Below are 57,671 nucleotides of genomic sequence, written 5' to 3'. Positions count from 1 at the left end.
ACTAACCCAATATTGAGATGGAAACGTATGAGAATGAACTATATCATATTTATCGTTTCTAATAACTTTTTTTATTTCCGTTATTTGTAAAGGATTGTAGATATTATTAACTTTACTATAAATGATGTTTATCCCTTTTGATTTTAACAATTGTTCTAGATTACCTTCAGTACTTTTTTTTAAAACCAACACATCGGATTTTACACCTTTTTTTTCAAATTCAGGTAGAGCATCGTTTAATAATGTCTGAGCTCCACCAATATCTAATGAGTTTATTACATGTAATACTTTCATTTTTTCAGCTACCTTTAATTAAAAATTCTTTCATACTCAATCACCTTATTTTGAACATCGTATTCTAAAGCTTTAACACGACAATTTCTTTTAATACTACAATATAATTCCTTGTTCCTGATTAATTCTAGTATTGCAAATTTCATTTGTTTTTCAGGTTCAGAAAGTTCACCATTAGTTAAATTCACACCTTCATCAAATTGCGGTGTAATTATTCCGTAATCATGAACTTCATATTGATCAATTTTTTTATCAATTTTTTTTTCTTTATCTATTATTTCTCTGGGTCCAGACTTACAATCAGTTGAAATAATAGGAGTTTCACATGCTAAGGACTCTATTAGAACATTAGGGAAACCTTCAAATAAAGAACTCATAACAAAAGCATCAGATTGTTTGATAAATTTATAAGGGTTGCTTTGGAAACCCAAGAAATTAACTGAATCTTGAATATTAAGTTTTTCAGATAGTTTTTTTAAATCAGCTTCCATTTCGCCTTGACCTAAAAAAAGTAATTGTATGTTAGGAATTTCTTTTTTCAGTTCCGCTAGTACTCTTATTAAGTGCCAATGTCCTTTTGCATATGTTAGTCTCCCTACATTTATTAATGTAATCTTATTTTTAAATATCTGTTCTCCAGAATTTAATGGTTCATTAGAGCGGTCAATAATTTCATTAATCTTATGAGGATTGTAAATTACATCAATATTTTTTTTAATTTTATAATTTTCTACAAAGTCTTTTTTCATTACATTTGATATAGCAACCAGACGATCAGATTTAGAATAAAACACTTTAATTAAGATATCGTAAACTTTACCAAACAATCCCCAAGTTTTATTTTCAATTGATTTGATATTATGCTCTGTAATCACAGTTTTCTCATTATAATTTGACAAGATATTGACAATATTTGCTGCGACTCCGAAGCTTACTACCACATCATATTTATACTTTTTCTTTATTTCTTTAACGATTTTAATTCTCTTTAAAAAGACCTTAGCTTTTTGAAATTTGCTTCCTCCCTTTGGACATACTTTAAGAATTTCTGAGTTGTGCTCAAATCGAATTTCACTTTGACTGTCTAATAAAATTAAGTATTGACTAAAATCATCATTTAATCCTGACATTATATTAGAAGCTACTTTCGGCATGCCACCTTCTTGAAAATCCGGCAACAAAAATGCAATTTTTTTCATAAGTAATTTCTCCCAAATCCCAATTTAAAAACTTGAATATAATTTATCGTAACTTTGAATCATTTTTTCAATAGTAAAGTTATCTAAAAAATATTGATCAGCATTTTTAGACATTTTTAGAAGCTTGTTCCTATCATTAATTAATAAATTTAACTTGGATTTACCCTCTTTAATGTTATTTAAATTGTATAAGAACCCATTATAATCATCGATAGTTAATTCATTGTTTCCTGTAACATTAGACGCTAATAATGGAACTTTAAAAGCCATTGCTTCAATGAGTGCGTATGGTAGCCCTTCATATAATGAAGTTAATAAAAACAAATCAGCGTACTTTAGTACTTCATAGGGTCTATCCATAAAACCCGGAAGTATTATATTATTATCTAACCCTTTACTTTTTACATACTCTACAATTTCCTTATAAAACTTACCATCACCAACATATGTGTACTTAATTTTAGGATTTTCTTTTAACAATCCTTCTATTATCTTTATTGCTTCCCACGGATTTTTTTGATCATCCATTCTAGCGATAGTTACGATGTTAAAACCTTCTTGATTACCTACATCTACTTCATCAGGTATACTCATACCATTGTAAATAACAACTGACTTTTTTTTAGTTAATATTCTATTTTTTATTGCTTCAAATTCCTCACCTTTAGATACATGGACAACTTTAGTTGTGAATTTATTTGCCAAGATTTTCTCAATCCAACAAAACAATAGCTTTTTTCTATTTGATATTTTTGGATCCTGAATGATATATCCATGAGGTGTGTAATAAATTTGCTTTATACGCAAGTACTTTGCCGCAATTCTACCTATTACCCCAGCTTTTGAACTATGACAATGTACCACATCTGGTTTTATATCATTTAAAATTTTGATGGTTTTTTTAAGAGCAACAAAATCAAGTTTAATATTTATTGACCTATCCATCTCTTTAATAGGATAAAAGTTAACATTTTTAATTCTATTTATGGCATTTAGAAAAACAGAATCCATTCTATTTACACCATGTATAACATGAATATCAAATTTTTCTTTATCAATATGATCAAGTAAGTCTACCAAATGCTTCCTTACTCCACCACCTAGTGCTTCACAGACGTAAACAATAACTTTTTTTTCCATGTCCTCACCTTGTCTTCCAACTACCCACTCGATTTCGAGAAAGTACTGCAATCTATTTAATCTTGCAAAAGTTGAATTTATTTATTATTCCCCTTCCAATTATTTAAATGTTTTTCAATAATTGGGATTATAGAAACGAAAAAGAAAAACAATATAAGATATATACTTGTAAACCATACAAATGAAAACAATAAGCCAATGCACAAAAATACAAAATAATATTTTGCTGAATCATATAATGTTTTTATAAAGATGGCTTCAGAAATATTTAGAACGATTGCTTCCTCTGATATTCTCCTTAATATTTTTACTCTTTTAATTACATAAATAATTACAAATATCATTATAATGGTTCCGTATTCAGCAAACATACCCATTATATTAGAAAGAATCGGAAAACTCTCTTGCTTTTCCCATAAGAAATATTCGTAATTAAAATTTGCCCATTCTGGCCAATATTTATATATATAGTAAGAATGATATTCGAACCCTACTCCGAAAATAAAGTTTGCAAATAATGTAATACCTAAAGCTATAGTGCTCGCTGACCTATTGTTAACTGAATCTTCACTTTTATTAACTATAAAATCATTGAAAACGTTAGAAATATAAGTAATATTATAATTACTTGAAATTAAAATAAGTACAATCAAAGTAAGAAATAGCACAATAAAGATCTTCTGCATTTTGCTGAATTCTTTAAATAAAAGTAATAAAATAATTGCAGCAAATAAAAAACCCGATGTAGTTTTAGCCATTATCAAGAGGACTATGATTAAAAATACTCCGCAGTATAGAGATCCTATACTTTTTTTATTATTAGAAAATACATTGTACTTATTTTTTATTGATGCAATTAAGAAAGGACTGAATACTACAAAAAATTGCGTAGCAAGATTCGATGCTTCTTCGGTCAATCCATTAATTCTTAAAGTTGTTTGAACATAGCTTCCCAACTTATAAAAACTTTGTGGATTTAAATTGGCTTCTTTTCCACCCCACCTTGCCTCCAATGTGCTTCCTATAAGACTAACTAAGGGTTCAAAGACAAATGGTATAAATATATAAAACAATTGAACAAGACAAACAAAAAATGATATGGCTAAAGCTATCCTACCACTTCTAAGAAACTTCTTTACATCACCTATATCTCTAATATTTAGCTTTATAACTAAGTAATGTACTAGAATTGCACCAATAAAACCCACAAATCCAATAAAGGTTATAATTGGATTTTTATTATATTTTGGAATTTCTATTCTATAGTAACTTAATATCATACTTATCAACTGCATTACTAGTAGAACGCTAATAAATCCAATAACTTTTTTGTTAAAGATAGATTTAGGAATTAATCCTTTTAATTGGACTAATGATATGAGTATAAATATTATATATATATATAATTGGATTCTAAGCCCGTAATAAACAGGAAATTTCATGCTAAAATACTCAGCTATGAACAAAGATATTGGCCAGATTAAATATTTCATTGTCAACCCTCATTAATAATATATTGAAAAATTCGAAAGAATAGGTGGGATACCTTTTTATTCTCTAGTAATTATGCATTCATAAAAAAGGACCTTCTTTCAAAAATCTTTGACATTAACTAAACGTTTAAGTCCTATATTTGTTATCACTTGATTCATAGAAACATTTTAATTAAGTCCTAACAAAGTTTTTAAATAATGGGTCCTCTTGAAAAGAGAATTACAGGTAAGATATTCGTTTTAGAAGGAATAACAGATTAAACAAGAATTTCTCCCTATTGGTTAAAGGGAAGAGTCTACTTACTCCTAAGGAGTTACCCCCATAGAGGATGTAAAATATCAGAAATTCCAAGAATTAGTCCATATCTGGCTCTTCTGATGTTCTTTCAAATCGGGTGAAAACCCTTCTCATTTACTTGTTAGGGAGCATTATGCAGCTCTTATGATACATAATTACATTGTTATTATCTAATTGGTGAGTAGCTCTTAATATAAATCGTCTATTCTAATAAAAGACCGTTTATAACCATTTAGTTAGGAGCTTATTCATTTTCAGAGTCTTCCAGGACAACAAGTCATAAATATATCGATTAACACCCTTCAATAGAACCCACTGAAGGATTTTTCTTCGTAGGTAATGAGATATCACAATATTTCTAGAGAAAGCATATTAAGTAATCTTTTAAAACTTTAAAGTTGCCGGTTGCCTGCATAAAAACAGAGATAATAGTGATGTTCCAATTAATTGTAGCATGTTATAACCTAAATAGAATTCTCAGCTACTCTTCACAATAAGAACCACGAGCGGTCAAAATAGGAAAGCAGCTTAGAATCTAAGTTTTTAAACCAATCAAAAGAAAAATAATCTTAGAAAGTTAAATAATAGCATTCATTTAATTTTAATTACTAATAAAGAATATGAGTTCTATGCCATTTCCATGCACTTTCAATAATATGAGTTAAATCATATTGTGGTTCCCACCCTAATTCTGCTTGTATCTTTTTGGAAGAGGCAACAAGTTTGGCTGGATCCCCCAAGCGTCGATTCGTATATTCAATATTTGCTCTTAATCCTGTAACTCTTTCACAAGTCTCAATCACTTCTTTAACTGAAAATCCGTTGCCATTTCCTAAGTTGTATGTTTCCGTTTTCCTTTTTTCTTCAAGTAAAGCGTTTAGAGCAAGGATATGTGCACTCGCTAAGTCAGTAGCATGGATATAATCACGAATACACGTTCCGTCATGTGTATCATAATCTGTACCAAAGACAGAGATTTTTTCTCTTTCTCCTAATAAATGCTTAAGAATAATTGGAATCAAATGGGTTTCAGGATCATGACTTTCACCTATTGTAGCTGATTCATGGGCTCCAGCCACATTAAAGTAACGTAGAACAACATAATTAAGTTCGTAAGCGAATGCAAAGTCTTCTAAAATATGTTCTACCATCAATTTTGTTTTTCCATAAGGATTAATTGGATTATTCGGCTGATTTTCATCTATTAAATCAACATTTGGTATTCCGTATGTTGCTGCAGTGGAAGAAAAAATAAATTTTTTCACATTATTATCCACCATGGTTTTTAATAAAGTTAGCGTAGCTGAAACATTGTTTTCATAATATTTATAAGGATTAGAAACAGATTCATTAACTAAGCTATTTGCTGCAAAATGCATAACAGCCTCTATGGGATAAGAAGTAAAAATCTTATTTAGGACCTGTCTATCTCCTAAATCCCCATGGACAAATATTGCTTTACTATCTACCAAATTTTCAAATCCAGTAGATAAGTTATCAAGCACCACTACTTCATTATTTTTCACAAGTTCTTTTACGAGGTGACTACCTACATAGCCAGCACCACCTATTACAAGAATCATTTAATATGCTCCTTTTCTAGTCAAAACCAGTAAAAATGTATTTGTAATAATCTTAAGATCAAGCTTAAACCCTTGATGGTCAATATAATAAAATTCTAACTCAGCTCGTTCTGGATATCCGATATCACTTCGGCCAGAAATTTGCCAATATCCTGTCACACCCGGCTTAACCGCGAGGAAATCCTCTAAACGATTACTATATTCTTTAAGTTCCTCTGAAATCACTGGTCTGGGTCCTACTAAACTCATATCGCCCTTCAGAACATTTATTAATTGAGGAAGCTCATCTAAGCTAGTTTTACGCAAAAAATTCCCAAGTTTTGTAATACGCGGATCCTCTTCAGGCTCTAACTTATAATTATTTTGCAAGTACTTTTTATATAAAACCTCATCATTTCTTAATACGCGCTCAGCGTCTACAATCATCGATCTAAATTTATACATCTTAAACATTTCCCCGTTTTGTCCCACTCGGTTTTGTCTAAAAAACACTTTGCCTTTATTGTTCCCGAACATGTATAACAAACTAATCACTATAAAAATTGGTAAAGTAATTATTAATCCCGCAAAGGCAAAAATAATATCTATCACTCTTTTTATTAATTCATATATAATTACTTGCCTTTGTTTTTTTAATGAGGATTTCTCTTCGTTATTATGTTTAATCCCTGTTTTCGCTAAATCACTCATGTTACTCCGCCTTTACACTTTCTTTTTCAAATACTTCTTTTAAAAATTCTAATAATGAGTTCTTTATCTCATTATTTTGTAATGCAAACTCAATAGTGGTCTGAATAAACCCTAACTTCTCTCCAACGTCAAATCGTTTCCCTTCAAAATCATAAGCAAAAACTCGTTGAATTTCGTTTAATTTTTGGATTGCATCTGTCAGCTGAATCTCTCCGCCTGCTCCCAGTTCTTGTTTTTCCAAGAACATAAATATTTCAGGCGTGAATATGTACCTGCCCATGATTGCCAAGTCGGATGGAGCTGTTCCTTGTGCAGGCTTTTCGACAAAGTTATTTACTTCATATCGTCGGCCGTTTTGGTTACTTGGATCTACAATCCCATAACGATGGGTTTCTTCTTTAGGGACGGTTTGTACACCAATGACTGAGGATAAGGTTTTATCATATTCATTCATTAATTGTTTTAAGCAAGGTGTTTCCGCTTGGACGATATCATCACCTAATAAAACGGCGAATGGTTCATTTCCGATGAATTTCCTTGCACACCAAACTGCATGTCCTAAACCTTTTGGTTCCTTTTGTCTAATATAATGAATGTCTACTTTTGAGGGAGCTTGTACCTTTTCCAGTAATTCGAATTTGTTTTTCTCCATTAAATTATTTTCCAGTTCAAATGCATTATCGAAATGATCCTCAATTGCACGCTTACCTTTTCCAGTAACAATAATGATATCTTCAATACCTGAAGCCACTGCTTCTTCGATGATATATTGAATGGTTGGTTTATCCACGATAGGAAGCATTTCTTTGGGCATCGCCTTAGTGGCTGGCAGGAATCTTGTACCTAACCCTGCTGCTGGTATTATTGCTTTTTTTACTTTTTTCATTTTATTTCCCCCTCTTGTTTTACCTGTTCATTTATTAAATATCTGGATGCTGATAAAATTTTATGTATTTTCCTAATTATCGAAAATAGGATTGAAAACTTAGAGTTTTAGTCCGATATATACTATGCCATAATATTTGTTCTTCATTAAAAATTAGCAACATTCACAAAAAACAAAACAAATCTAACCATTAAAATGGGGATTCGGATTAAAAAATCCCCAATATTTTTTTCTTTTTAATCTTTTCAGGAACTTCTTTATAAATCGTTTTACTCTCTACTAGCAATTCCGCATTCTCTAGAAAAAGGTCAACATAGTCGACACTGAATTTCTTTCCAATCACTTCAAAAGCTTCTTTCATTTTGAAGCTTCGACTTGTGATGTTATGAGCATCTGATGAAATGAAATGTGTTAGATTCGATTCAATTAATTGCAGCGAAAACTTTTGAATGTTCTTTCCGAAGGCACCTGAAACACTGGAAGCAGTTACCTGGGTAAGTGTTCCGTTGTTCACAAACTTGTATAAAAGATCCGGATTTTCGATTAATTCTTGGTTTCGTTCTGGGTGGACGATAATCGGAGTCAAGCGCTCGAATTGTATATCTGAAAGCAATTGTTCCGTATAACGCGGGACATGTGCAGATGGCAGTTCAATGAAAAGATACTTTTCCCCATTATTCAATGTAATTATCTCTTCTAGTTCATAGTCTTTCAAAATCTCTCCATATATCCTTGTTTCTTGCCCTGGCAATATTTCCAATGGAATCGCTTCCGCTGTCAATACCTCATTCAGCTCTGCCACTCTGTTTATGATATCTTGTTTCCGATTTTCATATTTCCCATTCATATGATGCGGTGTTGCAATGATCTTATGTATACCTTCTAAAACCGCCATTCTCGCCATCTCTAAACTATCCTCAATAGATTGTGCTCCATCATCTATCCCGGGTAATATGTGGGAATGGATGTCTATCATACCTCCACCTCTTCCCCTAATCCTTTTAACCTATTAAAATTACATTCATTCCCTATAATTAATATAATATAAAAACTAGGAAATAAGTAGCACTTTCACTTATTTCCGTAATAATAGTAATATTGGTTGTTTTTTTGCATTTTTTTATTATTTAACACAACACCCAAAAGGTTACATGAAGCTGCATTCAATAGTTCTTTCGCCTTCAACGCTTGTTCAGTTCCTGTTTTCCCACTCGAGATTACCAGAATCGTACCATCACATTTGTTCGATAGAATTTGTGCATCCGTTACCGCTAAAACTGGAGGTGTATCCATGATGATGATGTCAAATTCTTCGTAGAATCGTTCGAATAACTCAGTCATTGTTTTTGAACTTAGTAATTCAGCCGGATTAGGCGGGATTGGACCGCTAGATAACACATATAGATTTTTTTCATCCGTTTCAACGACAGCATCCTTTAAATCCATACGTTTCGTTAATACATTCGTCATTCCAAATGTATTAGGTAAATTGAAGGTATAATGAACAGTCGGTTTTCTTAAGTCAGCATCCACAAGCAAAACCGTTTTTCCTTGCTGCGCAAAAACGACAGCAAGATTGGCCGCTGTGGTGGATTTCCCTTCACCTGGTCCTGTAGAAGTGACCATGATCGAACGCATCTCTTCGTCAACTGCTGAGAATTGAATATTTGTCCGGATGGTACGGAATTGTTCCGATATCGGTGATTTTGGATTGAATTTCGCAATCAATTTTCTTTTAGAATCCAACTTTTTCTTTTTAGCCAATTTTTTCACCTCTTCCACGTGTTGCTGTTCTTTCCGAACGTAAGCTATTATCTCCTTGTCCATCAATTGTCCCAATGACACCAAGAATAGGCATACCTAGTTGCTTTTCTATATCTTGCTCTGTTTTTATCGTGTTATCCAAATATTCCAAAAGGAAAGCAAGGCCTATACCTGCCATTAATCCGACAACCAGTGCTATGGCAATGTTAAGTAGTGGTTGCGGCTTGATTGGTGATGGATTTTCTTTATACTCCGCTTTTGCCAATAAAGTCACATTATCTACATTCATAATCTCGACTATTTGCTTTTGAAACACTTCTGCGGTTTTATTCGCAATATCAACTGCTGTTTTGGGATTTTCATCCTCGGCAATGATGTTGACAACTTGTGAATCCTGTTCACTTTCAACTGATATCCTTTCATTTAGCTCTGCTGTTGTCATGTCAAGATTAAGATCTTCTTTAACTAATTCCAATATCGCCGTACTTTTAATGATGACATTATATGTATTAATTAATTGAAGATTCGTTTGAACTTCATTGTAGTTATAAAGTGCTTCCTCATTCTTGGATTGATTGACCAGTAATTGTGTGGATGCCTGATAGATTGGCGTTAATAGAAAATAGCTGATAATGCCACTTACTAAAACAGCAAGTGCCATAATGACGATAATTAGGCTTAAACGCTTTCGTAAAGTTATAAATAGGTCTTTTATACTTATTGTTTCTTCCATGATTCCCTCCAACTTTTAAATAACAGCATTGGTATTATAACACAAAACCTTGCCATTCATTGTTTTTTTTGTCATAATTTTAGGTAATTTGATATTTATATTAGATCTTATTTCCCTATATATTGGTATGGTTATTTGAAAATTGGTATAAATTACAAAAAAACAATGTCTAAATGCGGCATATTATGGAGGAATCATATGAAGGTCTTCTTACCCACTTTTATTATTTTAGCATGCGTCGTATCTCTAGTTATAGGTAATATTCATTGGAATGATAAAATTTCTGATGCTAGTGTCAGTCAGACTGAGCCAAAAAGTATGAAGGGGGAAACTAGTAAATCAAGGCCCGATAATGAAGAACTCGTGAAATACATAGGGAATTGGCCGAAAGAAAGCAAAGAATTATATAAAAAAAGATTGGCAGAAGGGAAACCTTTTAAAATTTTAATGGTTGGATCGAATTCTCTTGGCAATGAGGAGTATAACTTGCCTGATGATATAGCTGATCAGCTTAAAGATATTTATGGAGACACCGTTCAAGTGGACGGTTTACTTTACGATTTAATGTCTTCACAATTTGTTCTTCAAAACAAACAAAAAGATTTAATAGAAGCTAAAGCAGATTTAATATTATTCGAACCTTTCACCTTAAAGGACAATGGAAATGTCTCAATTGAAGATTCTCTTGATAATATAACGACGATTATTGAGGGTGTCACAGCAGCAAACAAAGAAACACAATTCATTCTGCAGCCCCCTAACCCTTTATATAATGCAACCTACTATCCTAACCAAGTGAAGGAATTGGAAAGGTATGCAAATGATAAGGATATTCCTTATCTCAATCATTGGAGTAATTGGCCTGATCAAGCATCAGATAAAATGAAAGATGTCTTGAACGAACAGCGGGAATTACCTAATGAAAAGGGCTATAAAATATGGAGTTTGTATCTGGAAGAATTCTTTATTAAGCAGTTTTAATAAAAAAAAGCCGCATCCCCCTATACTGGGGATGCGGCTTTTTGGGGATTTAAAATATACCTAGGAATTTTCTTGATTCAATTTTCTGCGGTATTTCTTTATATGCCAATTTACCTTGAACCAAAAGCTCGGCATTGTCCATGAATAAATACCTCATATCGAAACCAAACTTATTTTCTACTTCAGTAAAAGCCTCCGCCATATGGAAGGCACGGCTTTTCGTATTATGGGCATCAGATGCTATATAGTGAGTCAGGTTTTTCTCGATGAGTTGAAAGGCAAACTTTTTAGTTTTCTTTCCAAATCCACCAACGATACTTTTTGCTGTTATCTGAGTCAAAGCTCCATGTTTGACCAGCTTGTAAAGGTGATTTGGAGATTCCATAAACTCGAGATTCCTTTCTGGATGAACGATGATAGGAACTAGCCCTTTCATTTGCAATTCATATAATAAGGGCTCTGTATATGCAGGAACATGGTCTGCCGGCAATTCTATGAACACGTATCTTCCGCCATCATTCAAAGTTAAAATTCTTTCGGCGTGATAATCCGCTAAAATATCTCCATAGATTCGTGTTTCCTGACCTGCCAACACGTCCAAACCAATTGATTCAGCTTTCAATGCATCATTTAGTTCTGCCACTTTTTCTATAATATCAAATTTCTCATTTTCAAAAAAACCATTTTTATGATGAGGAGTGGCAATAATGGTCCGTATACCCTCCGATACAGCAATCTTAGCCATGGCTATACTCTCTGTAATGTGCTTAGCCCCGTCATCAACTCCTGGTAATATATGGGAGTGTATATCGATCATCTATAAACCCTCTTTCCGCTCTGTCGGACAAACTTTATAATTATTTACACATAAATCTAACATTTTAATGAATTTTATACAAATAAGTATAATTGGAAATTACTATTAAACTCCAGAAATCCTTAAACGGATATTTTTATTCATAAAAATCCTTGAACTATTGAATTATCCTGAATATTACTATAAATCTTACCTCCGTTCTCTATTATGAACAATAGGGAAGAAGGCATGACTTTTATTTAATAACCAATACTAGAAATTTATTTCAATAGATTTGTCCTATAGTCTTTTTATGTTTTCATCTGAAATATAAAAATACTTTTCATTAAATTTTAACAATATAAACTCGAGGACATGATTACCCATCTGGTTTATTACCAAGGGGCAATTACTCACATTGTATTAACTGTACCTGATTGGATGCTGCGATAAGTGGTATGAGCAGCTTATTGGCTCAATACGGATTCAGCTTTGTCTCGTCAACGCCAAAATAAAAAGAGCCCTAGGGCTCTAAAATAAACTATTAACAATTAATTTTATCCATCCAATAAAAGAAATCCATAACGGTATGCTCAAAGATGTACCAAACAAAAGTCCTTTTAAGAAATTCCCTTCATTTTTACCTATCATATTGAACACACCTCTCGGCTTGGTTTTCTTGTGATAATCATAATTGAAAGCGCTTTCTTTGTATATGAGGCATTTGTAGTAATTACTTTACAATTTGATCCTTAAGAGGCGCCGGCAAGATGAATCAGTCGGTTAACTGAAGAAATTAAAACAATAATCCTCTAGGACTCATCATGAAACTCTCCCCCCGATGCTAAACATGATTACCCATCGGCACATTTTTCAACCTGCAGTATCTTGGAAAAGTTTTTTCATTCATGCATAAGGATATACTGGAAACTCACATTAAATGCCATGTTTGTGTAGGTACAGGTGCCTACGTTATTTATATGGATGGTCTTACCTGTATGCAAAAGAATTTTTGGATGGACGATTAAGTGGCATGAGCAGGTGATGGGATTCAAATTATTGGCGGGTCCCTATTAGTTTGTGCAAGTGAGGAGAATGAACCTAATATGACGAATGATCTTCTTGGTGATTAAGTTAACAAGATGCGTAAATGCTCATTTGATGGTGATAATAGAGTGGAGACTGAGCTTTTTGAGTTTCTTGAATAAAAGCCGCAATTATTCCGCTTTGCCATTTACTTTTGTCGTTTTGTACCCTCTCCATTTTAATGTCGGTTTCACAGATACTGTTTTATCTTCTACATCATTCGACTTTGATACGCACTTAATCTCAATAAGATTATATAAGTTCAAAAAAATCCAGCATTTCTGCTGGATACTCCAAAGTACCAATCACTTAACCAAATTCAATACTTCTAGCAGTCTACCATCTGAATTTAAGTTAAAAGTGACCGTCTTATCATCAAGAATGTGATAGCTTAAACCAAAAAACTCTCCGTCTTCCGGAAATTTTTGTATAAAATCCTCGAGTTGTTCGGAATTTAGTTTAACGACCATAGGTTTCTTCCTATTATGTAGAGAATCTTCTACCCTCTCCATTACAGTCTCTGTAAATCTACCCATAATTAACTCCTTTAATCTCTCATTTCCCAAATAATATAACTTATAAATGGTAAATAAAAGGGCCTTAATTAAAATTTCATAATAATGACACGATTCCTCAACAACTCTCCCGAGTATTTTACATTTTCACCATAATTACCATTTGATTAATTAATTCCCATTCGAACTGCGCGGTTGTTTCATGCGAAGTTAATTCCACACTACAGAAACGTTCTGTATAGTCAGGAACATGGTTTAATGGAAAATCCGCTTTAAGACCCTGTGTGTTGTATTTCCTGAATATAAAGTGACCTCCATCCCGATTTTTTGTTTCTAGTCAATATTACTTAGATTTAAGATGATCACTCAATTTTTATAGATTGTTCTCTATAACTTTAGTAAAATGAGAATGATAATTACTATCAGTTGAGGAGAATAGCTATTATGGGTGTACCTTTGTTAAAAGAAGAGCTTCCTGTTGTTGATAAAATCTGGTCGCGTGATTTTATTATGATTTTCTTGGCTAACTTTTTTGTTTTTTTATCCTTTCAGATGACTTCCCCGACCCTTCCGCTTTTTGTCAAAGAGCTTGGCGGAAATGAGCGGTATATTGGGTTGGTTGCTGGCATGTTTTTATTTTCTGCCCTGATTGTCCGCCCCTTTGCTGGACAGGCCTTGGAAACAAAAGGAAGACGTTTTGTTTTCCTGTTCGGTCTAGCCATATTGGCTGTAGCGATTGGTTCGTTTGGATTTATGATGAGTATTTTCCTTCTTTGCGCTATGAGGATTGTGCAAGGGATTGGTTGGGGATATACGACCACGGCATCGGGTACAATTGCCTCCGACCTTATCCCAGCCAAGCGTCGGGGTGAGGGAATGGGATACTTCACTTTATCGGGTAATTTGGCGATGGCATTTGGTCCTTCATTCGGGCTTTTCTTAGCGGATGTTTTAACCTTTCAACATTTGTTTTTATTTTGCGGAGTAATATGCCTGGCAGCTTGGATCATGGCTTCAACGATTACGTATAAAAAAGTGGATCATGCTTCTGCCCCAGTTAAAACTAGTAGGTTTGATATTTATGAAAAAAGTGCTGTTGCTCCGTCCGTTCTTGTTTTTTTCATTACGGTGACCTTTGGCGGGACCGCTACCTTCTTACCGCTTTATACAATTGAAAAAGGTCTGACAGGTATTCAAGGATATTTTTTTCTTTACGCCTTGGCCCTTATTTTCACACGTATGTTCGCTGGAAAGATCTATGATCAAAAAGGACATCGAGCTGTCTTCATTCCATCCACTCTTTTTATCGTAGTGGCGATGCTATTGCTAGCCTGGATGCCAAGTAACATGATTCTGTATATAGCAGCTATTTTATATGGCATTGGATTCGGTGCTGTCCAACCGGCTCTTCAAGCATGGTCTCTTGAACACGCTGCCCGAAACCGAAAAGGCATGGCCAATGCCACTTTCTATTCCTTCTTTGATCTTGGAATCGGTTTCGGTGCCATCCTCTTCGGACAAATCGGCTATCTGTTCGGGTATATCAGCATTTACATAATGGCAGCAGTTTCTGTGGGGATTTCAATGGTAGCTTACCTATGGATTTTAAGAAAAATGAAGTAATTACACAATAAGGGACATCTTTATGGATGTTCTTTTTTTGAAAGGCTCTTTTAGTAAAGATTGTTGTTATTAAAACGAAACGATTTAAGGTTGATTGGAGCGGAAGTGCGAGACTCCTGCGGGAGCAGCGGGACAGGTGAGACCCCACAGGCGTTTACGTCGAGGAGGCTCACCGCCCGCCCCGCGGAAAGCGAGCATCTGGAGGGGAAATCAACCACACCACATTACTTGGTAAATGGCAACAAAGTATTCGAAAACAGCCTATTGAAAACAGTAGTGATTTTGTAGAACAGTTTATCGCATTTGCATCAGCACATTTTTTAACCCCATGTAAACTATGTTATGGTTTTATTAGTTTTAAGTAATGTTATTGTATTCCCTGTTTCCTTCTCTCTTTTTCGATGTATGATAGAAAAAAAAGGAGTTTTGGGAATGATTATTCTGCAGTATATTGGAAAAGTTTTTTCATTCATGCATAAGGATATACCGGAAACTCATGTTAAATGCCATGTTTGTGCAGGTACAGGCGCCTACGATATTTATACAGATTGCCTTACCTGTAATGCAAAGGGATTGATCAGTAAAGTTGAGTATAATAGGAGGCTTGAAGAGGGTGAAATTTAAAGAATTTCATGAAGTCGATATATGTAATCTAAGAAGCAATATTGGCTATTGCTTCTTTTTTGTCCCCAAAAACAGTACGGTTTCCCCTCCATCTTTAAAGGATATTTTTTTATATCAGCGAGATACATATGACAGCAATTACTCATTTGCGAGTGAGGAGAATCAACATAATATGATCTATGATTTCGGTGATCATATCAAAAAGATGCGTAATGCTCATTTGGTGGCGGATAATTCAGTAGGGATTGAGCTTTTTGAGTTTGAGGAGCCGAGGATGCCTAAGGGTGAGCGTCGCGGTATAAGGGATTTTTTCATATTTGCCTGCTATCGGATGATATTGATAAGCTGGCTGAGGTCATGGTGCCTCCGGCGGATAAAGGCGTAGCGATCTATGGAATACCTGGAAGAACAAGCCTTATTATTTAATATATTGTCCTTTCGGCAATATCATTGAACTTTACAGCCGAAGCACGGAATTGATGTATGGAAATAGAGATTGATTTAAGAACAGCCCCCAATTAGATTATTGGGGGCTGTTCTTGTTTTTCCATCACTTTTTAACTGTTACTTTTCTTGATTCGCTTACGTTTTTCGCTTTATCTTTGGCATGAATATATAGGTTCTTCCCGGCTTTTTGCTTGGGAATTCTAACCGAGAATGTACCTTTGGTCGTTGCTGTGGCAGAGCCGATCACTTTTTTTGATGCTTTGATGGACACAGTGGAGTTAGCTTCTGCTTTGCCGGTTACTATTGTCGTTTTTGTCGTGACTGTGTTGACCGTCGGTTTACTTGGTGCTGTTTTGTCTGCGACGGTCACGGTTTTGATCGAGCTTATATTGCCCGCTTTATCGGTTGCTGTAATGGATAGGACTTTTCCGGCCTTTTGTTTTTTTGACATCGTTACGGTGAAATTCCCTGCGCTGTTGGAATTTGCTTTGCCTAGAACCGTTCTGCCGGTTTTGACGGTGACGGAAGAGCTTGCTTCCGCTTTGCCGGTTACTTTTACGGTATTGTCACCTACCGTATTTACGGACGGTCTTACAGGAGCCGTTTTATCTGCCACTTTAAATGAAACGGGAATACTTTTATTTCCCGATTTATCGATGAGCCTAGTAGAGATAGTCGTTCCGGCTGTTTGTTTTGCGATGGTCGCTGTAAACGTTTTTTCGCCGCTGATCTTCACTGTGGCGAGTTGTTTTTTATCGGTATAAATGGAGACGGTCCCCGCTTTGAAATCAGCCGGGATTTTCCCATTGATCTTGGTGTCCTTATCGGATATCGCAGTCACGGACGGTTTGGTCAGCGTCTTCATTTCCAGTGCTTTTTTGGCATTGACCCGCCCGTTTCCATAGTAGATGTCTTTCCCTTTTGTGCCTAGGTCCACGGCTGAATCATAGAGACGGTATTCAACCTCCGTTTTGTTTAGTTTAGGCTCATTGGACCAAATCAATGCCGCTACACCCGCCACCATCGGCGTGGCCATCGATGTTCCGCTCATCCAGCCGTATTTACCATTTGGCAGGGTTGAAAGGATGTCATCCCCAGGGGCCGCAATATCGACTGTTGAATGGTAGTTGGAATAACTGGGACGCTTGTCACTTGAGTTAGTGGCAGCTACGGAAATGACGTGGCTGAATGCAGCTGGGTACACTCGCTGTACATTTTTCCCCATATCCCCTTCATTCCCGGCAGCCGCGACGATCAGTACGCCTTTTTTATAGGCTTCCTGGACGGCCTTGTTCAAGGACTCCGAATAACTTGTGTCGCCTAAACTCATATTGATGATGTTTGCCTTTTGCTGAACGGCATAATGTATAGCTTCAATGATATCGGCCGTATCGGCATACTCTCCATCAAAGACGTTGATCGGCATTAGTTTAACGTTCGGGGCAATACCCGTTCCGCCTATGCCGTTGTTCGCAGAACCGGCAATGATGCCAGCGATATGCGTTCCATGCTCCCCTTTTGGGACGATATGCTTCCGATTGCGTATCGTATCATAGGCATTGACGATCCTTCCTTTTAAATCTTCGTGGTTGCGATCGATGCCGTCGTCAATGATGGCCACGATCAATTCCTTTGATCCCATTGTTTTTGTCCACGCTGCACCCGTACCAAGCTTTTTATGGTGCCACTGGTCTATGTAGGCTGGATCGTTCGGGCTTTCCATCTTCTTGAAAAGATAGTTTGGTTCTGCATATTCCACATCCTTCTGTTCTTCAAGTTCCTCGATCAGGTTATCGGTTGATTCCCCTTTAGGAACCTCCACCTTTTCTATCAACTCGTTGATCGGCTCATCGTTCGCCTCTTTGTACTTGACGATGACACCATCAGATTGCGGCGTCTCTTCTGCAGATGCAGCATCTGGCTGATAGATTGGCAGAATCATAAACAGTAATAATACCGGCAATATAGCCTGAATAAGCTTGTGCATACAATCACTCCAAAAAATATGATTAAGAATAGCTATCGATGAGGTTATATCATGAACCAATTCTACTATTATTCCTAACTAGATTGTATACCGTCCGATAAGGTTTTACTAACCTTTTTATCTAGTTAAATTATCTTATTTACACAACAAAAAAACCGCTATAAAGCAGTCTCGGATTGTCGACAAAATGGGGTTCTATCTACGAGACGCGAGACTCCTGCGGGAAATGCGAGTCCAGGGGAGACCCCGCAGGCGCGAAGCGTCGAGGGCGGACCGCCCGCGGAAAGCGAGTGCCTGGAGTGGAAATCAACGGTCCCTTTCTCCAAACAAAAAACTGCAGGCAAACTCGCTTTTCATCGAGTTTGCCTGCAGTTCGGAATCGCTATAACACGGTTTAATGTCCGCCTAAATAGGCGTTCTTGATTTCTTCGCTTGCGGTCAGTTCCTCTGATTTGCCTGATAGGACGATTCGTCCGGTTTCGACAACATAGGCTCTGTCGGCTATGGATAGTGCTAAGTTGGCATTTTGTTCGACCAGCAGAATCGTCGTACCTGTTTTGTTGATTTCTTCGATGATATGAAAGATTTGCTTCACCAATAATGGGGCAAGTCCCATCGATGGCTCGTCCAGTAACAGAAGACGGGGCTTGGCCATGAGGGCCCTGCCCATCGCGAGCATTTGCTGTTCCCCGCCGGAAAGGGTTCCGGATTGCTGTTTCAGACGCTCCAGTAAACGCGGGAACAATTCATAGACTTTCTCCATGTCCTGCTTGATGCCTGCCTTATCTTTGCGCAGATAAGCACCAAGCTGAAGGTTTTCTTCGACGGTCATGTTAGCAAAGACCCGCCGGCCTTCAGGGACATGGGAAATGCCCATTTTCACGATGGATTGTGCTGCCTTTCCGCCGATGGAATCCCCTTCGAATAGGATCTTCCCTTGTTTTGGTTTTAATAGGCCTGAAATGCTTTTCAGCAACGTGCTTTTCCCGGCTCCGTTCGCCCCGATCAGGGTTACGATTTCACCTTCGTTAATAGAAAGCGAGATTCCTTTCAAGGCTTGAATGTTTCCGTAATAGACGTTGATGTCCTCGATTTTTAACATTATGAAACCTCCTCGCCCAGATAGGCCTCGATGACTTTTGGATTGTTACGGATTTCCTCTGGCTTTCCTTGAGCGATCAGTTGTCCGTGATCGAGTACATATATGCGTTCGCAAACACCCATGACGAGCGGCATATCATGTTCTATCAATAATACGGTCAAATCGAATTTCTCACGGATGAGGGCAATCAGGTTCATGAGTTCGTGCGTTTCCTGGGGGTTCATCCCCGCTGCCGGTTCATCGAGCAAAAGCAGTTTCGGGTTGGCGGCAAGTGCACGGGCGATCTCCAAACGTCTTTGTTTACCATACGGCAGGTTCTTTGCCTTTTCATCCTTATATTGATCAAGGTTGAAAATCTTCAAGAACTCAATCGCTTTTTCATCCATTTCCTTTTCGCCTTTAAAATGGATCGGCATGCGGAGGATCGAACTTAAGATGCCATGCTTAGAAAGCGAATGATAGGCCACTTTTACATTGTCGATCACGGATAGCTCACTGAATAAGCGAATGTTCTGGAATGTCCGGCTGATCCCCTTTTGCGTGATTTTATATGGAGGCAGTTTTCTTAAGTTCTCACCTTCCAAGGAAATGGTGCCCTCCGTCGGGACGTAAACTCCTGTCAGCAAGTTAAAGAAAGTCGTTTTTCCAGCGCCGTTCGGCCCGATCAAGCCAATTAGTTCCCCTGGATATAACTCGACGTTAACATCAGAAACGGCTTTAAGCCCTCCGAACTGGATGCCGACCGAATCGACTTTAAGCAGCGGTGTTTTTATTTTTTTCATGGCTGCTTCCTCCTTTACGTTTGAACATGGATGTTATTTCTTTGGTACCCATTAAACCTTGCGGGCGATAGAGCATCATCACGATTAGCACAAGACTGTAGATGATCATTCGCGTTTCCGGATAATCCTGCAGGAAAGTCGTGACTACCGTCAGTAATATCGCGGCCAATACGGCACCGGAAAGACTTCCAAGGCCGCCAAGAACGACAAGGATCAAAATATCGAATGATTTCAGGAATCCAAAGTTCGATGGCTGGATGATATAGAAGTTATGAGCGTAAAGCCCTCCAGCGATACCGGCAAAAAAAGCACCGATCGCAAAAGCGACAACTTTGTAATAGGTCGTGTTGATTCCCATCGAATCGGCAGCCGTTTCGTCCTCGCGGATTGATATGCAGGCTCTTCCGTGGGTCGAGCTAGTAAAGTTTCGGATGACGATGATCGTTACGATGACGGATGCGAATACCCACGGCCAAGTGGTCAAATGGGAAACCTGCATGCCGCTGGCCCCGCCGACATAATCGATATTCAAAAGCATGATCCGGACGATTTCCCCAAAACCAAGGGTCGCAATCGCCAGATAGTCACCTTTTAAGCGTAAGCTAGGAATTCCGATGATCAATCCTGCCAGCGCTGACGCCAAACCGCCGACTATCAATGCTGCATAAAATGGCATTTCCAGCTTCATCGTCATGACGGCTGAGGCATAGGCACCGACTGCCAGGAAACCGGCATGCCCGATGGAGAACTGCCCGGTTATCCCGATGATCAAGTGCAGGCTCGCTGCCAGAATGATATTGATCCCGATGAACATGAGCGTATTTTGATAAAAAGGATTTAGCGATCCGCCGCCGATTAACACTTGAACTACGGCGAAAAAGATCAATGATAGTGAAATCGAGAGCCAAAAACCTTTTGCTCGCTTAATTGTAGTCATTGCTTTGTCTCCCCTATACTTTTTCTTTTTTGTTTTTACCGAATAAGCCTTGTGGCATGAAAATCAAGATAAGAATCAGTACGACGAAGGCTACAGCATCACGCCATAATGAGTAACCGGCGGCACTGACCAAAGCTTCGATGACACCTAGCAATAGGCCACCGACCATCGCGCCCGGTATAATCCCGATTCCTCCAAGTACGGCGGCAACGAATGCCTTCAATCCAGGAAGCACACCCATGAGCGGCTCGATCTTTATATAGTAAATACCGAAAATGACGCCCGCTGCCCCAGCCAATGCGGAACCGATTGCAAAGGTGGCGGAAATCGTGTTATCGACATTTATACCCATCAGCTTAGCTGCATCCGCATCGTAGGAAACGGCACGCATCGCTTTTCCAATTTTTGATTTATGAACGATGATTTGAAGGATGATCATCAAGACTACAGCCACTCCAAAAATCAAAACCGATTGACTATTGATGGAAACTCCAAAAATATTGAACTTGTCTGTCGGCAATACATCATTCGGATAAGCTTCCGGCTGTGCACCGCGGACGTATATGAATCCGTATTCGATCAAAAGGGAAACACCGATGGCAGTGATAAGTGCCGCGATACGCGTTGCGTTACGCAATGGCTTGTACGCGATACGCTCGATCAATACCCCAAACAGCGCACAGACCGTCATCGAGATTAATAGGGCGGGCACGAATGACAGATCCAGGACCGTTATTGAGTAAAACCCAACGAATGAGCCGACCATGAATACATCGCCATGTGCGAAGTTTATCAATTTAACAATCCCGTAAACCATCGTATATCCGAGAGCGATAAGGGCATAAATGCTGCCTAATGAAACCCCGTTTATTAACTGTTGTATCAATTCCATGTTCGACTCTCCTTGAAAATCTAATTTTATGAATAATTAGTCCAGACTCTTTTCATTCCGTTAAGGGGATGTTCAGCACCCTGGCATGCTTGAAAAATGAGAATTCGCCAGCACCTTCTTATTAAGGAAGGGCCGGCGAAAGGGTTGGAGTTGTTCTCCGAAATTAAGGATTGATTTTTGTGTTGAATACTTGTTTTCCTTCCTTAAATTCAAGGATGGTGGCAGATTTGATTGGATTATGTTTTTCATCCAATGTGAATGTACCCGTAACAAGCTCAAGGTCAGCCGTTTTTTCCAGCGCTTCTTTGATTTTTTTCGAATCCGCTGAACCGGCACGTTTAATCGCGTCTGCAAGGAAGTATCCTGTGTCATATCCTAGGGCATTAAATGCATCCGGGGACTTATCTTTGTATTTCGCTTTAAACGCTGACACAAAATTCTGAATTTTCTCATCAGGATCACCTGAAGAATAGTGGTTCGTGATGAACGTATTATTTAGAGCTTTTGCACCGGCAATTTCAACTAGCTTAGGAGAATCCCAGCCGTCGCCGCCCATGAATGGAACATCAAGTCCAGTTTCCCGTGCCTGCTTCACGATCAGACCAGCTTCCTCATAGTAACCAGGAAGGAAAATGAAATCAGGTTTTGCCGATTTCAAACGAGTCAATGTGGAACGGAAATCAGTATCCTTCGCAATGTAAGCTTCCTCAGCAACAACCTTTCCGCCATTCTTTTCGAATTGTTCTTTAAAGGCTGCGGCTAACCCTTTTGAATAATCACTTGCGCTGTCAATATAGATGGCTGCACTTTTCGCTTTGATTTCTTTAGTGGCGAAGTTTGCAGCTACCGTCCCTTGGAACGGATCGATGAAGCTTGTCCTGAAAACGTAATCGTTCAATTTATCCTTGCTGAAAGTGATTTCAGGGCTTGTACCAGAAGGTGAAATGACCGGCACTTTATTATCTTGGGCAATCTGTACTTGTGCAATCGAGTTCGTGCTTGTTGCTGCGCCTACGATCGCTGCAACCTGATCTTGTGATGTCAGCTTGATCGCTCCGCTTGTCGCTTCGGACGCTTCAGATTTATTATCGACTTTAATTAGTTTGATTTTTTTACCGTCAATGCCTTCTTTATTGATTTCCGCAGTTGCAAGCTCCAGACCTTCTGCAATCGATTGTCCATATGAAGCGACACCGCCTGATAATTCAAGGTTGACACCGATTTTGATCGTATCTCCATCCCCGCTTGATTTTTCAGATGAACCAGAGCCGGAACATCCCGCTAGCACTCCTGCAGCAAGTGATAGAGAAAGGAATGCACTTGCTAATTTTTTCTTTTTCATAAATAATCCCCCCATTTTGTAATCAAGCTCTGATGCATGAATATTTATTCATGATGCTTCAGAAAAAAATTGATTAGATGAAATGTTTCAAATTAAATTAATATTTCGAAAAATAGTTTACCGCATAATTTTCATTCCGTCTATACATTAATTGCGAGAAGATTTCGCTAGATAGGAAATCTTTCACAGGTAGTACTATATCATTTTTATCTTTATATATTTTAAATATTGCGAAAACAAGCGATATAATCAGAAAAAACTGATAATTAAATTATATTGATATTACAAACTCCTTATTTATAGATCAAAAAAATTTATTCATTCGCTTATTTTCATCATCCTATTAATTACATTTTTACCAAAATACAAGTATAATGATAGGGAATTAAACCCAGTTTTTTCGTGCTTTTTTAGTCTTAATTCCTATATCGAAATTGAATAATACTATATTGGATGTATAAAATCATGCATGAAACCCTGTGCTTTTTTATCTTCCTGCATATTTTGCATAAACTGATCAACAAACAAATAAACCGCCAAACGGCGGTTCAGTGGCCTCCTAAATAGGCCATTTTTATTTCTTCACTTGATGTTAGTTCCTCGGCATTGCCCGACAGGACGATTCGTCCCGTTTCAACGACATACGCCCGATCTGCAATGGATAAGGCGAGGTTGGCGTTTTGCTCGACCAAAAGGATCGTTGTGCCGGACTCACTGATCTCCTGGATGATGTTGAATATTTGCTTCACCAAAAGCGGTGCAAGGCCCATCGAAGGTTCATCGAGCAGTAATAGTCGCGGTTTCGCCATTAAGGCCCGACCCATTGCAAGCATCTGCTGTTCGCCGCCTGAAAGCGTGCCAGCCTGCTGTTTGATTCTTTCCAGCAGCCTCGGAAATAGCTCGTATACCTTTTCCATATCCTTATGGATGCCATCTTTGTCTTTCCGCAAATAAGCTCCTAGCTCCAGGTTTTCGGCCACCGTCATGTTGGCGAAGACACGTCGTCCTTCAGGTACATGGGATATGCCCAGTTTCACGATGGCCTGTGCCGCTTTTCCCCCAATCGATTCACCTTCGAACAGAACTTTTCCTTGCTTTGGTTTTAAAAGACCGGAAATCGTTTTGAGCAGCGTGCTTTTTCCCGCCCCGTTCGCCCCGATCAAGGTCACGATTTCCCCCTCATTTATCTCCATGGAAACCCCTTTTAGCGCTTGGATATTGCCGTAATAAACATTGATGTCCTCTATTTTCAGCATCAGGAAACCTCCTCCCCTAGATATGCCTCGATAACCTTTGGATCGTTGCGGATTTCTTCCGGTTTTCCGTGAGCGATGAGCTGTCCATGATCAAGGACATAAATCCGTTCGCATACACCCATGACCAGTGACATATCATGTTCGATTAGCAAAACGGTAAGGTTGAACTCCTTCCGGATAAAAGCAATGAGGTTCATTAATTCTTTCGTTTCATGGGGGTTCATCCCGGCTGCTGGTTCGTCCAGTAAAAGAAGTTTCGGATTGGCGGCAAGGGCACGGGCGATTTCCAGCCGCCTTTGCTGTCCGTATGGAAGATTCTTCGCTTTTTCATCCTTAAAATGGTCAAGATTGAAAATCCGCAAAAATTCGAGCGCCTTTTCATCCATTTCCTTTTCCCCTGAAAAATATCCGGGCAACCGGAATATGGAGCTTGGAATTCCATGCTTGGCAAGCGAGTGGTAAGCAACCTTCACATTATCGATCACGGATAACTCACTGAAGAGACGAATGTTTTGAAAGGTCCTCGAGATCCCTTTTCGGGTAATTTTATAAGGCGGCTGCTTATTTAGATTTTCCCCGTTCAAGGCGATCGTTCCTTCCGTAGGGACATACACACCCGTCAATAAATTGAAGAAGGTCGTTTTCCCAGCCCCATTCGGCCCGATCAGGCCTACAAGTTCCCCTGGAAATAATTCCACGTTCACATCGGACACCGCTTTCAATCCGCCAAAGCGTATACCCACCGAATCTACCTTAAGCAACGGTATTGTGACTTCCATCCTTTGGGCCCCCTTTCGTTTTTTTATGTGTGAACAATGATGTGATTTCTCTTGTTCCCATTAACCCCTGCGGGCGGAAAATCATCATCAGGATCAGGACAAGACTATAGATGATCATCCTCGTTTCCGGATAATCCTGAAGGAATGTCGTCACGATCGTCAGTAAAATGGCGGCTAAAACCGAACCTGAAAGACTTCCAAGACCGCCAAGTACGACGAAAATCAGTATATCGAAGGATTTCAGGAAACCGAAATTCGATGGCTGGATAATATAAAAATTATGGGCATAGAGCGATCCGGCAATTCCGGCAAAAAAAGCTCCGATGACAAAGGCCGCCACTTTATAATAGGTCGTATTGATTCCCATCGCATCAGCCGCCGTTTCATCTTCCCTAACAGATATGCATGCACGCCCGTGAGTCGAATTTGTGAAATTCCTGATGACTAAGACGGTGATCATGACACAGGCAAAAACCCATGGCCAAGAAGTCAGGTGGGATACCTGCATCCCGCTTGCACTGCCTACATAGTCAATATTCAAAAGGACGATCCGGACAATTTCCCCAAAACCAAGGGTGGCTATCGCCAGGTAATCCCCCTTCAGGCGCAAGCTGGGTATCCCGATCACCATACCCGCAACAGCGGCGATGACGCCCCCAGCCAATACGGCTATGATGAAAGGAAGTTCCAGCTTCATTGTCATGACTGCCGAAGCATAGGCCCCAACCGCTAAAAAACCGGCATGCCCGATCGAGAACTGCCCGGTTATTCCAATGATTAAATGAAGGCTCGTCGCCAGCATGATATTGATGCCGATGAACATGAGCGTGTTGATATAAAATGGATTGAGGATACCGTTTGAAATGGTGTACTGCATGATTCCGAAAAAAATAAGTGCGAGCACGATCGAGAGCCAAAAACCCTTTGAATTCTTTAAAGTAGTCATCGCCATGTCTCCCCTATACTTTTTCTCTTTTATTTTTACCGAACAGTCCCTGCGGCAAGAAAATCAAAATCAAGATAAGTACGACGAAAGCCACTCCATCGCGCCATAATGAGTAACCGGCGGCACTGACCAAAGCCTCGATCACTCCAAGCAGCAGACCGCCGACCATCGCTCCCGGAATGATGCCGATGCCGCCCAAGACGGCTGGCCAGGAAGGACACCCATCAACGGTTCGATCTTTATATAGTAGATGCCAAAAATGACACCAGCTGCCCCTGCCAGGGCCGAACCTATGGCGAACGTAGCCGAAATCGTATTGTTCACATTTATTCCCATCAGCTTGGCCGCCTCGGAATCGAATGAAACGGCACGCATCGCTTTGCCGATTTTTGTTTTATGGACAACGAATTGCAGGATGATCATCAAAATGATGGATACGGATAGGATCAATATCGATTGACTGCTGATGGAAACCCCGAATATATCGAGTTTATCCATCGGAAGGACATTATTTGGATAGGCTTCCGGCTGGGCGCCCCGGATGTAAATCAGCCCATTTTCTATCAGAAGGGAAACACCGATGGCCGTTATCAAGGCCGCAATCCGTGTTGCATTACGAAGGGGTTTATAAGCAATGCGTTCAATTAAAACGCCAAAGATGGCACATGTGGCCATCGAAATCAATAAAGCCGGTATGAAGGATAAGTCCATTACGGTAATGGCGTAAAACCCCACAAATGAACCAACCATGAATACGTCACCATGGGCGAAATTTATGAGCTTGACGATTCCGTAAACCATCGTATAACCAAGCGCGATCAATGCATAAATGCTTCCGAGTGAAATGCCATTTACCAATTGCTGAATCAGTTCCATATTGCACTCTCCCCGTTAAGGTGTTTTTTAAGTGAATATAGAATAGGGGGGACTTGCCCCCTATCCACGTAAGGTATTATGGATTGATTTTTGTCTTGAATGTTTGTTTGCCATCCACATATTCCAAGATGGTCGCAGATTTGATCGGATCATGATTTTCATCAAGGTTCAGTGTTCCGGAAACTAATTGAAGATCTTTTACATCTTCCAGCGCTTGTCTGATTTTTTCAGGGGAAGCATCTCCAGATCTCTTGATGGCATCTGCCAGGTAGTACCCAGTGTCATAGCCAAGTGCTGCAAAAGCATCCGGTGTTTTATCGTATTCCTTTTCGAAGGCTGCAACGAAATCCTGGATTTTTGCATCTTCATCTTCCGGGGAATAGTGATTCGTAATATACGTATTCTTTAAAGCATCCGCTCCGGCAATTTCAACGACCTTCGGGGAATCCCAGCCGTCCCCGCCCATGAATGGAAGGTCCATGCCGTCTTCACGGGCCTGTTTTAGGATCAATCCGACTTCCTCATAATATCCAGGAAGGAATACGAACTCAGGTTTTGCCGATTTGATACGTGTCAATGTAGAACGGAAATCAGTATCTTTCGTTACATAAGCTTCTTCCGCCACGATTTTACCGCCCTTGGCAGTGAATGCTTCTTTAAAAGCCGCGGCCAATCCTTTAGAATAATCACTTGCGCTATCCACATAGATCGCAGCCGTCTTGGCCCCAATTTCGTCAGATGCAAAATTGGCTGCCACCGTACCTTGGAATGGGTCGATAAAGCAAGTTCTGAACACATAATCATTTAATTTTCCAGCTTTGTTGGTAATGTCGGGATTTGTTGCAGTTGGTGTGAGGAGAGGTACTTTATTATCTTGTGCGACTTGAACCTGTGCCAATGTATTCGTGCTTGTTGCAGATCCGACTACAGCCACAACCTTGTCCTGGCTGACTAACTTGATCGAACCGCTTGTAGCTTCTGCTGCATCAGATTTATTGTCAACCTTAACGATTTCAAGTTTTTTACCGTCGATGCCCTTTTTATTAATCTCATCGATGGCCAGTTTTAAACCATCGGCAGCCGATTGGCCGAATGATGCCGTTCCTCCGGATAATTCAAGGTTGGCCCCAATTTTAATGGTGTCACCCGATTTTGATGAACCCCCGCCTGAACTGCTAGTTTTCGAGTCGCCGCTGCAACCTGCCAGCGCCCCTGCAACCAATGAAAGTGATAGAAACACTCCTGCTAGCTTTTTCTTCTTCATTTGAAACCCCCTTGTTTTATATGTTCTCAGAATATTTAAATAAAAACAATATTCTGAAAATAGTTTATCTCATTCTTTCGACCCCGTCTATATGATATGGATAAAAAAGTTATTAAAAGGGAATATATGCTATTCGGCACAAAAAAACTGACCCATTATAGAGTCAGTTGATTTATTATCAATCGTTTACACGGCGAACTTCAATGTCTTTTAATAGATCATTGATCACCCAGCTTGCTGCAATTAAACCCGCAACGGATGGTACGAAAGCATTCGAAGACGGAGGCATTTGGGCTTTACGGATTTTTGCCCCATCATTGCCGACTTCTTTCCGCACATCCTCACGAATGACAATAGGGCTCTCGTCGGAAAAGACAACGGGAATTCCCTTTGTTATGCCCTCTTTACGCAATCTAGTACGAATGACCTTGGCTAGCGGATCGGTATGCGTTTTGGAGATATCGGCAATTTGAAAACGCGTCGGGTCCATCTTATTAGCGGCCCCCATGCTAGAAATCACCTTGATATTCCGTTTAAGGCATTCCTTCATCACATGCATTTTATAAATGACCGTATCCGATGCGTCAATGACATAGTCCAGACCATAGCTGAAGAATTCCTCAAATGTCTCTTCTGTATAGAACATTTTAAGAGCGATCACTTCGCAGTCAGGATTGATGTCTTGAATCCGACTTTTCATCAATTCCGCTTTCGGTTGACCGACTGTTGATAATAGAGCATGGATCTGCCTGTTTACATTTGTGATGTCGACATCGTCTTTATCCACAAGAATAATACGGCCTACCCCGGTGCGTGCCAATGCTTCGGCTGAAAATGAACCAACGCCTCCAACACCCAGGACGGCAACGGTCGTGTTTTTCAGAATATCGATTCCTTCCTTGCCAATTGCCAATTCATTACGTGAAAACTGATGCAGCATATATATTCAACTCCAATAAATTCTGTTCTTATTTAGCTTCCCAATTAACAATATATCATAAACATCATTTATGACAAGCGAAATATGAGCAGTCTAATCGGAATTAGTGTGCTAGGTCATTTTTGATAATTTTTGAATGACGGTTGCCAATAGGAGTGTCCTTTCCGTAAGGCTGGGGATTTCCAAATACTCCTCTTCACTATGTGCATTCCCTCCAATGGGCCCGAGTCCATCCACTGTCGCGATTCCCAAATCAGAAGTGATGGAAGCATCCGAACCTCCACCCGTGGCCGTATCCGTGATTTCGATGCCGATTTCCTTCCCAGCCTGCCGGATCGACTCTAAAAGCACGTTCGTTTTCTCATTCTTTTCCATGGGAGAGCGGTCCATTTTCCCGCTTAATGTCGTTTTCGTTCCTGGAATATAGGTTTCGGCACAGATTTTTTTCAGTTGCTTGAGGATGATGGCTTCCTGCCTTTTTTCCGAAATCCGCACATCGACGAAAGCAGCCGCATGGGAAGCGATCATATTGACAGCGGAGCCCCCTTCAATTTTGCCGACATTCACGCTGATTCCTTTCTGCAGATCATTCAATCGATGTAAGGCGATTACCTTATGGGCCAATTCTTCAATTGCACTTCGTCCCTTTTCCGGCTCGATCCCTGAATGGGCGGCCACCCCCGCAATATCCACTTTAAACTGACCGCAACCCCTTCTTGCCGTGACAAGCGAACCGTCCGTCCTTGCCGGTTCAAGAATTAGCGCAAACTTCTTATTGGCCGCTTTTTCCGATATGAGTGAAACAGATGACGGAGACCCGATCTCCTCATCACTATTAAGAATGATCTGGATATGCTTATAGCCTGTCTGCCCCGTCTGTTTCAGGCAAAGGATCGCATAAAAAAGCTCAACCAAACTTGACTTCATATCCGCCACACCAGGACCGTATGCCCGATTTCCCCTCACTTTGAAAGGACGTTTTTGCGCTGTGCCCTCCGGAAAAACCGTATCCATATGGGCAACGACCAGAATATGCGGTTGATGCGCATCACGATGCTGGATGACCAGCTGATTGCCATAATTCTGTTGCTCAACGGTATTCACAATAAAATCCAGACTTTCAAATTTGGTTTTTAAAATCGAGCCAATTTCATCAATACCCTTTTTCGTATGAGAACCACTATCTATATTCACTAGCCGCTCCACTAATTGAAGCATTTCCATCCTCTTAGCATACAATAAATCTTTCAAAGCCCTCACTACTTTCTATCCTTGGCTTCAATTGCTCAACCTTACTATAATTTACGAATCTATACTGCGGAGTGTTACTTAAATGGGAATATTTGAAGTTTATTCGCTGGTTTTTTGGGTGTTTTCTTTGAGTTTGGGGCCTGAGCTTGGGAAGTTGTGCAATTTACTCGTGAATTCGCGTCATTTACTCGTGAATTCGCGTCATTTACTCGTGATTTTGGCCTGTTTACTCGTGAGTTTGGCCGTTTACTCGTGAGTTTGCGTCATTTACTCGTGAGTTTGCGTCATTTACTCGTGAGTTTGCGTCATTTACTCGTGAATTTGGCCCGTTTACTCGTGAATTAATCCATTAAGTTTATAAGCTCTATTTTTAAATTGCCCCGAATAAGGCAATTCCAGTGCAGACAGCATCCGCTGCATGATATCAATTGAATCTATTTGTAAAAAGAGCCGTGCTTGTTTATTTGTTATATTGGGTTTTATGAGGAGAGCAAAATCGCGAAGAGTTTGAATGTGGGCATCTTTAGAGGCGTATGAACATTGACTGCATGTCCATTTGCCCCAGTGATAGTGCATATGGAGAGCAGCGCATTCAGGACATTGAACGCTTTTTAGCAGATCTTGCTCATCGATTTGATATAAATTGAGTATATCAGGATTAAGTGGAGTGTTTTTTTGCAGAATCGTGTTCGAAAGTCTAGTGCTCTGCCTTTGGGTTAATTGCTCGGAAGGATACTTTTTTTCAAGGGTATTGATTTTGGTGATGAGGGTTTCTTTTCCCGTGATTTTTTTGAAAATGGGGGTAAAACCTGGGGTAGTCCTGATGATCGTATTCGAGTTTGCGTTGGCAATTAACGTTTCAATCGGCAGCGAGGGGAATTTGTGAAAAGTAAGCCAATCATTTAATCGGGATTTTTGCACGTCGACCTGGATTAGCGGATCCAGATATGCCTGTTCCTGTCCGTCTTTTGAACGAATCAATTGGGGATAGGTACGGTCAAAATAGAGCGTTCCTGCAAAGTTTTTCACTTCAATGATGATACAGTAATTCCGGGTGATTATTAGGAAATCCATTTGAAAATAACGGCTCCCATCGTGGTCCAACCTCAAATCATGAAATACTCGATATTCTTTCGGAAGATTCTTCAACTCCTTTCCGATACTCCGCTCCCCGTTAAATCCTGTACGGATTTTTTCGGAAATCGTTCTTTATTCTTTCCTGTTTTGGATGATTTGCTGATAGCCTCCTGCTTAATGCCTCCAGTTTGAGCATTTTCATAGGCTTTTCACACGGTTTTAACATCCATACATCAACTCCTTCTCCTTTAGCTTCTTTATTATTCCCTTTTTTTCCTGCTAGGAACTGAAATCGTTTTACCGTACGTTTACTTTTTTTAATTCATGAAATTGTAGCTCACTCGTGAATTTCCGCTGTTTACTCGTGAATTCACGCCATTTACTCGTGAGTTTTCACTATTTACTCGTGAGTTCACGCCATTTACTCGTGAGTTCGCCATTTACTCGTGAGTTTACGCCATTTACTCGTGAGTTCGCCATTTACTCGTGAGTTTACTCTGTTTACTCGTGAGTTTACGCCATTTACTCGTGATTTCACGCTATTTACTCGTGAGTTTGCACCATTTACTCGTAAGTTAACTATTTTAATGCACAAAAAAACCCATGTTATTTAACATGAGTTGCTTTGTAAGGTGTAAGAGTCCCAATTGTGCCGTTTACGCCTTTGTTTTGAACCCGCTCTCCGCAGGTGGGTGCTCGGTTCCTCGCGTTTGTAAGTCCTCTTCGAGGGAGGCTTTTACGCGGCCAGGAAACTAGTGCTCCCGGTAACTATAAGTGTTCGGTCAAAACTTATAGGTTAAAGAACGAACACATCAGGACTCTTACTTGTTGAAAACATCATAGCATAATGCTTAACTCTATTTCAAGGAAAAACACATAGGTATTTTTTCATATTTTTCCCAAATGAATTATTTTTTAAGTGCAGCAAGCCTTAGGTTAAGTTCGGCCAATTGCTTGTCACTTACGGTACTCGGTGCGTCAACGAGCAGGTCGCTTGCGCTTGCTGTTTTCGGGAACGCGATGGTGTCGCGAAGGTTCGTGCGGCCTGCAAGCAGCATGACCATGCGGTCCAGTCCAAGGGCGATTCCGCCGTGTGGTGGCGTTCCGTATTCGAATGCATCCATTAGGAAGCCGAATTGTGCGTTTGCTTCTTCTTCGGAGAATCCAAGAACTTTGAACATTTTTTCCTGAACGTCGCGTTCGAATATCCGCAGTGATCCACCGCCAAGTTCGTAGCCGTTCAGGACAAGGTCATATGCTTGTGCACGGACGCTTGCTGGGTCTGATTCCAGTTTGTCCATGTCTTCACGGAATGGCATTGTGAATGGATGGTGTGCCGCATAGTAGCGTCCTTCTTCTTCGTCATATTCAAGTAATGGCCAGTCCGTCACCCATAGGAAGTTGAATTTGCTTTGATCGATTAAGCCTCTTTCTTTACCAAGCTTGATGCGAAGTGCTCCAAGTGCATCTGCGACTATGCCTTTCTTGTCCGCCACGAATAGGATTAAATCGCCCACTTCAGCTTCCAATTCAGATACTAATTGCTCTTGATCTTCTGCGAAGAATTTGGCGATTGGTCCTTTTACACCGTCTTCTTCAACTTTTAGCCATGCAAGGCCTTTAGCACCGTAAATCGCTGCAAATTCAGCCAAGCCATCAATGTCTTTACGGGAATAATCCGCATTTCCGTCCTTGACGACGATTGCCTTAACTTGACCGCCGCTTGCTACAGCACCGGTGAACACTTTGAAATCACTGTCTTTGACGATTTCGGAAACATCTTTAAGTTCCATTCCGAAACGCGTATCCGGTTTGTCGGAACCGTAACGGCTCATCGCTTCATTGTAAGTCATTCGAGGGAATGGAAGTGTTACGTCCAATCCTTTTACATCTTTCATCACTTTAGCCATCATGTTTTCTGCCGTGTTAATGATATCTTCTTGGCTCATGAAGCTTGTTTCAATATCGATTTGCGTGAATTCGGGCTGTCTGTCAGCACGTAAGTCTTCATCTCGGAAACAGCGGGCAATTTGATAATAACGTTCGAAACCGGATACCATCAATAGCTGCTTGAAGATTTGCGGTGATTGCGGAAGTGCATAGAACTCCCCTTCGTGCACGCGGCTAGGCACTAAATAATCACGTGCTCCTTCAGGTGTACTTTTTGTTAAGATAGGAGTTTCGATATCAAGGAAACCTTCACCGTCCAAGTAGTCACGGATCGCTTTTGTTGTTTTGTTGCGCATTTTCAATGTTTCGAACATCGCCGGACGACGCAGGTCCAGATAACGATATTTCAAGCGGATGTCTTCTGATACATCCGTTCTTTCATCAATGATGAATGGAGGGGTCTTTGCTTCGTTTAAAATTGTAACGTTTTCGGCTTGAACTTCGACGGTACCTGTTGTTACGTTCGGATTGAAGTTGGCTTCGTCACGTTTGATGACTGTCCCTTGGATATCAAGGACGTATTCATTACGGATTTTTTCGGCTGTGGCAAGCGCGTCTGCCGAAATGTCAGGATTGAAAACGACCTGGACGACTCCGCTTCTGTCACGTAGGTCGATAAAGATGACCCCGCCCAAATCCCTGCGTTTTTGTACCCATCCTTTTAATGTTACTTTTTCACCAATAGCTGCTTCTGTCACTTCACCATTGAAGTATGTTCTGCCAAACATGGTATTTCCCCCTTAAGCCTGTAGCTTTTTGAATTGTTCAACGAATGTTGCAAGATCCATTTGGACTTGTTCACCGGTTTCCATGAACTTTACATTGATTTTATTATTTGCCAATTCATCATCCCCAAGTGTCGCCACATATCTTGCTTCGAGGCGGTCGGCTGATTTGAATTGTGCTTTCACTTTACGGTCTTGATAGTCTTTTTCGACGGTAAAACCGGCATTCCGCAATTGATGGGCAAGTTTGACGGTATAATCCTTGGCTGTTTCACCTAGTGAGACAAGATAGCAGTCAATTCCCTTTTTGATCGGAAGCTCGATGTTTTCTGCTTGGAGGGCAGCAATCAGCCGTTCAATGCTAAGTCCAAAGCCGATTCCTGGTGTTTCCGGTCCGCCAAGTTCTTCAGCCAGCCCGTTATAACGGCCCCCGCCGCAAAGTGTAGTGATGGCGCCAAAGCCTTCTGCATCACTCATGATTTCAAATGCGGTATGATTATAGTAATCCAAGCCCCTCACTAGAGTCGGATCTTCGACGAATTCGATTTCCAAATCAGTTAAGTGCTGTTTCACCTTTTCGAAATAAGTACGGGATTCATCATTTAAATATTCAATGATGGAAGGAGCCGTGTTCATCAATTCGTGATCGTGGTCCTTTTTGCAATCCAGGATACGCAAAGGGTTTTTTTCGAGGCGGTTTTGACAATCGCCGCAAAACTCGCCGATGCGTGGTTCGAAATGTTTGATTAACGCATTGCGATGCGCTGTCCGGCTTTCCTTATCACCAAGGCTGTTGATGACAAGCTTCAGCTTTTTCAAACCAAGTTCCTTGTACAGGTTCATCGCAAGTGACAGAACCTCTGCATCGATTCCAGGATCCTTACTTCCTAAAGCTTCGATGCCGAATTGAACGAACTGGCGGAATCGACCTGCTTGCGGACGTTCGTAACGGAACATCGGTCCGATATAATAAAGCTTGACCGGTTGATTGGCCCACCCGAACATTTTGTTCTCGATATATGACCGTACAACCGATGCAGTGCCTTCCGGACGAAGGGTTAAGTTCCTTTCACCGCGATCTTGAAATGAATACATCTCTTTTTGAACGATATCGGTTGTATCGCCAACACCGCGTAAAAATAATTCCGTGTGCTCAAAAATCGGTGTGCGGATTTCTTTATATTGGTAACGGTGACAAATATCACGCGCTGTGTCCTCGATATACTGCCAAATTTCCGTTTGGCCAGGCAATAAATCCTGGGTACCTCTAGGAATCTGAATAGACATATGTGTTTCCTCCTTTAAAGCAAAGCGGCCTTTCTTATGACGGCACGCTATACTGATTTTTTCCAAACAAAAAACTCCCGCCCCTTGTAACGTATATGTTACAAGGGACGAGAGTTTGGATATCCCGTGGTGCCACCCTAGTTGAAGCACAAAAAAAGTGCTTCCGCTCAAAAACAGTTAACGCCTGTTTTACGTCCATCTCCTATTAAGTAAATCCGTTCGGAGTGAAGCCTACGGAGGGTTCTTTCATTAAGTCATCATGTGGAATGCTTTCAGCCTCGGCATTTCCTCTCTTTTCATGTGTTTCTTAATTACTCTTCTCCATCATTGGTTATTGCAGTAATAAGTCTGATATTTTATAATCATACGGACGTTAACATCAAATGTCAAGGCAGTCTGAGGATTTTTGTCGCATTTTACTGGTTCAAACGTTTTTTCAAATTTTTGATCGTCCGGACATTGACCCCGAATTCGGATGCCAATTCAACAAGGTTTGCGCTTTGTTCCTTTTGGATGAAATCGTGAAAATCGACACCCAGTACTTGATTGCCTCCGCTTAAGCTCGTTTGATCTTTTTCGCTGAATTTCATGTGGTTTCCCTCCTACAGTTATATAAGCTCTATTCTTTCCTAAAAAAAATGTTTTTTGCACAGGGAAAGAGGGAAATTTTCATTGAACGAGAATACATACATATAGACATTAAAAGGGAGAGACAACTTATGAAGAAGAAATCGGGTTTATTCGGCCTGACACTGATGCTGATATTCTCAGTGATTTTCCCCGTCCATCACGCTTTTGGAAAAGATGATGGGGAAAATATCGTGACGACCCAAGTGGTCAATGTCCGTGAAGGTGCAGGTCTCAGTTTCCCTATCGTAAAAAAACTGTCAAAAGGGGAATCGTATCCCATTCTTGATGAAGATGGCGACTGGATTGAAATCCGGATCGGCACCGGCAAAACGGGCTGGGTTGCCAATTGGTTAGTGGATAGACAAACAGGGTCTGATAACAATCAGGTCAAAAAGGGATCCGGACAAGGGACGATATCAGGCAGCTCCGTCCGTGTCCGAACAGGTCCCGGCACTACATTTCAAACGGTTGGGTCCTTGAGTAAAGGAACTTTTGTTGACATCATTGAAAAAAATGAGAATTGGATAAAGGTCAAAACGGCGGATATCGAAGGCTGGGTCTCTGCTGACTACATTACGCTTCCCTCCGTATCAGAAAAAGCAGCGAAGAAAGATTCAACCAAGGAAAAAAGAACGAATCAATCCGTGAAAACCGGAGTAACTTTGGTGGACCGGCTCAATGTCCGTTCGGAACCGTCAACAAGCAGTGCCGCACTCGGAAAGCTGAATAAAAATACGTCAGTGACCGTCTACAGGGTTGAAAATGAATGGGCTGAAATTGATTTCCAAGGAACCCGCGGTTGGGTAGCTGAACCTTACATACAGGTGAGCGAAGATCATGCTGATATGAAAGAGGACACGACAGGCGCTACTGCAAGGGTGACCGCCACGGGTTTAACTGTCAGGAATGAAGCCTCGCTCTCAAGCAAGGTCATCGGTTCGGTGAACAAGGATGAGACTTACGCCGTGCTCCAAACAAAGGGAAATATGACACAGATCCAGCTCACTGGTTCAAAAAAGGGCTGGGTAGTGAGTTGGTACCTGGAAAAAGAGAATGTCGAGCAAACGGCAAAGGAAAAAAGGGTTGATGTAAAAGGAAACAAGATTACCATCATTCATGATGGTACGATCCTTAGAAGTGAGCCGGATGGCAACTCGGGGATTGTAGGGCAAGCCAATGCAGGTGAAACGTTCACGGCATCAGGTATGGAAGGCGACTGGTATTCCATTAAACTAAAGGGCGGAAAAACTGCTTATGTGGCCGGATGGATCGTGACGATCGAAGGGAATGCCGAGCAGATTCAACGACCTGGCGTTGAGAAATACCTAAAGGATAAAACGATTGTGATCGATCCCGGCCATGGCGGCAGGGATAGCGGTACAATCGGGGTCGGTGGAACACTTGAGAAAAACCTGACGATGCGAACGGCAGAATTGCTGCGGGACAAACTTCAGGCGGCAGGAGCTAAAGTGATCCTGACCAGGAGCGGAAATACCTATGTTCCACTCCCTTCCCGGGTCAGTACTTCTCATATACATAACGCGGATGCTTTCATCAGCCTCCATTATGATAGCACCAAGGACCAGATCACCAGCGGGATAACCACATACTACTATCATGATTACCAGCGTGCGTTGGCGGCTACACTGGCCAATTCACTCGGTTCCACCATGCAGGTGCCCAATCGCGGATCCCGATACGGGAATTATCATGTTACCCGTGAAAATAAACGGGTAGCAACACTCATTGAACTAGGTTATTTAAGTAATCCAGTGGAAGAATTGACATTAACATCGAATGAGTATCAAGAAAAAATCACATCGGCCATCTATAATGGCTTGGCACGGTATTTTAAATAAGGACTAGAAAAGCCAGCTTCGCATCGAAGCTGGCTTTTCTACAAAAAAACCTGCCGCAGCAGGTCATTTTTTGCTTTCAAGTATTAATGTGACGGGACCGTCATTAGTAAGCTGAACATCCATCATGGCACCGAATTGACCTGTTTCCGTATGGACGCCTTTTTTGCGGAGTTCCTCGTTAAATGCTTCATATAATTCTTTCGCCTCTTCAGGACGGGCGGCGTCCATGAAGTTCGGTCGGCGGCCTTTACGGCAATCGCCGTATAAGGTGAATTGTGAAACGGATAAAATCGAACCTCCCACATCCAATAGTGAGTGGTTCATCTTTTCATTTTCGTCTTCAAATATCCTTAGATTGACAATCTTTTCGGCCAAATAGGCGGCGTCATCGATTGTATCTCCATGGGTGACACCAACCAACAGGACAAGACCGCTGTCGATTTGTCCGATTATTTGGTCTGCGACAACTACTTTTGCCGCTTTGGAACGTTGTAAAACAACACGCATGGCAATAAAGACTCCTTAGTTCATGATCCTTCTAACGGAATAAACATCTGAAATTTGTTTAATGCGGTCGACAACCTTTTGCAAATGGGCAATGTTATGAATATAAATCGACATGTGAATGGTCGCGACCTTATTCCTGTCGGATTTACCCGAGACCGCTGAAATGTTGGTCTTGGTTTCATTGACGGCTTGAAGAACTTCATTCAATAAGCCGCGACGGTCATAGCCGCTGATTTCAATTTCCACGATGTATTCCTTGCGTTCGTTAATCGTACTTTCCCATTCAACCGGTACAAGGCGATGATCGGCATCCCCGCTATCCAGGTTCGGGCAATCTTGCCTATGAACTGAAACGCCGCGGCCTTTGGTTATATAACCAACGATTTCATCCCCTGGTACTGGGTTGCAACAGCGTGATAAGCGGATAAGCAGGTTATCAATCCCTGGTACCTGTACGCCCGAGTCACGTTTTTTAGATGTATTGGAGAAGGTTTTCAGATCGGCTACCGCTTCAGAAATATCCGCTTCTTGCTCGACCATTTTCTGCTTACGCCATTTTTCGGTAAGGCGGTTAGCTACCTGAAGGGCTGTTATTCCGTTATATCCGACTGCTGCATACATATCCTCTTCATTCAGGAAATTGAATTTATCCGCAACACGCCTGATATTCTCCGCAGCCAGGATTTCCTTCAGGTCGAACTCCATATCCTTGATTTCCTTTTCAACAAGCTCTTTGCCTTTTTCGATATTTTCTTCCCGGCGCTGCTTCTTGAAAAATTGGCGGATCTTATTTTTCGCTTGAGATGTTTGCGTCAGTTTAAGCCAATCCTGACTTGGACCATATGAATGCTTCGATGTTAAGATTTCTATGATATCGCCAGTTTTCAGTTTATAATCCAGCGGTACCATTTTCCCGTTCACTTTGGCACCAATCGTTTTGTTTCCGATTTCCGAATGAATCCGGTAAGCGAAATCAATCGGGTTGGATCCTGATGGCAATTCGATGACATCTCCTTTTGGAGTGAAAATGAATACCATATCAGAAAAAAGATCTATTTTAAGGGATTCCATGAATTCCTCGGCATTAGTCGCATCATCCTGGAATTCAAGAATTTCCCGGAACCATGTCAATTTTTCTTCCAGTGAAGGCTGTTCACCGACATCTTTTCCCTCTTTATAAGCCCAGTGCGCAGCAACCCCGAACTCGGCAATGCGATGCATATCGGAAGTACGGATCTGCACTTCCAGCGGATCGCCTTTCGGTCCGATCACCGTCGTATGGAGCGATTGATACATATTCGGCTTCGGCATCGCGATATAGTCTTTGAATCGGCCAGGCATCGGCTTCCAGCATGTATGGATGATCCCTAAAACGGCATAGCAATCTTTTATGCTATTGACAACGATCCGAACGGCAAGCAAATCATAAATTTCACTGAACTGTTTATTCTGCAAAGCCATTTTGCGATAAATGCTGTAAATATGTTTCGGCCTGCCGGACAGGTCAGCCTTAATGTTGACTTCCTCAACGTTTTTACGCACTTCATCTATGACTTCTTCCAGATAGTTTTCACGTTCTGCACGCTTTTTCTTCATCAGGTTGACGATTCGGTAATACTGCTGAGGATTCAAATACCTTAGTGCAGTATCTTCGAGTTCCCATTTAATCGTGCTGATCCCGAGACGATGGGCCAGCGGTGCGAAGATTTCCAACGTCTCGTTCGATATCCTTCTCTGCTTTTCCTGCGGCAGATGCTTCAATGTCCGCATATTATGCAGCCTGTCCGCAAGCTTGATCAAGATGACCCGTATATCCTGGGCCATCGCCACGAACATTTTCCGATGGTTTTCCGCCTGCTGCTCCTGCTGTGATTTGTATTTGATTTTCCCTAACTTGGTCACGCCATCCACAAGCATGGCGACTTCAGGACTGAAATTTTCTTCAATATCCTTCAAAGTGACCTCCGTGTCTTCAACAACATCATGTAAAAAACCTGCCGCAATGGTTGCAGGGTCCATTTCAAGATCAGCCAGAATGCCCGCCACTTGAATCGGATGAATAATATACGGCTCTCCCGATTTACGGAATTGTTCTCGGTGAGCATACTCTGCATACTTAAACGCTCTATGAATAAATTCAGCTTCTTCCGGCTGAAGATATAAGCTGGCCCGTTCTACAACCTGCTCGGCAGTCAATATTTGATCATTAGCCATTTAATCACCTTAACCCCACTTTAACTGCCACCGGATATGATCCGGATTGAGTATGATTGGTAGCACTTCCCTTTATTCTGCAAAACGTGACAATTTTTGCGAAAAAAAATAAATCCGCTTAAACGGATAAAAGTGCAAATAAACTTATTAGCAGAAAAACTCTTTATTATTACTATTATCGAAAAAAAAGGCAAGGATGTAAAGGGTTAAACGTGTATTTTATTAAGAATAGTGCTTTTTTTCACTGGAAATTCGACAAAATCCAGCTAAAATGGGAAAAACAGAAAGAGGGCACCCTGGTCAGAGTGCCCTCCTTTATTAAAAGCTCATTAATGTCAAGACATCATAGCCGTCTAATTTATCTTTTCCATCCAAGTCAGTCAATTCAATAAGGAAGGCAATTCCGGCTACAATTCCGCCAAGCTGTTCCACCAATTTGATCGTCGCTTCGATTGTTCCCCCGGTAGCAAGCAAATCGTCCGTAATCAGGACACGCTGTCCCGGTTTAATGGCATCTTTATGGATTGTCAATACATCCTTGCCGTATTCTAAACCATATTCGACTTTAATCGTTTCACGTGGAAGTTTTCCTTCTTTTCTCACTGGCGCAAAGCCCACTTCCAATGAGTATGCGACTGGACATCCGATAATGAATCCGCGTGCTTCCGGCCCGACCACCAAGTCGATATTTTTATCGCGAGCATACTCGACGATTTGGTCTGTTGCGTATTTATAAGCTGCGCCGTTATCCATTAATGTTGTAATATCTTTGAAGACGATACCCGGTTTTGGCCAGTCTTGCACAATTGTTACATATTGCTTTAAATCCATTGCTTTGTTTCCTCCTCAAGGTCTGTTGCCTCATGAACTAAATAATGATTGAACCAATCGAATAATTGCTGATAGGAAGAATAAACAAGCTCTTGTTCAAGCTCAAATTGCTCTTTCTTTCTTGTATACGATACAGATTCACTGAGATCGCGTTTTTTCGCATTGGTTGTGAGCATAATTAACCCATTTTCTATTGTAACAAAATCAAGCTCAAAAAACACCTTAGAAATGAAATCCACTGTATCTCTTGACCAGCCGCGATATTTGGCCAGGTCATCGCCATATCTTTTCACATCAAGCGGACCCTTCTTGGCAAGGAAGGCATAAAACCATTTAAAATGATCCCTTGTCGGCATCGTACTTAAGAAATGGTCCTGTTCATGGGAAAGGTGAGCGTAGATACGGGAAGGGTTCTTATTGGCAATCACCCGTTTCAAATATTCCCTGGACGGCGGCATGTCCATGAGTACCAAATGCCCTTCGAAGCAGTCGAGCTGCTCAGCATCCAGTTCATTCTCGATATGAACGAGATCTGGATGGTTCTGCAGAAATGGATATCTGCTATAAATATCTTCCGAGAAAATGACGATCTTCCGGTTTTGTGCAGGAATGTCGGCAAGCCACTTCTCTGCCTGTCCCTTGCCGCGGTAATCGAATAACTGCCAATGGTCCACCGAGACATCCTGGACAAAGATCTGGGGCTTTTTCATATTATTCCACTCATTGATGGAGAGCTCTCCAATCACCGAAACTTCAGCGTGCGGAGCTATTTCATCGACAAAATGACCGAGACCGAAGCCCACACCGTCAAGTTTATGTTTTTCACCATCTTCCAGCTGAACCTTCAAGTGATTTTGGTTGGCACCAATTTTGCGGACACTTGAGAGTTGTACGGAATCTATCAAAATCTTCGGCTTGGGATTCGTAACCCCAAATGGTGCAAGCAAGCTCATTTCCTGAATCGTTTGAACGGAAACTTCAGCTAAAGTCGTAGCACCGTCCAAGTTTGTAATCGGTGTGAAGTCCTCTTCGTTCAGTTCTTCCTTCGCAATCAAGTTCATGCGGTCCCTAAGCTCCTGAACATCTTCTATTTTCAACGTCATTCCAGCTGCCATGGGATGTCCACCGAAATGAGGCAGCATTTCACGGCATTGGGAAAGACTTTGAAAAAGATCGAAACCAACGATGCTCCGGGCAGAACCTTTAGCTAATCCCTTATCCCGATCATAGCTCAATACAATCGTGGGCCGGTAAAAGCGTTCAACAAGTTTAGAGGCGACAATCCCCACAACTCCGGCATTCCAGCCTTCCCTGCCAATGATGAGCACGCCATTGGACTCCGGCGGGAAGTTTTCCTCGACTTCAGCAATCGCTTCCTCAGCCATTGCTGCAACCATTTCCTGCCGCTCTTTATTGATATCGTTGATTTCATTAGCAAGTTCCATTGCTTCTTCCAGATTTGCGGACATCAATAAATCAACAGCGGGATCGGCATCTCCAAGGCGCCCGACAGCATTGATCCTCGGTGCCATTGCAAAGCCGATCGATTCTTCATTCAATGCTTCCTGCTGAACATTCGCCACTTTCATTAACGCAACAAGTCCCGGGCGGCGAGTCAATCGTAACTGCTCTATGCCTTTTGCAGCAATGACGCGGTTTTCTCCTTGTAAAGGCACTAAATCCGCTATCGTGCCGATTGCCGCTATTTCAAGCAAATCCTCAGGCAATTCCCCGAGCAAGGCGTGTGCAAGCTTAAATGCAACCCCTACTCCGGCAAGGTCTTTAAATGGATAGGTACTGTCCTCAAGTTTAGGATGGATGATCGCCAATGCCTCAGGCAGTTGCGGTCCCGGTTCATGGTGATCCGTCAAAATATAATCCATGCCTAGCTCGGCGGCAAGTATCGCTTCAGCGACTGCGGAAATTCCGGTATCGACGGTTATCAATACCTTAACACCTTGCTCGGCTGCAAGGCGGAATGCCATCGGATTCGGACCATATCCTTCTGTAAACCGATTCGGGATATAAAAATCAACATCGGCACCCAATCTCGTCAGCGCCGTCATCATCACGGTGGTCGATGTCACGCCGTCCGCATCATAATCACCGAATATACGTATTTTTTCTCCATTTTGAATCGCTTCTTTTATTCTATATACTGCTTTATCCATATCCTTCAATAAAAATGGGTCATGAAAAGTTTGATTTTTTACAAATAAAAACGATCGGGCACTTTCAATCGTATCCAGGCCTCGATTCACAAGCAGGGCTGCAACCAAAGGTGTGATATGAAGCTCTTCAGCTAGTACAGCAACTTTGTTTTCATCGGCAGTTCGCAAGTTCCACCGGGTTTTTGGCTTTAACATTTATTCACCCCTCAACCTACTCATTATACAAAACGAATATACCAGTTTCAATTTTATTTTAAACTCATAATTGGCTGTAATTCCCTATTCCATAAGCTAGTTCAACAAAAAGAAGGCTGGCAACACGCCAGCCCCCTTTCACCTATTAAACTTGTCCTTCAAGACTTTGTTTCTTTTCTTTTGCGGTATTCAGAGGACCTTTCTTCTTCAATTCCCTGATTTTTAAATCAAGCCAGAATTGGGAAGCGATCAATAGCGATGAATACACACCGCATATTAAACCGATAAACAGGGCAATGGAGAAGTTACGGATAGCTTCACTGCCGAAGATCATCAACGCGATGACCGTAATGAGAACGGTGAGAACCGTATTAATGGATCTCGTCAGCGTTTGCCTGATACTGATGTTCACAATGTTCTCCAGTTCTTCGACGGTTTTAATTTTACGGCTGAAGCGCAGGTTTTCACGAATACGGTCAAAGGTTACGATCGTATCATTGATCGAATAACCGACGATCGTCAGAACCGCAGCAATGAAGGTGATATCCACTTCGAGCCGGAGCAAGCTGAAAATCGTGATGATGAAGAATGCATCATGTATCAGCGCAACCACGGCTGGTACAGCCATTCGCCATTCAAATCGTATCGATACATACAATATGATTCCGATTGAGGCAATCGCTAACGCAACCATGGCATTTTTCGCAAGCTCTTTTCCTACTGTCGGTGATACGGTGCTGACATTCGGTTCTGCTCCGTGATCTTTCTTGAAATGGTCCTTCAATTCAGCAATCTCTTGCTTATCGAGGACACCGACTGTCCGAACGACAGCATTTTTATTGTCTTGTCCAGCGAGCCTGACATCCTTGATATCATCTTCGTCGATACCGACCTTTTTCATTTCGGTTTTGACTTGCTGAGTCGTCAAGACGTCTTTGGACGCAATCTCGATTCGGGTACCGCTCGTGAAATCAATCCCAAGATTCAATCTGAAGACGAGCAGGAAGATGATCCCGATAATGGTAACACCGATTGAAATGCCGTAAAAAACTTTCCGATGTTTCACGAAATCGATTTTATCAAAGCGTGTTGGCAATGACATTAAATCCATTTTCTCGGATAAATCGTGAATATTTTTCTTCTTCACGCCAAACCATCCCGTACGTTTGTCCAGGAACCCGCTATTCACCCACAGGCTCATGAACAGGCGTGTACCATAAACGGCAGTAATGAAACTCATTAAGATCGAAATGATCAAAGTGGTGGCAAACCCTTTAACCGAACTTGTTCCGTAATAGAACAATACGGCCGCAGCCAGCAGGGTCGTTAAGTTGGCATCCGTGATTGTAGCAAGTGAATTCTTGGTACCTTCTTTATATGCTGCCTTAACCGATCTGCCAAGTTTCAATTCATCCCTGATTCGCTCATAGGTTATGATATTGGCGTCGACAGCCATCCCGACCCCGAGTACCAATGCCGCAATACCTGGGAGCGTGAGCACCGCATTCATCCAATCAAACACTAATAGCGTCAAGAAAATGTAGATGCTTAAGGTGACGACTGCAATGAATCCCGGGAAGCGGTAATACACAAGCATGAAGATGAAAACAAGTGCAATTCCGATGATTCCCGCAAAAATGGTATCATTCAATGCTCCTGCACCGAATTGGGCACCTACTGAAGTGGAGTACTTTTCTTTCAAATCTACAGGCAGGGCACCTGCATTCAGAAGGGCTGCAAGCTCTTTCGCTTCTTCCACCGTGAATTGACCGGTAATATACACCTTCTTCGTATTGAAAACTTCACTGACAGCTGGAGCTGAAATCATATTGTCTTGTGAAGAGGTATCCTTAATGGAATCTTTTCCTTCCTCGAAATCCAGCCAGATTGCCAGTACATTTGTCGGACTTTCCATCGAGGAGATTTTTTGAGTGATTTCTTTAAACTTATTCACGTCTTTCAGCGTGACTTCGACAACCGGTTTATTATCTTGGAACGTTTGTTTCGCGCCGCCTTCTTTCAGGTCGGCACCGGTCATCATTTCCTTATCGTTATAATCACGGAAGGATAATTTAGCTTGTGTAGAAAGGATTTCCCGAGCGTTGTTTTGGTCTTTGACCCCAGCCAATTGTACGCGGATCCGGTCTTTCCCTTCTATTTGAATGTTAGGCTCGCTAACGCCCAACACATTGACACGCCGCTCAAGTGAGCTTACTGTAGCCCGTAAAACGTCCGGGGTGATTTTTTCCCCTGACAGCGGTTTTACTTCATATAACACTTCAAAACCGCCTTGAAGATCAAGACCCAGCTTGATATCCTTTAGGATTCCTTTTGAAGTTGTCCCCATCGCTGCGAAAATCAAAAGTGCGATTAGAAAAAACGCAACGATCCTGCTTCTTTTTACCATTATGTAGTAGGCCCCTTTCTATAATACGCCTGTTCCTGAAGTTAAAAAAATGTCATTTTTGTTTATATGATAACTGCATACCCTTTGCTTTTTGAGAAAAAAGACACAGCTTTCCATACTTTTTCCAAAAAAAAGCATAACCATATCTATTATGAGTCATATACAAACAGCTGTCAATTTAAGTATATCTTTGCGTTATTCTTTCAAAAGCTCCTTCAGTTCCTCTTCGGAAAGCGGCTCGAATAGGTTCGGTGATTTATAAGCTTCGACCATTTGGAAGGTCATGAACTGGTTGCTCGAAAATGTCACGATATCTGCGACAAGTTCATGAAGGTGAATGTTTTCCTGCGGGCGTTTCCATTTATTTTTGGTTAAGGTTCCCCATATGTCTTCCTCTGTTACGGCATTCAATCCGACCATTTGGAATTCCTCACGCTTACTCTTCAAAAATGGACGCACCTTTAAATAATACCTTTGATAGGGATGATTCTTTTTTGCCATCACTTTGCCTCCAATAAAATGATTCTCAAATGAATGCGCATTTTCTTAGAAGGGGTTTCTTATCATTTGTTAGAACGCAAACAAACACTTTTGTCATGCTTTGTCCAAGTACAAGCATATAGATAATTGTATAGCATAACCGCTTTTTTGAGAAGGCAGGGAGGGAGTTCAATGTCCAAATTTTTAAAAGGGACGCTGATTTTATTAATCGCAAGCCTGATTACAAGGGTTCTTGGTTTCATTAACCGTATTGTCATCGCCCGCTTCATCGGCGAAGAAGGCGTTGGTTTATATATGATGGCTTTACCGACACTCTTTCTCGTCGTGAACATAACCCAGTTAGGCCTGCCAATCGCCATTTCGAAATACGTGGCCGAGGCCAATGCCAGAGGTGATGAACGGAAAATCAAGAAAATCCTTGTCGTCTCTTTGGCCTGCACCTTTACTCTATCGATGGTTTTCACTCCTGCGATGCTGCTTTTCGCGCCGGTTCTATCAGAATACCTATTCACGGACGAACGGACGATATGGCCTCTCATGGCGATTGCCCCAATCGTCCCGATCATCGCCATTTCATCCGTACTGCGCGGTTATTTCCAAGGCAAGCAAAATATGAAGCCTTTCGCCTTCTCGCAAGTTATCGAACAGGTGGCCCGAATCACTTTCATAGCCGTCCTGACCAAGGCCTTTTTGCCATATGGAATCGAATATGCAGCAGCCGGGGCAATGCTTGCATCGATTATCGGTGAGCTCGTCTCTCTCATTTACTTATTGACCAGCTTTAAAGTAAAGAAACATTTTAAGTTCAGAAAGGGTTTCTTCAAGAATGTCAAATCCGGAAAAGGAACGTTCACCGAATTGATGGGGATTGCCCTTCCTACCACCGGGAGCAGGATGATTGGATCGGTATCATGGTTTTTCGAACCGATCGTGGTCGCCCAGAGTTTAGCACTTGCAGGAGTCACCGCTTCCGCAGCCACCAGTCAGTACGGGGAGTTGACTGGATACGCTCTGCCTTTACTCATGCTTCCTTCCTTCGTTACATCATCATTGGCGACGGCGCTTGTCCCGGCAGTGAGCGAAGCCCGAACGACCGGAAACTTTTTACTCGTTGAACACAGGCTTCAACAAGCCCTGAAAATCACCTTTATCACAGGCTGTTTAGCTATCGTCATTCTGTTCATCTTTGCCGAACCGATCTTGCAAGTCATGTACGGATCTTCGCATGCTGCCGTTTTCATTAAATTCCTGGCACCTTTTTTCATCCTTTATTATTTTCAATATCCGCTGCAATCCATGCTGCAAGCACTGGACCTTGCAAAGGCCGCCATGTTCAACAGCCTGGCTGGGAACATCCTTAAAATCGGTGTGATCTGGCTGCTGGCTTCAAAGGAAAGTTTCGGGATCATGGGAGCCGCAATCGGGATAGCCGTCGGTACGATGCTCGTTACTTTCCTGCATTTTTCAACCGTGCTGAAGGTCGTCCCTTTCACGCTTCATTTCCGAAGCTATATGTCTGCTCTGGTCCTTGCGTTAATTTCAGGATGGGGCGGTTATTATCTTTATCAATTCCCGCTTTCTTCACAACCTATCGGCATACGGCTTTTGCTTTCCGTAACCGTCGTTATCCTGCTGTTCACATTTTTCCTGCTCATGACCGGCAGCATAAAAAAGGCCGATCTGATCAGGATTCCTGTAGTTGGCGGCTTTTTGTCAAAATTGGCTTGGAAATAAAGTGAACCGAAGCACTCAAAGGCTTCGGTCATTTCTTTATTTCATTTTTATCGATGTAAAATTGGCCATCTATGTACCCGCAAATCGAAATCTCTTTAACCTTCGTGTCTCCATGTTCCTTTAACTGATTCAAAAGCCAAACATGATTTTTTCCAATTTTATCAAGATTTTTTTCTTGTATCTCTCCGTCGACAATCAGCGGGAATGGTACCTGATTTTCCACTCCTTCTTCGTCGCTTTTTTTAATCACTGAGAGCTTTCCTGAAGTTTCAAGGATGGCAAATTGCACTTCGTTTATATCAATAATTCCTTGTTCACGAAGTTGCGTCAATAAGTCATCAAAATTATATCGTTGTCTGCGCATCGCCTTTTCATCTATTTTCCCCTGATTAATGATGATCTGCGGCTTACCGTCCATGAAATAGCGAAATCGAACACTTTTCAATGAGGCAAATGCCAATGTGATTTGGAGGAACGCGAGAACAAACATCGGGATAGTCTGTCGGATAAACGGTTTTTCCAAATCTTCAAAGGATAGCACAGCAATGTCCCCTATCATGATGGAAACCACTAAATCAAGAACGCTCAGTTCCCCAACTTCCCGCTTACCCATCATTCGAAAAAGGAACCAGATGACCAGATAGATTATCGCCGTTCGTAATATAATCCCTAGATAAATATCCAATTCAACAACACTTCCTTCATCCATAGCATGGCTTGGGAACTGATAAATTACTCTATAATCTTTTCTAATTTTACGGGAAGCTTCTTAAACCTGGTCTAAAGGTTCGATATCGGGAATATGCTTGTACAAACACATAAACAGGCTATACGTATCAGCCTTTTAAAAAGGAGGAATACCCATCGAAACTAAAAAAATGAGTGTCGCCGTAATTTATGGCGTAGGCTCCATCTTTGCCATAGCGATGATTGCTAGTTTAATCGTTTCCACCCTTCTTCGCTTTACTTCATTGACGGAATCATCCCTGACATACGTGGTCATGATCGTGTCCTTTTTATCGCTGTTCATTGGTGGATTCATATCAGGAGGCAAAGGGCAAAAGCAAGGACTATTCTTGGGCGGAAGCACTGGGCTGCTTTATCTGTTGGTCGTGTTCCTTTTTCAATATTTAGGTCACGATGCCCTTTTCACCATCAAGCAATGGATATACTATGGCTGTTTTGTGGTTACGGCCATGATGGGTGGCGTTCTTGGGGTCAACATGAGTTCCGACTCACGCTCCGATTAAAATTAGACAGCAAAAAACCGGGCACATGGCCCGGTTTTCGTTTGTTTTATAGGGATGTTTCTTTATTCGGTGCGCTTTCCGTAATTTCACGGATTGCTGCACGGTCAAAAGTAAGTTTTGTGCCGTCTGGTGATTTAATGACGATTTGCAGTTCATCGATTGCATCGATTGTCCCGTGCATGCCGCCGATAGTAGCAACTTTATCACCTTTTTTCAAACTGCTTTGCATGTTTTGCGTAGCCTTTTGGCGTTTTTGCTGCGGACGGATCAATAAGAAATAGAACAATACGAACATTAAAATCAACGGAAGTATTTGTGCTAAAGAACCCATTTAAGTATATTCACTCCTTTCGTTCATTAAAATATTTATGGAATTAGAAGTTTCTCGCATTTGGTTCATTGAAACCATACTGCTCAAAAAACTCTTCCCTAAAGTCTCCAAGACGATCTTCTCGAATAGCTTGTCTGACCTGTTCCATCAAGTTTAACAGAAAATGAAGATTGTGGTAAGTCGTAAGGCGAATTCCAAAGGTTTCTTCACATTTAATCAAATGGCGGATATATGCCCGGCTATAATTCTTGCAAACATGGCAATCGCAATTTTCATCGATTGGACCAAAATCGCGTGCATACTTCGCATTTTTTACAACCAGCCGTCCATTACTCGTCATGAGCGTACCATTACGCGCGATTCGCGTCGGCAGTACACAGTCAAACATATCAACACCGCGGAGTGCACCGTCGATCAATGAGTCCGGTGAACCGACCCCCATAAGATAGCGCGGTTTGTCAGATGGCAGCAGCGGAGTTGTAAACTCAAGGACGCGGTTCATGATATCCTTCGGTTCCCCTACAGATAGTCCTCCAATAGCATAACCCGGGAAGTCAAGGGAGACAAGGTCTTTTGCACTTTGTTTGCGAAGATTTTCAAACTCCCCGCCTTGAACGATTCCGAACAGCCCTTGGTCATTTGGACGCTCATGCGCATTCAAACAGCGTTCCGCCCAGCGCGTTGTCCGTTCAACCGACTTCTTCATATACTCTTCAGTCGCCGGAAATGGCGGACATTCATCAAAGGCCATCATGATATCGGAGCCAAGCGCATTTTGTATTTCCATCGCTTTTTCCGGAGATAGAAATAATTTATCGCCATTCAGATGGTTCCTGAAATGCACACCCTCTTCTTCAATTTTGCGGAACTCGCTTAAACTGAAGACTTGAAAGCCGCCTGAGTCGGTCAAAATCGCCCGATCCCAGTTCATGAACTTATGCAATCCGCCAGCTTCCTTGATGATTTCATGCCCCGGACGCAGCCATAGGTGGTACGTATTGCTCAGGATGATGCCTGCCCCCATTTGTTTCAAATCTTCCGGGGACATCGTTTTGACAGTAGCCATCGTTCCAACCGGCATAAATGCCGGCGTTTCAAAAGAACCATGCGGCGTATGGACCCGGCCTAGCCGTGCCCCTGTCTGTTTACATGTTTTGATTAACTCATATCGTATTGCAGTCAACGCAATAACTCCCTTCAAGAGCTTCTCACTCTTATATTACTTAATTAACATTGCATCTCCAAAACTAAAGAACCTATATTTTTCTTCCACAGCCGTTTCATAGGCATGAAGGACATGCTCCCTGCCTGCAAGTGCAGAAATAAGCATGATTAAAGTCGATTTAGGCAAATGGAAGTTCGTTATCATCGCATCGATCCCCTTGAACTCATAGCCAGGATAAATGAAGATGCTCGTCCAGCCATTCTCTTCCTTGAAAACCCCATCATTGCGGGACGCAATCGTTTCCAATGTCCTTGTGGACGTAGTGCCGACCGTAATGATTTTCCCGCCTTTTTCCTTTACGTCATTCAGTAATCTGGCAGTGCCTTCCGTCATTTGATAAAATTCCGAATGCATTTCATGGCTGTCAATATCGTCGACGCTTACCGGACGGAATGTTCCAAGCCCGACATGCAGCGTGATGAAGGCGATGTGGACACCCATCCCTTTAAGTTTCTCAAGCAAATCCTCCGTAAAATGCAGACCAGCGGTTGGTGCCGCTGCAGATCCCCGTTCCCGCGCATAAACGGTTTGATAGCGGTCCTGATCATCGAGTTGCTCCTTGATGTATGGAGGTAACGGCATTTCGCCCAGCTTCTCCAGTATTTCATAAAATATGCCATCATATTTAAATTCAAGGATACGGCCGCCATGCTCGAGTACACCTGTACAGACGGCACTCAGCTTACCATCGCCGAAAACGATCGTCGAGCCTTCCTTAATCCGTTTGGCCGGCTTCACAAGCGTTTCCCAGACATCATCATGCTCTTGCTTAAGCAGCAATACTTCGATCTTTGCTCCCGTCCCTTCTTTACTGCCGTATAGTCGGGCCGGAAGCACTTTTGTATCATTCAACACCAGGCAATCTCCCGGTTTGATATATTCCGTGATATGGCTGAATACATCATGCTGGAGCTTACCGGTTTCTTTGTCCAGTACCATCAATCTACTTGCTTCCCTATCCTCCAAAGGAACTTGTGCAATCAGTTCCTCCGGTAAATGAAAATCAAACATATCCAATTTCATCTGTTCCACTTCCTTACGTGTCTATCAAGCTGTAATCATTATTTAAAACGGCCGATCAAATAAAAAATCGCGGACAACACAACACTGACGATGATTGATGTAACGATAGGAAAGTAAAAAGTCGTATTCCCCTTTTTCAGAAAAATATCTCCCGGCAGCCTGCCGAGATGAACATATTTCATCGCAAAACCAATCACGAATATAACCACACCCAGAATCATGACCATCTTTGGTATATTCATCATTCAGGCATCTCCATTCCGAAATGCTCATAAACAAGCTGTGTTGCCATCCGGCCTCTAGGGGTACGCTGAAGAAAACCGACTTGCAACAGATATGGTTCATACACATCTTCGATCGTATGTGCCTCTTCGCCAATGGTTGCCGCAATCGTTTCCAGGCCCACTGGCCCGCCACGGAATTTTTCAATGATCCCTTTAAGTAATTTATGGTCAATATGATCGAGTCCTAAACGGTCGACCTGCATTAATTCAAGCGCATAATCGGCAAGCTCTGCCGTTATCGTCCCATCACCGCGCACCTGGGCGAAATCCCTGACCCTCCGTAAAAGGCGATTGGCAATTCTCGGGGTGCCCCTTGACCTTCTTGCAAGCTCTGCCGCTGCTTGATCATCCATTTCCGTATCCATGATTCTTGCTGTACGGATGATGATATCAGTCAAATGGTTTTCCGTATAATATTCAAGACGGCTCAAAACACCAAATCGGTCCCTGAGCGGTGCAGACAGCGAGCCTGCCCGTGTCGTGGCCCCTACGAGGGTGAACGGCGGCAAGTCGATCCTGATCGATCGGGCTTCCGGTCCCTTACCGACTACTATATCCAGACAAAAGTCCTCCATAGCCGGATATAGCACTTCCTCAACGACACGGGGAAGACGGTGAATCTCATCAATGAACAATACATCACCTGGTTCAAGTGCACTCAAAATGGCCGCCAGATCTCCCGGCCGCTCAATGGCGGGACCGGAAGTCGTGCGGATATTTACACCCATTTCATTGGCGATGATGACGGCAAGCGTCGTCTTGCCAAGACCAGGCGGTCCATATAAAAGTACATGATCGAGCGTTTCTTCACGCATCCTTGCCGCCTCGATGTATACACTCAAATTCGCTTTCACTTTATCCTGTCCGATATATTGCTTTAAGTTTTGCGGCCGCAGGCTTTGTTCAAAGGACAGTTCGTTCAAATCGGCTTCCTGATTGAATATTCTCTCCTCCATTGCGCCACTCCTTATCTTAACATCATTTGCAATGATTTCTTAATATATTGCTCGGTCGTCATATCTTCAGCCTGCAATTTCTTGGCAACCTTTTGAACTTCCTTTTCAGAATAACCAAGAGCCTTCAATGCAAGAATGGCTTCATCCAATTCCTCCGAATAACCATTTGGACTGATTGCAGCCGTGACTCCTTCGTTAAACAAGCTTGGAAACGCATCCGGTATAATGTTCTCCAGTTTCCCTTTTAAGTCGAGAATCATTTGCCGTGCCGTTTTCTTTCCGACTCCCGGGAATTTCACCAAAAATGATTCATCTTCATTTTCGATCGCCTGTACCACTTGATCAACCTGGCCTGATGCCAATATGGCTAGAGCACCCTTCGGCCCGATTCCGGTTACATTCAATAATTTTGTGAATAACGCCTTTTCTTGACGAGTCTGAAATCCGTATAATGCCACCAAATCCTCACGAACATAATGATACAGGAAAACTTGGATTTCTTTCTGGTATTGAGCGGAAAAAATAAAAGGATTCGGCGTCATCACTTGATATCCGATCCCCCCATTTTCCACAACTATGTATTCAGGTCCGATATAATCGACCTTGCCTTTTATATAATCATACAAATTAATTCTCTCCCTGATTTTGCTGTACCTCTCATTTTATCATAAAAAGGGGTGTTGTTCATTAAAAGTTATTTCATATTCGGCAAAGTCTATCCACAAGGAATTCCGAGTGTCACCTCAAAGCTAAAACAAAGTTGATTGAAACAGGCGTGCAAGACTTGCGTCCAAGGGAGACCCGACTGGCGCAAAAGCGCCAAGGGTGGAACGCTCGCGGAAAGCGAGTGCCCACAGTGGAAATCAACGGTAATGGTAAACACCAAAAAAACTGCAGACAACTCCATTACTATCGAGTTTTAGTCTACAGTCTGAAGGATGGGATATCATCCCACCCTAGTTTACCGAATATGGCTCATATTCTTTAATGAGCTGTTTATATTGGTCTTTATTCATGATTGGAATCCCTTTTTGCAGTTCCTCCTGCTTGTATGCTTCAAGTTTACCAACGTCTATTTGGTAGAATGTATGAATGATCTTGGCGTGCTCAGGCCTTCCAATAAAAATGGATAATGTACCATCTTCCCTCATCCCAAGGTAACCATTCGCTTTTAACAGCGGAGATATGTCATTCTCAATTTTCTTCATGACAATCTGCTCTTCACTTTGATCGACTACTTGCCATCCTTCATATTTTGCCCAAAAGTCCTCCATCGACCAAATTGTTTCTGTCAATTTCTCTTCACTTAACTCGCCATCCAAATACATACGCTGAAGAATGACCTTCCTTTCAATGGGATCATTTTCCTTTTGAACGGTTTCTTCCGCAAAAACGGTCAAGCAAAATGGCAATATGAAAAGTGCCATGAAAAATTGGATTCTAAATTGATTAAACAATATACTCACCTCTTAAGGCGTTTACTTTTTATGTAGTTTGACCCAAATAAGGATTATTAACCAGAAAAAAATCAAAAAGAGCTGACTCCAAGTCGGGTCAGCCCACAAATTATTTTAAGTGATTTTCGTGGATGTTAAGGTTATCGAACATGTCATTGGCATCCAAAATGATCATTTCCCTCGTATCGCCATCCCGAAGATTATTATCAAGTGTCATCGTCCTGAAGTAGACACCTTCATCGGTGGTTACATATAGGGTACGGCCATTGGTAAGCGGTCCGATCTCCTTTTTGATTCTTTGTTTAACATCTTTTGCTTGGCTATAGTCATCAAGCAGCAAGGCTACCAGCATTTCATCTTGCATGATGATTGTCCTGGCATCGCTAACCGGCTCCACTTTATTGGCGACACCATTTACTCTGTCGGCTAAAGAACCTTCATAAGAATTATAATAAGATGATTTTGCCTTTAGCGGCTTACTTTCATGTCCATGGTAGTTACGGTCACTCTTACTGTACGCATCATCTTTATTGTATAAACCATGCACCATATTCTCATAATTGATGTTTCGCACCAATGCATCTTTTTCATGGTACCCTGTATCATTCGTGATATTTTCATTTTCCGCTGTATCATTATTAGCACATCCAACCAAACTGACGGCGGCCAATACCGTACAAAGTGGCTGTGCCCATTTTATTTTCTGCACCAATAACCCTCCCATTGCAATAGAATGAGCTATATTCCGCTCATAATTAGCATGGGTGTCGAACGGGAAATGTACTCTGTAAGATACGGCCAAAAACCCGTTTTAATTCCTATTAAGGGAAGAAATCCTTTTCTCCAATTTTTCATTCATCTCCATTCGCTCCGAAAAACCTTCCACGGTCATTTTCCAGACCGAATGAAGCTGGGAAGAACTTTTATTAAGGCGATTCCATTCACGGAAGATATCGGTAGGGTATGTTAAAGCATATAAAAAAGCCAGGTCTGACTGATACCTTTGCAATTGCGGCACTTCCCACAGCTCGTTGGCCGCATCTTCCAGTTGTGGCGAAATTCGATTTGCATACTGTAAATAATCAATGCACCTTGGGGCACTTGCCATTAAGTCAAAATCGATTAAAGTCAACGTGCCGTCCGCTCTCCGCAAGAAATTATGGTGGGCACAATCACCATGAATGATGACTTTCTTTTCCTTATCCCATAAAGACTGATATTTATCAAACCCCTCTAGTGACCATTCCCCCCATCTAATCCATTCCTTGATAATATCTTCGGAAACATATTGGCGAACATAAGAAAAGTTCTTTTTAAATAGTGATAAGCGTTCTTTCCACTTTTTTGATTGATTGAACATAGGCGCGTTAATGGAGAGATTTTCCGACACATCATGGAAGCTTTCCAGTAACTCAATGCCTTCTAAGCGGTCCTTATCATTGGAAAACCTGAATTTTTTCTTGTTCGGCGGAAAATAGTCCATACTGCCATACCACTTCCCTTTAAATTGAAAGGGCATTAAATGCTGATGAATATAATACGTTTGATGAAATCCCTTTTGTTTTAATAAAGAAGTCAGTTCTCTTTGTCGATCCCATTTTTCAAAACTGTCAAATCCTTTAAGGATCACTGAATGACCTTTTTCAAAAGTTATTAAATAGACACTGCTTTGGATATGGTGGACATTCTTTGGCTTACGATTTAAATAAGAGAGGAGACGAGTGTTAAAAACACTGTCTCCTTGATGATTAGTAGTCATCGCTTTCATCTACATATGTCGGTATCCCAAATGTTTCAGGTGCACGAACGCCCCCGAATTGGCCTGGTTGGCCTCCCATTTGTCCAGGTAACATAGCTTCTGGTTGCCCCCCAAGCTGCCCGCGCATCATGTCCGGCTGACCACCAAATTGTCCCGGCATCATTCCTGGTTGACCTCCGTTTTGACCACCCATCATCATGTCCGGCTGACCGCCAAATTGTCCCGGCATCATCATACCTGGCTGGCCTCCGTTTTGGCCGCCCATCATCATGCCTGGCTGACCTCCGTTTTGACCACCCATCATCATGTCCGGCTGACCGCCAAATTGTCCCGGCATCATCATGCCTGGCTGGCCTCCATTTTGGCCGCCCATCATCATGCCTGGTTGGCCTCCGTTTTGACCGCCCATCATCATGCCTGGCTGGCCTCCGTTTTGACCGCCCATCATCATGCCTGGCTGGCCTCCGTTTTGACTGCCCATCATCCCTGGAGGACCTCCTATTTGCATCTCCTTTATGCCTGGCTGAAATCCATTTTGACCGCCCATCATCATACCTGGTGGCTGACCTCCGTTTTGACCGCCCATCATCATGCCTGGTGGCTGGCCTCCGTTTTGGCCGCCCATCATCATGCCTGGCTGGCTTCCGTTTTGGCCGCCCATCATCATGCCTGGTGGCTGGCCTCCGTTTTGGCCGCCCATCATCATGCCTGGTGGCTGGCCTCCGTTTTGGCCGCCCATCATCATGCCTGGTGGCTGGCCTCCGTTTTGGCCGCCCATCATCATGCCTGGTG

At 41.6% G+C, this 57,671-nt stretch carries 52 protein-coding genes, 1 other RNA gene, 2 pseudogenes and 1 other annotated feature (1 of these 56 running past the window's edge); of the genes and pseudogenes, 8 read left to right on the top strand and 47 right to left on the bottom strand.

The window, feature by feature from the left end:
- The 10 genes from J7I90_RS19810 to J7I90_RS19765 all read right to left on the bottom strand — a co-directional run.
- Positions 1 to 294: the start of a glycosyltransferase gene (locus J7I90_RS19810; RefSeq protein WP_214773431.1), read on the bottom strand. Its footprint begins 801 nt before the window's first position; the window shows 294 of its 1,095 coding nt (coding positions 1-294); its start codon is at positions 292 to 294; the stop codon falls past the left edge of the window.
- Between the two features lie 14 nt (positions 295 to 308).
- Positions 309 to 1,493: a glycosyltransferase gene (locus J7I90_RS19805; RefSeq protein ID WP_214773430.1), complete on the bottom strand. Its 1,185-nt coding sequence runs from the start codon at positions 1,491 to 1,493 to the stop codon at positions 309 to 311.
- Positions 1,494 to 1,517: 24 nt separating this feature from the next.
- The gene (locus J7I90_RS19800) at positions 1,518 to 2,633 is read right to left on the bottom strand and encodes a glycosyltransferase family 4 protein (protein ID WP_214773429.1); all 1,116 of its coding nucleotides are present in this window, start codon (positions 2,631 to 2,633) and stop codon (positions 1,518 to 1,520) included.
- A gap of 77 nt (positions 2,634 to 2,710) precedes the next feature.
- Positions 2,711 to 4,126, bottom strand: coding sequence for a hypothetical protein (locus J7I90_RS19795; protein WP_214773428.1), 1,416 nt, complete (start codon positions 4,124 to 4,126; stop codon positions 2,711 to 2,713).
- 906 nt (positions 4,127 to 5,032) lie between these two features.
- The gene (gene galE, locus J7I90_RS19790; RefSeq protein WP_214773427.1) at positions 5,033 to 6,007 is read right to left on the bottom strand and encodes a UDP-glucose 4-epimerase GalE; all 975 of its coding nucleotides are present in this window, start codon (positions 6,005 to 6,007) and stop codon (positions 5,033 to 5,035) included.
- A complete protein-coding gene (locus J7I90_RS19785) occupies positions 6,008 to 6,697 on the bottom strand; it encodes a sugar transferase (protein WP_214773426.1) in 690 nt (229 codons plus the stop codon).
- A gap of 1 nt (position 6,698) precedes the next feature.
- Positions 6,699 to 7,583, bottom strand: a complete 885-nt coding sequence (gene galU, locus J7I90_RS19780) for a UTP--glucose-1-phosphate uridylyltransferase GalU (RefSeq protein ID WP_214773425.1) — start codon at positions 7,581 to 7,583, stop codon at positions 6,699 to 6,701.
- Positions 7,584 to 7,791: 208 nt separating this feature from the next.
- On the bottom strand, positions 7,792 to 8,559 hold the full coding sequence (locus J7I90_RS19775; RefSeq protein ID WP_214773424.1) for a tyrosine-protein phosphatase: 768 nt from the start codon (positions 8,557 to 8,559) through the stop codon (positions 7,792 to 7,794).
- Between the two features lie 95 nt (positions 8,560 to 8,654).
- Positions 8,655 to 9,347, bottom strand: coding sequence for a CpsD/CapB family tyrosine-protein kinase (locus J7I90_RS19770; RefSeq protein ID WP_251025382.1), 693 nt, complete (start codon positions 9,345 to 9,347; stop codon positions 8,655 to 8,657).
- Positions 9,340 to 10,080: a YveK family protein gene (locus tag J7I90_RS19765; protein ID WP_214773422.1), complete on the bottom strand. Its 741-nt coding sequence runs from the start codon at positions 10,078 to 10,080 to the stop codon at positions 9,340 to 9,342. The genes J7I90_RS19770 and J7I90_RS19765 overlap by 8 nt, the downstream gene beginning before the upstream one ends.
- 198 nt (positions 10,081 to 10,278) lie before the next feature.
- Between J7I90_RS19765 and J7I90_RS19760 the strand changes: the two genes are divergently transcribed.
- A complete protein-coding gene (locus J7I90_RS19760) occupies positions 10,279 to 11,061 on the top strand; it encodes an SGNH/GDSL hydrolase family protein (protein ID WP_214773421.1) in 783 nt (260 codons plus the stop codon).
- A 49-nt stretch (positions 11,062 to 11,110) separates the two neighbouring features.
- On the opposite strand, the gene J7I90_RS19755 is transcribed toward J7I90_RS19760, so the two are convergent.
- Both J7I90_RS19755 and J7I90_RS19750 read right to left on the bottom strand, forming a co-directional pair.
- Positions 11,111 to 11,878 carry a tyrosine-protein phosphatase gene (locus J7I90_RS19755; protein ID WP_214773420.1) on the bottom strand — a complete coding sequence of 256 codons (768 nt, stop codon included), beginning with the start codon at positions 11,876 to 11,878 and terminating at the stop codon, positions 11,111 to 11,113.
- A gap of 1,370 nt (positions 11,879 to 13,248) precedes the next feature.
- On the bottom strand, positions 13,249 to 13,479 hold the full coding sequence (locus J7I90_RS19750) for a hypothetical protein (RefSeq protein ID WP_214773419.1): 231 nt from the start codon (positions 13,477 to 13,479) through the stop codon (positions 13,249 to 13,251).
- A gap of 423 nt (positions 13,480 to 13,902) precedes the next feature.
- On the opposite strand from J7I90_RS19750, the gene J7I90_RS19745 reads away from it, so the two are divergent.
- The 3 genes from J7I90_RS19745 (at position 13,903) to J7I90_RS19735 (ending at position 16,090) form a co-directional block, all read left to right on the top strand.
- Positions 13,903 to 15,081 carry an MFS transporter gene (locus J7I90_RS19745; protein ID WP_214773418.1) on the top strand — a complete coding sequence of 393 codons (1,179 nt, stop codon included), beginning with the start codon at positions 13,903 to 13,905 and terminating at the stop codon, positions 15,079 to 15,081.
- Positions 15,082 to 15,486: 405 nt separating this feature from the next.
- Positions 15,487 to 15,705: a hypothetical protein gene (locus J7I90_RS19740; RefSeq protein WP_197483649.1), complete on the top strand. Its 219-nt coding sequence runs from the start codon at positions 15,487 to 15,489 to the stop codon at positions 15,703 to 15,705.
- A complete protein-coding gene (locus J7I90_RS19735) occupies positions 15,695 to 16,090 on the top strand; it encodes a VOC family protein (protein ID WP_214773417.1) in 396 nt (131 codons plus the stop codon). Before J7I90_RS19740 ends, J7I90_RS19735 begins: the two co-directional genes overlap by 11 nt.
- Positions 16,091 to 16,255: 165 nt before the next feature.
- Here the strand turns inward: J7I90_RS19735 and J7I90_RS19730 are convergent, their stop codons facing one another.
- From J7I90_RS19730 to J7I90_RS19670, 13 genes and pseudogenes are all read right to left on the bottom strand, one after another.
- Positions 16,256 to 18,139 carry a S8 family peptidase gene (locus J7I90_RS19730; protein WP_214773416.1) on the bottom strand — a complete coding sequence of 628 codons (1,884 nt, stop codon included), beginning with the start codon at positions 18,137 to 18,139 and terminating at the stop codon, positions 16,256 to 16,258.
- Between the two features lie 394 nt (positions 18,140 to 18,533).
- A complete protein-coding gene (locus J7I90_RS19725; protein WP_214773415.1) occupies positions 18,534 to 19,241 on the bottom strand; it encodes an ABC transporter ATP-binding protein in 708 nt (235 codons plus the stop codon).
- The gene (locus J7I90_RS19720; RefSeq protein WP_214773414.1) at positions 19,241 to 20,023 is read right to left on the bottom strand and encodes an ABC transporter ATP-binding protein; all 783 of its coding nucleotides are present in this window, start codon (positions 20,021 to 20,023) and stop codon (positions 19,241 to 19,243) included. The genes J7I90_RS19725 and J7I90_RS19720 overlap by 1 nt, the downstream gene beginning before the upstream one ends.
- Positions 19,995 to 20,960, bottom strand: coding sequence for a branched-chain amino acid ABC transporter permease (locus J7I90_RS19715; RefSeq protein WP_034308749.1), 966 nt, complete (start codon positions 20,958 to 20,960; stop codon positions 19,995 to 19,997). Before J7I90_RS19715 ends, J7I90_RS19720 begins: the two co-directional genes overlap by 29 nt.
- Before the next feature lie 13 nt (positions 20,961 to 20,973).
- On the bottom strand, positions 20,974 to 21,852 hold the full coding sequence (locus J7I90_RS19710; RefSeq protein ID WP_095390668.1) for a branched-chain amino acid ABC transporter permease: 879 nt from the start codon (positions 21,850 to 21,852) through the stop codon (positions 20,974 to 20,976).
- Positions 21,853 to 22,015: 163 nt separating this feature from the next.
- Positions 22,016 to 23,194, bottom strand: coding sequence for an ABC transporter substrate-binding protein (locus J7I90_RS19705; RefSeq protein WP_214773413.1), 1,179 nt, complete (start codon positions 23,192 to 23,194; stop codon positions 22,016 to 22,018).
- Positions 23,195 to 23,742: 548 nt separating this feature from the next.
- Positions 23,743 to 24,450 carry an ABC transporter ATP-binding protein gene (locus tag J7I90_RS19700; protein WP_214773412.1) on the bottom strand — a complete coding sequence of 236 codons (708 nt, stop codon included), beginning with the start codon at positions 24,448 to 24,450 and terminating at the stop codon, positions 23,743 to 23,745.
- A complete protein-coding gene (locus J7I90_RS19695; RefSeq protein WP_214773411.1) occupies positions 24,450 to 25,229 on the bottom strand; it encodes an ABC transporter ATP-binding protein in 780 nt (259 codons plus the stop codon). The genes J7I90_RS19700 and J7I90_RS19695 overlap by 1 nt, the downstream gene beginning before the upstream one ends.
- Positions 25,204 to 26,175, bottom strand: coding sequence for a branched-chain amino acid ABC transporter permease (locus J7I90_RS19690; RefSeq protein ID WP_214773410.1), 972 nt, complete (start codon positions 26,173 to 26,175; stop codon positions 25,204 to 25,206). The genes J7I90_RS19695 and J7I90_RS19690 overlap by 26 nt, the downstream gene beginning before the upstream one ends.
- Before the next feature lie 13 nt (positions 26,176 to 26,188).
- Positions 26,189 to 27,051, bottom strand: a pseudogene (locus J7I90_RS19685) (branched-chain amino acid ABC transporter permease).
- A 76-nt stretch (positions 27,052 to 27,127) separates the two neighbouring features.
- The gene (locus J7I90_RS19680; RefSeq protein WP_214773409.1) at positions 27,128 to 28,315 is read right to left on the bottom strand and encodes an ABC transporter substrate-binding protein; all 1,188 of its coding nucleotides are present in this window, start codon (positions 28,313 to 28,315) and stop codon (positions 27,128 to 27,130) included.
- A 178-nt stretch (positions 28,316 to 28,493) separates the two neighbouring features.
- Positions 28,494 to 29,255, bottom strand: coding sequence for a tRNA threonylcarbamoyladenosine dehydratase (locus J7I90_RS19675; protein ID WP_214773408.1), 762 nt, complete (start codon positions 29,253 to 29,255; stop codon positions 28,494 to 28,496).
- Positions 29,256 to 29,366: 111 nt separating this feature from the next.
- A complete protein-coding gene (locus J7I90_RS19670) occupies positions 29,367 to 30,473 on the bottom strand; it encodes a M20 family metallopeptidase (RefSeq protein WP_214773407.1) in 1,107 nt (368 codons plus the stop codon).
- Positions 30,474 to 30,662: 189 nt separating this feature from the next.
- Here J7I90_RS19670 and J7I90_RS19665 point away from each other — a divergent pair, with 189 nt between their 5' ends.
- Positions 30,663 to 30,851, top strand: a complete 189-nt coding sequence (locus J7I90_RS19665) for a hypothetical protein (protein ID WP_214773406.1) — start codon at positions 30,663 to 30,665, stop codon at positions 30,849 to 30,851.
- Here the strand turns inward: J7I90_RS19665 and J7I90_RS19660 are convergent.
- The 5 genes from J7I90_RS19660 to J7I90_RS19640 all read right to left on the bottom strand — a co-directional run bounded on the left by J7I90_RS19660 (position 30,837) and on the right by J7I90_RS19640 (position 36,135).
- The gene (locus tag J7I90_RS19660) at positions 30,837 to 31,697 is read right to left on the bottom strand and encodes an NERD domain-containing protein (protein ID WP_311315242.1); all 861 of its coding nucleotides are present in this window, start codon (positions 31,695 to 31,697) and stop codon (positions 30,837 to 30,839) included. The two genes, J7I90_RS19665 and J7I90_RS19660, sit on opposite strands and share 15 nt — an antisense overlap.
- A 522-nt stretch (positions 31,698 to 32,219) precedes the next feature.
- Positions 32,220 to 32,405: non-coding RNA, 6S RNA (gene ssrS / locus J7I90_RS19655), on the bottom strand.
- Positions 32,406 to 32,491: 86 nt separating this feature from the next.
- The gene (aspS, locus tag J7I90_RS19650) at positions 32,492 to 34,261 is read right to left on the bottom strand and encodes an aspartate--tRNA ligase (RefSeq protein WP_048683760.1); all 1,770 of its coding nucleotides are present in this window, start codon (positions 34,259 to 34,261) and stop codon (positions 32,492 to 32,494) included.
- Positions 34,262 to 34,273: 12 nt separating this feature from the next.
- Entirely contained in the window at positions 34,274 to 35,545 is a 1,272-nt protein-coding gene (hisS, locus tag J7I90_RS19645) for a histidine--tRNA ligase (protein ID WP_214773404.1), read from the bottom strand.
- Between the two features lie 100 nt (positions 35,546 to 35,645).
- Positions 35,646 to 35,882 (bottom strand) — a binding site (T-box leader).
- Between the two features lie 79 nt (positions 35,883 to 35,961).
- Positions 35,962 to 36,135, bottom strand: coding sequence for a hypothetical protein (locus J7I90_RS19640; protein ID WP_034308777.1), 174 nt, complete (start codon positions 36,133 to 36,135; stop codon positions 35,962 to 35,964).
- Between the two features lie 129 nt (positions 36,136 to 36,264).
- Between J7I90_RS19640 and J7I90_RS19635 the strand changes: the two genes are divergently transcribed.
- A complete protein-coding gene (locus J7I90_RS19635) occupies positions 36,265 to 38,034 on the top strand; it encodes an N-acetylmuramoyl-L-alanine amidase family protein (RefSeq protein WP_214773403.1) in 1,770 nt (589 codons plus the stop codon).
- Positions 38,035 to 38,097: 63 nt separating this feature from the next.
- Here J7I90_RS19635 and dtd read toward each other — a convergent pair whose 3' ends face one another.
- The 6 genes from dtd to J7I90_RS19605 all read right to left on the bottom strand — a co-directional run bounded on the left by dtd (position 38,098) and on the right by J7I90_RS19605 (position 46,860).
- On the bottom strand, positions 38,098 to 38,541 hold the full coding sequence (dtd, locus tag J7I90_RS19630) for a D-aminoacyl-tRNA deacylase (RefSeq protein WP_214773402.1): 444 nt from the start codon (positions 38,539 to 38,541) through the stop codon (positions 38,098 to 38,100).
- A 15-nt stretch (positions 38,542 to 38,556) separates the two neighbouring features.
- Positions 38,557 to 40,755, bottom strand: a complete 2,199-nt coding sequence (locus J7I90_RS19625; protein WP_214773401.1) for a RelA/SpoT family protein — start codon at positions 40,753 to 40,755, stop codon at positions 38,557 to 38,559.
- A 318-nt stretch (positions 40,756 to 41,073) separates the two neighbouring features.
- A complete protein-coding gene (locus J7I90_RS19620) occupies positions 41,074 to 41,586 on the bottom strand; it encodes an adenine phosphoribosyltransferase (protein WP_034308789.1) in 513 nt (170 codons plus the stop codon).
- The gene (gene recJ / locus J7I90_RS19615) at positions 41,577 to 43,952 is read right to left on the bottom strand and encodes a single-stranded-DNA-specific exonuclease RecJ (RefSeq protein WP_214773400.1); all 2,376 of its coding nucleotides are present in this window, start codon (positions 43,950 to 43,952) and stop codon (positions 41,577 to 41,579) included. The genes J7I90_RS19620 and recJ overlap by 10 nt, the downstream gene beginning before the upstream one ends.
- Before the next feature lie 145 nt (positions 43,953 to 44,097).
- The gene (secDF, locus tag J7I90_RS19610) at positions 44,098 to 46,359 is read right to left on the bottom strand and encodes a protein translocase subunit SecDF (protein ID WP_214773399.1); all 2,262 of its coding nucleotides are present in this window, start codon (positions 46,357 to 46,359) and stop codon (positions 44,098 to 44,100) included.
- A gap of 195 nt (positions 46,360 to 46,554) precedes the next feature.
- Positions 46,555 to 46,860 carry a post-transcriptional regulator gene (locus J7I90_RS19605; protein WP_034308797.1) on the bottom strand — a complete coding sequence of 102 codons (306 nt, stop codon included), beginning with the start codon at positions 46,858 to 46,860 and terminating at the stop codon, positions 46,555 to 46,557.
- A gap of 171 nt (positions 46,861 to 47,031) precedes the next feature.
- On the opposite strand from J7I90_RS19605, the gene spoVB reads away from it, so the two are divergent.
- Positions 47,032 to 48,594: a stage V sporulation protein B gene (gene spoVB, locus J7I90_RS19600; RefSeq protein WP_214773398.1), complete on the top strand. Its 1,563-nt coding sequence runs from the start codon at positions 47,032 to 47,034 to the stop codon at positions 48,592 to 48,594.
- A 28-nt stretch (positions 48,595 to 48,622) separates the two neighbouring features.
- Here the strand turns inward: spoVB and J7I90_RS19595 are convergent, their stop codons facing one another.
- Positions 48,623 to 49,303, bottom strand: coding sequence for a DUF421 domain-containing protein (locus tag J7I90_RS19595; RefSeq protein WP_214773397.1), 681 nt, complete (start codon positions 49,301 to 49,303; stop codon positions 48,623 to 48,625).
- Positions 49,304 to 49,472: 169 nt separating this feature from the next.
- On the opposite strand from J7I90_RS19595, the gene J7I90_RS19590 reads away from it, so the two are divergent.
- Positions 49,473 to 49,844 carry a TIGR04086 family membrane protein gene (locus tag J7I90_RS19590; protein WP_214773396.1) on the top strand — a complete coding sequence of 124 codons (372 nt, stop codon included), beginning with the start codon at positions 49,473 to 49,475 and terminating at the stop codon, positions 49,842 to 49,844.
- A 46-nt stretch (positions 49,845 to 49,890) separates the two neighbouring features.
- Here J7I90_RS19590 and yajC read toward each other — a convergent pair whose 3' ends face one another.
- The 10 genes and pseudogenes from yajC to J7I90_RS19540 form a co-directional block, all read right to left on the bottom strand.
- Positions 49,891 to 50,175, bottom strand: a complete 285-nt coding sequence (gene yajC, locus J7I90_RS19585; protein ID WP_214773395.1) for a preprotein translocase subunit YajC — start codon at positions 50,173 to 50,175, stop codon at positions 49,891 to 49,893.
- Positions 50,176 to 50,218: 43 nt separating this feature from the next.
- Positions 50,219 to 51,364, bottom strand: a complete 1,146-nt coding sequence (gene tgt / locus J7I90_RS19580; RefSeq protein ID WP_214773493.1) for a tRNA guanosine(34) transglycosylase Tgt — start codon at positions 51,362 to 51,364, stop codon at positions 50,219 to 50,221.
- A gap of 30 nt (positions 51,365 to 51,394) precedes the next feature.
- Complete coding sequence (gene queA / locus J7I90_RS19575) at positions 51,395 to 52,423, bottom strand: tRNA preQ1(34) S-adenosylmethionine ribosyltransferase-isomerase QueA (RefSeq protein WP_063575570.1); 1,029 nt, start codon at positions 52,421 to 52,423, stop codon at positions 51,395 to 51,397.
- Positions 52,424 to 52,461: 38 nt separating this feature from the next.
- Positions 52,462 to 52,668 carry a DUF2905 domain-containing protein gene (locus tag J7I90_RS19570; protein WP_214773394.1) on the bottom strand — a complete coding sequence of 69 codons (207 nt, stop codon included), beginning with the start codon at positions 52,666 to 52,668 and terminating at the stop codon, positions 52,462 to 52,464.
- Positions 52,665 to 53,663, bottom strand: a complete 999-nt coding sequence (gene ruvB, locus J7I90_RS19565; protein WP_034308811.1) for a Holliday junction branch migration DNA helicase RuvB — start codon at positions 53,661 to 53,663, stop codon at positions 52,665 to 52,667. The genes J7I90_RS19570 and ruvB overlap by 4 nt, the downstream gene beginning before the upstream one ends.
- 11 nt (positions 53,664 to 53,674) lie before the next feature.
- On the bottom strand, positions 53,675 to 54,289 hold the full coding sequence (ruvA, locus tag J7I90_RS19560; RefSeq protein ID WP_214773393.1) for a Holliday junction branch migration protein RuvA: 615 nt from the start codon (positions 54,287 to 54,289) through the stop codon (positions 53,675 to 53,677).
- Between the two features lie 330 nt (positions 54,290 to 54,619).
- A complete protein-coding gene (locus J7I90_RS19555) occupies positions 54,620 to 55,129 on the bottom strand; it encodes a BofC C-terminal domain-containing protein (RefSeq protein WP_396020108.1) in 510 nt (169 codons plus the stop codon).
- A gap of 100 nt (positions 55,130 to 55,229) precedes the next feature.
- On the bottom strand, positions 55,230 to 55,829 hold the full coding sequence (locus tag J7I90_RS19550; protein ID WP_214773391.1) for a YhcN/YlaJ family sporulation lipoprotein: 600 nt from the start codon (positions 55,827 to 55,829) through the stop codon (positions 55,230 to 55,232).
- A gap of 102 nt (positions 55,830 to 55,931) precedes the next feature.
- Positions 55,932 to 56,879 carry a phosphotransferase gene (locus J7I90_RS19545; RefSeq protein WP_214773390.1) on the bottom strand — a complete coding sequence of 316 codons (948 nt, stop codon included), beginning with the start codon at positions 56,877 to 56,879 and terminating at the stop codon, positions 55,932 to 55,934.
- A pseudogene (locus tag J7I90_RS19540) lies at positions 56,869 to 57,671 on the bottom strand (hypothetical protein); the annotation flags it as partial. The pseudogene J7I90_RS19540 and the gene J7I90_RS19545, both read right to left, overlap by 11 nt.

It is taken from the genome of Bacillus sp. ISL-57, assembly GCF_018613135.1.
GTDB classification, from domain to species: domain Bacteria; phylum Bacillota; class Bacilli; order Bacillales; family DSM-1321; genus Peribacillus; species Peribacillus frigoritolerans.
The sequence above is the reverse complement of the archived record's forward strand: the minus strand, read 5'-3'. Positions and strand labels throughout refer to the sequence as shown.

What these genes read in the sequence shown, in the direction of transcription:
- J7I90_RS19730 (WP_214773416.1), bottom strand. Translation starts at nt 18,139, where the DNA reads ATGCACAAGCTTATTCAGGCTATATTGCCGGTATTATTACTGTTTATG.
- J7I90_RS19670 (WP_214773407.1), bottom strand. Translation starts at nt 30,473, where the DNA reads ATGCTTCAATTAGTGGAGCGGCTAGTGAATATAGATAGTGGTTCTCAT.
- J7I90_RS19625 (WP_214773401.1), bottom strand. Translation starts at nt 40,755, where the DNA reads ATGGCTAATGATCAAATATTGACTGCCGAGCAGGTTGTAGAACGGGCC.
- J7I90_RS19740 (WP_197483649.1), top strand. Translation starts at nt 15,487, where the DNA reads ATGATAGAAAAAAAAGGAGTTTTGGGAATGATTATTCTGCAGTATATT.
- J7I90_RS19710 (WP_095390668.1), bottom strand. Translation starts at nt 21,852, where the DNA reads ATGGAATTGATACAACAGTTAATAAACGGGGTTTCATTAGGCAGCATT.
- queA (WP_063575570.1), bottom strand. Translation starts at nt 52,423, where the DNA reads ATGAAATTGGATATGTTTGATTTTCATTTACCGGAGGAACTGATTGCA.
- spoVB (WP_214773398.1), top strand. Translation starts at nt 47,032, where the DNA reads ATGTCCAAATTTTTAAAAGGGACGCTGATTTTATTAATCGCAAGCCTG.
- J7I90_RS19700 (WP_214773412.1), bottom strand. Translation starts at nt 24,450, where the DNA reads ATGCTGAAAATAGAGGACATCAATGTTTATTACGGCAATATCCAAGCG.
- J7I90_RS19715 (WP_034308749.1), bottom strand. Translation starts at nt 20,960, where the DNA reads ATGACTACAATTAAGCGAGCAAAAGGTTTTTGGCTCTCGATTTCACTA.
- J7I90_RS19680 (WP_214773409.1), bottom strand. Translation starts at nt 28,315, where the DNA reads ATGAAGAAGAAAAAGCTAGCAGGAGTGTTTCTATCACTTTCATTGGTT.
- dtd (WP_214773402.1), bottom strand. Translation starts at nt 38,541, where the DNA reads ATGCGTGTTGTTTTACAACGTTCCAAAGCGGCAAAAGTAGTTGTCGCA.
- J7I90_RS19805 (WP_214773430.1), bottom strand. Translation starts at nt 1,493, where the DNA reads ATGAAAAAAATTGCATTTTTGTTGCCGGATTTTCAAGAAGGTGGCATG.
- galU (WP_214773425.1), bottom strand. Translation starts at nt 7,583, where the DNA reads ATGAAAAAAGTAAAAAAAGCAATAATACCAGCAGCAGGGTTAGGTACA.
- galE (WP_214773427.1), bottom strand. Translation starts at nt 6,007, where the DNA reads ATGATTCTTGTAATAGGTGGTGCTGGCTATGTAGGTAGTCACCTCGTA.
- ruvB (WP_034308811.1), bottom strand. Translation starts at nt 53,663, where the DNA reads ATGGAGGAGAGAATATTCAATCAGGAAGCCGATTTGAACGAACTGTCC.
- J7I90_RS19775 (WP_214773424.1), bottom strand. Translation starts at nt 8,559, where the DNA reads ATGATAGACATCCATTCCCACATATTACCCGGGATAGATGATGGAGCA.
- J7I90_RS19795 (WP_214773428.1), bottom strand. Translation starts at nt 4,126, where the DNA reads ATGAAATATTTAATCTGGCCAATATCTTTGTTCATAGCTGAGTATTTT.
- J7I90_RS19725 (WP_214773415.1), bottom strand. Translation starts at nt 19,241, where the DNA reads ATGTTAAAAATCGAGGACATCAACGTCTATTACGGAAACATTCAAGCC.
- J7I90_RS19800 (WP_214773429.1), bottom strand. Translation starts at nt 2,633, where the DNA reads ATGGAAAAAAAAGTTATTGTTTACGTCTGTGAAGCACTAGGTGGTGGA.
- J7I90_RS19690 (WP_214773410.1), bottom strand. Translation starts at nt 26,175, where the DNA reads ATGACTACTTTAAAGAATTCAAAGGGTTTTTGGCTCTCGATCGTGCTC.
- J7I90_RS19755 (WP_214773420.1), bottom strand. Translation starts at nt 11,878, where the DNA reads ATGATCGATATACACTCCCATATATTACCAGGAGTTGATGACGGGGCT.
- J7I90_RS19635 (WP_214773403.1), top strand. Translation starts at nt 36,265, where the DNA reads ATGAAGAAGAAATCGGGTTTATTCGGCCTGACACTGATGCTGATATTC.
- J7I90_RS19745 (WP_214773418.1), top strand. Translation starts at nt 13,903, where the DNA reads ATGGGTGTACCTTTGTTAAAAGAAGAGCTTCCTGTTGTTGATAAAATC.
- J7I90_RS19750 (WP_214773419.1), bottom strand. Translation starts at nt 13,479, where the DNA reads ATGGGTAGATTTACAGAGACTGTAATGGAGAGGGTAGAAGATTCTCTA.
- hisS (WP_214773404.1), bottom strand. Translation starts at nt 35,545, where the DNA reads ATGTCTATTCAGATTCCTAGAGGTACCCAGGATTTATTGCCTGGCCAA.
- J7I90_RS19605 (WP_034308797.1), bottom strand. Translation starts at nt 46,860, where the DNA reads ATGGCAAAAAAGAATCATCCCTATCAAAGGTATTATTTAAAGGTGCGT.
- recJ (WP_214773400.1), bottom strand. Translation starts at nt 43,952, where the DNA reads ATGTTAAAGCCAAAAACCCGGTGGAACTTGCGAACTGCCGATGAAAAC.
- J7I90_RS19620 (WP_034308789.1), bottom strand. Translation starts at nt 41,586, where the DNA reads ATGGATTTAAAGCAATATGTAACAATTGTGCAAGACTGGCCAAAACCG.
- J7I90_RS19785 (WP_214773426.1), bottom strand. Translation starts at nt 6,697, where the DNA reads ATGAGTGATTTAGCGAAAACAGGGATTAAACATAATAACGAAGAGAAA.
- J7I90_RS19570 (WP_214773394.1), bottom strand. Translation starts at nt 52,668, where the DNA reads ATGATGAATATACCAAAGATGGTCATGATTCTGGGTGTGGTTATATTC.
- J7I90_RS19695 (WP_214773411.1), bottom strand. Translation starts at nt 25,229, where the DNA reads ATGGAAGTCACAATACCGTTGCTTAAGGTAGATTCGGTGGGTATACGC.
- J7I90_RS19765 (WP_214773422.1), bottom strand. Translation starts at nt 10,080, where the DNA reads ATGGAAGAAACAATAAGTATAAAAGACCTATTTATAACTTTACGAAAG.
- J7I90_RS19705 (WP_214773413.1), bottom strand. Translation starts at nt 23,194, where the DNA reads ATGAAAAAGAAAAAATTAGCAAGTGCATTCCTTTCTCTATCACTTGCT.
- J7I90_RS19675 (WP_214773408.1), bottom strand. Translation starts at nt 29,255, where the DNA reads ATGCTGCATCAGTTTTCACGTAATGAATTGGCAATTGGCAAGGAAGGA.
- aspS (WP_048683760.1), bottom strand. Translation starts at nt 34,261, where the DNA reads ATGTTTGGCAGAACATACTTCAATGGTGAAGTGACAGAAGCAGCTATT.
- J7I90_RS19545 (WP_214773390.1), bottom strand. Translation starts at nt 56,879, where the DNA reads ATGACTACTAATCATCAAGGAGACAGTGTTTTTAACACTCGTCTCCTC.
- J7I90_RS19760 (WP_214773421.1), top strand. Translation starts at nt 10,279, where the DNA reads ATGAAGGTCTTCTTACCCACTTTTATTATTTTAGCATGCGTCGTATCT.
- J7I90_RS19720 (WP_214773414.1), bottom strand. Translation starts at nt 20,023, where the DNA reads ATGAAAAAAATAAAAACACCGCTGCTTAAAGTCGATTCGGTCGGCATC.
- J7I90_RS19595 (WP_214773397.1), bottom strand. Translation starts at nt 49,303, where the DNA reads ATGGATGAAGGAAGTGTTGTTGAATTGGATATTTATCTAGGGATTATA.
- yajC (WP_214773395.1), bottom strand. Translation starts at nt 50,175, where the DNA reads ATGGGTTCTTTAGCACAAATACTTCCGTTGATTTTAATGTTCGTATTG.
- J7I90_RS19590 (WP_214773396.1), top strand. Translation starts at nt 49,473, where the DNA reads ATGAGTGTCGCCGTAATTTATGGCGTAGGCTCCATCTTTGCCATAGCG.
- J7I90_RS19640 (WP_034308777.1), bottom strand. Translation starts at nt 36,135, where the DNA reads ATGAAATTCAGCGAAAAAGATCAAACGAGCTTAAGCGGAGGCAATCAA.
- secDF (WP_214773399.1), bottom strand. Translation starts at nt 46,359, where the DNA reads ATGGTAAAAAGAAGCAGGATCGTTGCGTTTTTTCTAATCGCACTTTTG.